Source organism: Actinomadura parmotrematis (genome assembly GCF_019458805.1).
In the GTDB taxonomy this organism is placed as follows: Bacteria; Actinomycetota; Actinomycetes; order Streptosporangiales; family Streptosporangiaceae; genus Spirillospora; species Spirillospora parmotrematis.
This window is the reverse complement of sequence record NZ_JAIBOA010000028.1, coordinates 56,913-102,820: the sequence shown is the minus strand read 5'-3', so window position 1 is coordinate 102,820 and position 45,908 is coordinate 56,913. Positions and strand designations below refer to the sequence as shown.

The following is a 45,908-nucleotide window of genomic DNA, read 5'->3' as shown; positions in this document are numbered from 1 at the left end:
CCGGCGCCCGCGCGGCGCGCCGGGTGCCGCCCGCCGCGACGCCGCGCGCCCTCGTCCGGCTCGCCGGGCGCCCGCGCGCCAAGGGCCGCGCCGCGCTGGACAGCCCCGCCGTCCGCACCCGCCTGTACCGGCACCTGTACACCCGGCTGCCGATCAAGCGCGGCACCGTCGTGTTCGAGAGCCACCTCGGCAAGCAGTACTCCGACAGCCCGCGCGCGATCTACGAGGCGCTGCGCGCGTCCGGGATCCCGATCAAGGCGGTCTGGTCCTACCGCGACGACCCGACCGGGTTCCCGTCCGACGCGCGGCTCGTCGAGCGCGGCTCGGCCGCCTACTACCGGGCGCTCGCCCGCGCCGAGTTCTGGATCGACAACCAGGGGTTCCCGGCCGCCGCCCGCAAGCGGCCCGGCACCACCTACATCCAGACCTGGCACGGCTCGGCCTACAAGCGGATGGGCTTCGACCAGCCCGACCTGAAGATGGCGCCGCCGAAGGCCCGCCGCCGGCTGCGCCGCATGGTCAAGCGGTTCGACGCGTTCGTCGTCCGCTCCGAGCACGACGTGCGCACCCTCGTCCCCGGCTTCGGCCTGGACGACGGCGCCGTCGAGCTGCTGCGCGTCGGCTACCCGCGCAACGACGCGCTCGTCACCGGCGGCGACCCGGTCGCGCTGGACGCGCTGCGGCGGCAGCTCGGCCTCGGCGACGGCCGCCGCGCCGTGCTGTACGCGCCGACGTTCCGCGGCGACGCGCGCGGCCGGGTCGACACGTTCGCCCTGCCCTTCGACGTGGACCGCTTCGTCCGCGAGTTCGGCGGCGAGTGCGTGCTGCTCGTGCGGCCGCACTACCTCAGCGCGGGCGCGGCGCCGACGTCGCCGTGCGGCACCGTCCGCGACGCCTCGCACGTGCACGACATCACCTCGCTGCTGCTCGTCAGCGACGTCCTCATCACCGACTACTCGTCGGTGATGTTCGACTTCGCGCTGCTGGACCGGCCGATGATCTTCCATGCGCCGGACCTGGACGACTACGCCGGCCGCGCCCGCGGCGCCTACTTCGACCTCGCCCAGCACGCCCCCGGCCCCGTCACCGCCGACGAGGACGGCCTCCTCGACGCGCTGCGCGGCCTGTCGCGCCCCGACGCCTACCGCGAGGCGCGGCGCCGGTTCGTCGAGGAGTTCGGCGAGTACGACACCGGCACCGCCGCCAAGAGCGTCGTCGCGCGCTTCTTCGACCCCGGAGGCCGCCGTGGCCGCGCCTGAAACGGCGAGGGCGCGGGACGTCCTCATCGTCTGCAACAACCACGAGGAGCTCGGCGGCCTCCAGACCTGGGCGCACCACCTGTCCCGGCTGCTGGCCGCCCGCGGCCACACCGTCACCCTCGTCGGGATCCACCACGTGGCCGACCCGCACGACCACGGCGACGACGCATCCTACGAGCGCGTCACTCTCTACCCGGGCAAGCCGCCGGCGCCGTGGACGCCGTCGGGGATCGCCGGCCGCGCCGACCTCGCCGCCCGGCGCCGCGAACGGCGGCGCGTCGCCGACCGCGCGGACGCCGTGGAGCGCCTGAGCGCCCTGTTCCGCGCGGCCCGCCCCGGCGGCGTCGTCATCGCCGCGCAGGTGTGGGCGATGGAATGGGTCGCCGAGGCCGACACCGCCGGCCTCCCCGTTATCGGCATGAGCCACGAGTCGTACGCGGCGACCCGCACCTCCAGCCGCTACCGGCGGGTCAAGCGGTACTTCGCGGAAGCCGACCGCTTCCTGGTGCTCACCGAGGACGACGCCGCCGCCTGGAGCCGCGACGGGATGACCAACACCGGCTGGATGCCGAACCCGCTGCACGTCGAGCCCGAGGGCCTCGCCGAGCTGGCCGCGCCGGTCGTCGCCCGCCTCGGCCGGCTCGCCTACGAGAAGGGCCAGGACATGCTCCTGGACGCCTGGGACCACGCGCGGGAGGGGCGGCCCGGCTGGACGCTCCGGCTGTTCGGGTCCGGGCCCGCCGAAGCCGCGCTGCGCAAGCAGGCGGCCGGCGCCGGGTTCGGCGCCTCGGTCGACTTCGCCGGCCCGACCAGCGACATCGGCGGCGCGCTGCGCGGCGCGTCGGTGTTCGCGCTCACCTCCCGCGAGGAGGGCTTCCCGATGGCGATCCTGGAGGCGATGGCGCACGGCGTGCCGGTCGTCGCGTTCGACTGCGCGCCGGGCGTCCGCGAGCTCGTCACCGACGGGGTGGACGGGTGCGTCGTGCCCGCCGGGCACGTGGTGGAGTTCGCGGCCGCTCTCGGACGGCTCATGGACGATCCCGAGCTGCGCCGCAAGATGGGCCGCGCCGCGCAGGAGTCGACGCGGCGGTTCGCGCCCGCGACCGTCGTCGCCCAGTGGGAGCGGCTGTTCGCGCTCCTGTACCGGTGACCGCGCCCGGCCGCGCGTCCGGCCGCGCGTTCGGCCGTCCCAAGTTACGGCCGCCGCAAGGTAAACGGATGCCCGGGGCCGGGGTGGCGGCGCGGGCCGCGTCGGTAGCTTCGCGGACATGACGTGGCGCAAGAACATCAACGGTGGTCTGCGGCAGCTCACCGGGTACGAGCTGCGCAAACCGGTCCCGTCCCCGCGGTGCGGCGCGGCCCCGAAGCGGACGGCCCGGCCCGCCGCGAAGGCCGCCGCGAAGGCCGCGCCGAAGCCGGCCGCCCCGTCCTTCCCCGCCGACTACGACGACCTGGCGAAGGCGACCATCACGGCCGTCCGCCCCTGGACGATGACGTCGCCGGAGAAGCTCAACGCGCTGATCCACGCCGTCCGCCACGTCGTCGCCCACGACGTCCCCGGCGACATCGTCGAGTGCGGCGTCTGGCGCGGCGGCAGCATGCAGGCGGCCGCGCGGACGCTGCGCGAGGCCGGCGACGAGTCCCGCGACCTGTACCTGTTCGACACCTACGAGGGCATGCCCCCGCCGAGCGGCAGGGACCTGCGCCACGACGGCGCGTCCGCCGCCGACCTGCTGGAGCGCGACGACCGCGGCAGCGGCGTGCGGGCCGTCGCGTCCCTGGAGGACGTCCGGGAGGGCTTCGCGCAGGTGGACTTCCCCGCCGAGCGCGTCCACTACGTCAAGGGCCTCGTGCAGGACACGGTGCCCGAGCGGGCGCCGGAGCGGATCTCGGTCCTGCGGCTGGACACCGACTGGTACGCCTCCACCAGGCACGAGCTGGCGCACCTGTACCCGCGGCTGTCGCCCGGCGGGGTCCTCATCCTCGACGACTACGGCTGGTGGCAGGGCTCCCGCGAGGCCGTCGAGGAGTACCTCGCCGAGACCGGCGCGCGCCTGCTGCTGCTCCGCGTCGACGAGGGGCGCATCGCCGTCAAGCCTTAGCGACGGGACGCGCGGGGAGAGCCCTCCCCAGTTCGCGGTAAAACGTCGGCCATCCCGGTGAGGGGGCCGACACGCTTGCCTACGGTCTTCGGAGCCGAGGCGATGGGAGAACGAGACGTGACCGGCAGCACCCCTGGGACACCCCGGACGCTGGAGGACGTGGACGGCTGGTTCGGCCGCCCCGACCAGCGGCTGTTCACCTGGTTCCTGGAGCGCCAGGACCGCCTTGACCAGCGGGGCGACCTGCTGGAGCTCGGCACCTACCTCGGCCGCAGCGCCGTGCTGATCGGCCGGCACGTGCGCGCCGACGAGCGCCTCACCGTGTGCGACCTGTTCGGCTCGCCGGCGCCCGACGAGGCCAACGACCGCGAGGTGACCCGCTGCTACCCGGGGCTGACCCGGGCCGACTTCGAGCGCACCTACCTGGCCTTCCACGACCGGCCGCCGGTCGTCGTCCAGGCGCCCACCTCGGTGATCTCCGACTACCTGCGGCCCGGCCGGTGCCGGTTCGCGCACGTGGACGCCTCGCACCTGTACGAGCACATGGCCGCCGACCTCGCGGTCGCGCGCAGCGCGCTCGCCCCCGAGGGGATCGTCGTCTGCGACGGGCACCGCGCCGTGCACGCGCCCGGCGCGGCCGCCGCCGTCTGGACGGCGCTGGACTCCGGCGGCCTCCGCCCGATCTGCGCCACGCCCTCGAAGCTCTACGGCACCTGGGGCGACCCGGACGCGGTGCGCGACGAACTGCTGGCGTTCCTGGCGGGCGCGGACGACCTCGTCCACGAGACCTGCCGCATCGCCGAATACGACGTGCCGTTCCTGCGCGCGCGCGACGAGGAGCCCGACGGGCTGTCCGCCGAGGACGCCGCCGAGGTCCGCGACGCCGTGCAGCGCGCCGTCACCGCCGAGGTCGCCGCCGGGCGCGCCGTCGAGCACGCCGAGGCCGCCGAGCAGCGCGCCGAGGAGCTCGCCGAGGTCGCGGCGGCCGCCGAGATCGAGGCGGCGCAGACCATCGGCCGCGCCGTCAAGGCCGAGGAGCGCGCCGAGCGCGCCGAGGAGCTCGCCACGGCCGAGGCCGCCCGCGCGGCCGCCGCCGAGGAGCGCGCCGCCGCCGCCGAGGAGCGGACGGCCACCGCCGACACGCGCATCGCCGCCGCCGAGGAGCTGGCCGCCACTGCCGAGGAGCGGGCCGCCGCCGCCGACGCGCGCGCCGTCGCCGCCGAGGAGCGCGCCGCCGCGGCCGAGGCGGAGCGGGAGGCGCTGGTGCGGGCCCGTACCGAGTCCGAGACCTCGCTCCGGCAGGCCGCCGAGCGCACCGCCGAGGCCGAGGCCGAGGCCAAGCTCCAGGAGGAGGGCCGCGAGCTCGCCGAGACGGCGCTGCGCGCCGCGACCGAGCAGCACGCCCGGCTGACGTCCGAGGCGGGCCGGCTCCGCGACAACCTGGACGCCGCGCGCCGCGAGGTCATCCGCCTCAAGGGGCAGCTCCGCCGCACCCGCATGCAGCTGCGCGCCATCCGCAACTCGCGCAGCTTCCGGATGGGCCGCGCCCTCACCGCCACCCCCCGCGCCATGCGCCGCATGACCGGCGGCTCCTGACCCGCCCCACAGGTGACCGGGTGGTCGCCGAACGTTGACTTGCGGCGTGTTGGCCTTTGGGAGCGCTCCCATAGGCCAACACGCCGCATCTCGACCTGTGGTGACTGGGTGGTCAGCTGCGGGCGGAGCGGGGTCAGCCGTCGTGGGGGCGGTGGGCGCGGGCGACGAGCCAGGTGCCGGGCAGGGACGTGGCCGGGAGCCACTGCTCGGCCGACAGCGTCCACGACAGCAGGCGGTTGACGGCGGTGCAGCGGCGGCGCGTCTCCCAGCCGTCCACCCGGTGCCGGCGGCGGCGGACGAGCGGCCGCACCACGATGCCGCGGCTCCACATCTCGTCCAGGGCGAGCCCGGCGCCCGCCAGCAGCGCCGCGAACGTGTCGCGGGTGTGCCGGCGGCTGCGGCCGAGCGCCACGTCGTGCGCCGACCAGAGCGCCATGTCGCTCGGCACCGCGACGAGCGCCGTGCCGCCCGGCTTCAGCACGCGGGTGAGCTGCGCGGCGGCGAGATGGTCGTCGTCGAGGCGCGACAGCACGTCGAACGCGACCGCCAGGTCGTAGGACGCCGACGGCAGCGGCAGCCAGCGCGGGTCGGCGAGGTGGGCGTCGGCGCCGCGCGCGCGGCAGAGCTCGACGGCGCGCTCCCCGGTGTCCACCGCCGTCACCCGCCAGCCGTGGTCGAGCAGCACCGCGCAGCCGTCGCCGATCCCGGCGCCGACGTCCACCGCCCGGCCGGGCTCGGGCAGCCGCCGCAGCTCGCGGGCGATGAGCTCGCGGCGGTCCTGGAGCCACCAGTGGCGCGGACCGGCGCCGGCGATGCGCTGCAACTCTTGCGTGTCCACAGGGCAAGCCGACGCCATCGCGCGGCCCCGGGCCACCGGCAGCGCCGGGGGCGGCCGGAAGGTTGACCGCACTTTGGCGCGGGTCAGCCCCGGCGGCGCCGCACCAGGAAGCGGAGCACCAGGAGCAGCAGCACGAGGGCGCCGGCGACCGGGGCGGCGCGCTTGGCGAGCGACGGCCCGGCGAACTCCAGCAGGTCGATCGCGTCGTCGTCGCGGGCGGCCGCGGGGACCGGGCGGAGCGGGGTGACGGAGGCGGGCGGCGCGGCCGGGCGGGGCGCCTCGGCCGCCCCGGCGTCGCGGACCTCCTGCACGGCGGCCTGCGGGTCGGGCGCGGGGACGGCCACGGGCGCGACCGGGCCGGTGTCGCGCTCGGCGTCGCGGAGCACCTCGGCGGCGCCCTGCTGGTCCACCGGGTCGCCGGCGGGCGGCTCGGCCGCCTCGGGCGCGGGCGGGACGGCGGCGAGGCCGGCCACGGCGGGGCCGGACGCGACGACCTCGGGGGCGGGCGCCGCACCGGCCCCGGCGGGGGGCGGGACGGCGGCGAGGCCGTCGGCGGGCGGGCCGTCCTCGGCCGCCTCGGCCGGCGCGACGGGCTCGGCCGGCGCCGCGGGCTTGGCGGGCCTGGCGGCGGCGGCCGTGACGACGGTCTCGGCGGGCCGCTCGGCGGCGGGGGACTCCAGCTCGGCCGCCAGGTTCCTGGCGAAGCGCGCGATGAGCTTCCCGCCGACCTCGGCGAGGATGCCGCGCCCGAACTGCGCCGGGCGGCCGGTGACGTTCAGCTTGGTGCGGACGGTGACGCGGGTCGTCGCGCCCTCGTCGTGCAGGGAGGCGGTGACGGTGGCCGCGGCGGTGCCCGAGCCGCGGGCCTCCTTGGCGGCGGCCTCGATCGTCACGGTGCGGGCGGCCTCGTCGGCGGAGGTGATGCGCGCGGTGCCGCGGTAGGTGATGGTCATCGCGCCGACCTTCACCCGCAGCCGTCCCGCGTACTCGTCGCCGTCGGCCGAGTCCAGCGTGGCGCCCGGCACGCACAGCGCGACCCGCTGCACGTCCAGCAGCACCGACCAGGCTCGATCCACCGGTACGGGGACGGTGAATTCGTGGTCGAGCTCCATGTTTTCCGTCCATTCTGCTCTGGGGCCTCTCCCGTGACCTTACGACCGACGCGCGAAGCCCCGCCAGGCGCGTCCCGTCCGGGACGGGACGCGCCCGGCGGGGCGCGGGGGTCAGACGCCGGCGGCCGCGGTGAGGGCGCGGGCCGTCAGGACGCCGGCGAGGTGCGTCCGGTACTCGGCCGACCCGTGCAGGTCGGCGGGCGGGCCGGTGCCGTCGGCGGCGTGCGCGGCGGCGGCGCGCAGCGCGTCCCGCGACAGCGTCCGGCCCTCGGCGAACCGCTCGACCGCCGACGCCCGCACCGGCACCGGCCCCATGTTGGTGAGCGCGACCCGGACGTCCTCCACGGCGCCCTGGACGCGCCGCACCGCGCACGCGACCCCGACGATCGCCCACGCCTGCGCGGTCCGGTGGAACTTCTCGTAGTGCACGCCCCAGCCCGGCCCGAGCTTGGGGATCCGGACGGCGGTGAGCAGCTCGTCGGGCTCCAGCGCGGAGGTCATCCAGTCCACGAAGAACTCCGCCGCCGGGATCTCCCGCTCGCCGCGCACCGACCGGGCGTGCAGGACGGCGTCGAGCGCGAGCGCGACGGCGGGCAGGTCGCCCGCCGGGTCGGCGTGCGCGAGCGACCCGCCGAACGTGCCGCGGTGCCGCACCGCCGGGTCGGCGACGGTGGCGGTGGCGCGGGCGAGCAGCGGCAGGTGCTCGTTGACCAGCGGGTCGCGCAGCACCTGGTGGTGGGTGGCGAGCGCGCCGATGACGACGGCGTCCCCGTCGTCGCGGATCTCGCGGAGGCCGTCCAGCCGGTCCAGGTCGACGAGGGCGTCGGGGTAGGCGAGCCGCAGCCGCAGCAGCGGCATGAGGCTCTGCCCGCCGGCGAGGACCTTGGCGTCCTCGCCCGCGTCGGCGAGGACGCGCACGGCCTCGTCCAGGGACGCGGGGCGGGCGTAGTCGAACGCCGCGGGGATCATCGCCCACCTCCGGCGGAGCCGAGGCCGCCCGCGGCGCCGGGTTCGGCGCTCGCGTGCCCGGCCCCCTGGTCGCCCCGCAGCGCCCGCCAGACGCGTTCGGGCGTGCAGGGCATGGGGACGTCGGTGACGCCGAACGGGCGGAGCGCGTCCACGACCGCGTTCACGACGGCGGGGGTGGAGGCGATCGTGCCGGCCTCGCCGACGCCCTTCACGCCGAGCGGGTTGCTCGTCGCGGGCGTCTCGGTGCGGTCGGTGGTGAAGGCCGGCAGGTCGGCGGCCGACGGGACGAGGTAGTCGGCCATCGTGGTGGTGGTGAGGTTGCCGTCGGCGTCGTAGACGGCCTCCTCGTAGAGGGCCTGCGCGATGCCCTGGGCGAGGCCGCCGTGCACCTGCCCCTCGACGATCAGCGGGTTGACGACCTTGCCGATGTCGTCGACGGCGACGTAGGAGCGCAGCCGCACCATCCCGGTCTCGGTGTCGACCTCGGCGGCGCAGAGGTGGGTGCCGTGCGGGAAGGAGAAGTTGTCGGGGTCGAAGGTGGCGTCGGAGTCCAGGGTGGGCTCGACGCCGTCGGGCAGGTCGTGCGCGGCGAACGCGGCGGACGTCACCTCCTGGAGGGTGACGCCGGCGTCGCGGACGCCGCGGACGGCGAACCGCCCGGCGGTGAACTCCAGGTCGCCCTCGGCGGCCTCCAGCAGGTGCGCGGCGAGCACCCGCGCCTTGTCGATGACCTTGTCGCAGGCGCGGTAGAGGGCGACGCCGCCGACCGCCAGCGACCGCGACCCGTAGGTGTCCATGCCCTTGGGCGACACGGCGGTGTCACCGTGCAGCACCTTGACGTCCTCGAACGGGACGCCGAGCCGGTCCGCGGTGATCTGCGCCCACGCCGTCTCGTGGCCCTGCCCGTGCGCCGACGACCCGGTCACGACCTCGACCTTGCCCGACGGCAGCACCCGCACCGCGGCGTGCTCCCAGCCGCCCGCCCCGTAGGACAGCGACCCGAGGACGCGCGACGGCGCGAGCCCGCACATCTCGGTGAACGTCGACACCCCGATCCCGAGCTGGACGGGGTCGCGGCGCTCGCGCCGGTCGGCCTGCTCGGCGCGCAGCTTGTCGTACTCGAACAGCGCGAGGGCCTTGTCGGTGGCGGCCTCGTAGTCGCCCGAGTCGTAAGTGAGCCCGGCGATCGTGTCGTAGGGGAACTCGCCGTGCCCGATCCAGTTGCGGCGCCGCACCTCGATCGGGTCGAGGCCGAGCTCGGCGGCCAGCTCGTCCATCAGCCGCTCGATGCCGAACGTCGCCTCGGGGCGGCCCGCTCCCCGGTAGGCGTCCGTCGGGGTCTTGGTGGTGAACACGCCCGTGCAGGCGAAGGAGTAGGCGTCCATCTTGTAGATGCCGTTGAACATGAACGCGCCGAGCAGCGGGATGCCGGGCGTCACGAGCATCAGGTAGGCGCCCATGTCGGCGAGCAGGTCGACCTTGAGGCCGCGGACGCGGCCGTCGCCGTCGGCGGCGAGCCGGAGGCGCTGGATCTGGTCGCGGCCGTGGTGGACGGCCATGTTGCCCTCGCTGCGCGTCTCGGTCCACTTCACCGGGCGGCCGAGGCGGCGCGCGAGCAGCAGGCAGAGCACCTCCTCGCCGTACACCTGGAGCTTGGACCCGAAGCCGCCGCCGACGTCGGGCGCGACGACGCGGATGCGGTGCTCGCCGATCCCGGTGACGGTCGCCAGCATCAGCCGCAGGATGTGCGGGATCTGGGTCGCCGAGTACAGCGTGAAGCCGTCGCCGTCGGGCTCGCAGAGCACCGCGCGCGGCTCCATCGCCGTCGGGATGAGGCGCTGCTGCACGTACCGGCGCTCCAGCACGACGGGCGCGTCGCGGAACGCCGCGTCCAGGTCGCCGTTCTCGAACACCCACCGGTAGCTCTCGTTGGTGCCGAGGTCGGCGTGCACGAGCGCGGCGCCGTCCTGGACGGCCCGCTCCATGTCGACGACCGCGGGCAGCGGCTCGTAGTCGACGTCGATGTCCTCCAGCGCGTCGTACGCCGCGTACCGGTCGCGGGCGACGACGCAGGCGACGGGCTCGCCGGCGTAGCGGACCTCCTCGACGGCCATCGGCGGGTGCGCGGGGTTGCGCATGTCCTCGGTGACGGTCCAGGCGCACGGCAGCGCGCCCTGCTCGCCGGCGAGGTCGGCGCCCGTCAGCACCGCCACCACGTTCGGGCGGCGGCGCGCGGCCTCGGCGTCCACGCCGGTGATGCGGGCGTGCGCGTAGGGGCTGCGCAGGAACGCCGCGTACAGCGTCCCGGCGGGGGCGATGTTGTCGGTCCAGCGGGTGCGGCCGGTGACGAGGCGGGCGTCCTCGGACCGGCGGCGCGCGGTGCCGATCTCGGTCACGGCGCCACCTCCCGGGCGGCGGCCGGGTCGCGCATCTCGGCGGCGGCGCGGCGGACCGCCCGCACGATGTTCTGGTAGCCGGTGCAGCGGCAGAGGTTGCCCTCCAGCCCCGCCCGGATCTCGGTCTCGGACGGGTCGGGGTTCTCCCGCAGCAGGTCGATCGCCGCCATGATCATGCCGGGGGTGCAGTAGCCGCACTGCAGCGCGTGCTCCTCGTGGAACGCGCGCTGCATCGGGTGCGGCGCGCCGCCGAGCCCGAGCCCCTCGACGGTGGTGATCTCGCGCCCGTCGGCCTGCACGGCCAGCACCGAGCAGCTCTTGACGCTGAGCCCGTCCATGAGGACGGTGCAGGCGCCGCAGTTGGAGGTGTCGCAGCCGACCGGGGTGCCGGTCCTGCCGGCCCGGTCGCGCAGATGGTGGACGAGCAGCACGCGGGGCTCGACGTCGTCCTGATGGACGGCGCCGTCGACCTCGACGGTGATGCGGGGCATGGTTCTCCCTGGGACGTCTCGGGGGGTGGGGTCGGGCTGCGGGAGAGACGTCCCGGGCGGCGGAGCGCGCTGAACAGGCCACGGCATCGGGGCCCACCTTCTCGGCGAACGTGCGTCGTGCCCGCTGCCGGACCGCGGCCACGCTAAGAACGTATGCCGGGCGCCCGCCGACTGCCAGGGCCGAATTCGCGCGGTCCGGGCGTCAGCCCCCGGCGGCCACCGGGCGGAGGCCCCGGTCGCGCATCGCGGTGAGGACGCGGACGCGCTCGGCGGGCGTGAGGCCCGCGCCGTCGAACATCTCGTGGGCGTGCACGTGGACGTAGCGCCCGACGGTGTACCCGGCCCCGGCGGCGTCCGCGCCGATCGCCTGCCGCCGGATCGGCGCCCGGTGCGCGGCGAGGAACCGCAGGATGGCGGCCCGCGCCTGCGGGCGGCGCGGCACGGGCACCCCGGCCGCGAGCAGCGCCCCGTCCACCAGCTCGATCATGACCCTCCCCCCGGTCGGCCCCTTCGCACCCTAGCTGAGCTGGGGTTTCCCGGTCCGGTCGCGCGGGCCGGTGTGTCGCATGACGGACGCCCCGCCTCCCGCGCAGGCGGGGGACGGGGCGTCCGGCCGGACGAGCTTCCCCACTCGCCGACGCGTCCAGCCTAACCCGGCGCGGCCGGTGCCGGTGTCCGCACCCGGCCAGGATCCGGGTCCGGGCCGGGAAGCGCGCACGGCGACCGCGCCGTCACGGAATGGGGACGCGTTGCCCGATGCGGTATTCGCGTTCCCTGTCACCGCCATTTATTTCTGGCCGCATCCGGCCGCATGAAAAGGCAACGTATGATCATCGACGCAGACGAACAACTGGACCCCGGTCCAGTAAGGGGGCGCCCCGGAAATCTTCTGAAAAGCATTCGCCCAGCTCATCGCGACCGCATCCGGGTCGTTCAATATTCATCGACACGAAAGGTGTTGATCTTGGTTGCGCGCTTGCGTTAGCGTCCCCGGCATCCCCTTTCCCTCCGTGCAAAGGAGTTCCCGTGGGCGTTCCCACGCGTGCCCTGACGACGGTCGCCTCGACCGTCGTCGGCGCCGGCCTCGTCGCCGGGCTGTCCGCCGCCCCCGCCGACGCGGCCACCTCGTACTACCTCGGCCGCGCCAAGACCAAGACGCTCTGCGTCTGCCACACCGGCAAGCCGAAGTACGCCGGCACGGCGAGCGGGGTCACCTACTCGACCCCGAAGAAGTACAAGGCCAAGGTCATCAAGGACTTCTACGACGGCAGCTACCGCGAGGAAGTCGTCATCCGGCACTTCTACTTCAAGAAGGCCACCCGCAAGAAGTACTGCGACGGCAACGGGTACATCTACCTGTACTCCTACGGAGTGTCGTCGTCCAAGTACTACCGCGACCAGACGCAGATCTGGTGGAACTACGGCGGCAGCCGCCAGCTCGGCTACAACAAGTGGACGGGCTTCAAGGCGGGCTGGGGCGGCAAGACCCCGTGACGCGCCATTCCCCGGCGCTCCCGAGCGCCGGGGAATTCCCGCCCTTTTCCGTGTTGTCCGGTGGCCGCGAGCGGCACCGCGAACGGCTGATCCCCGCTGATAAGGGCTTCGCCGGGTCGGTGGGTGGAATCCGCCGGTCGGGATCGCGGCAGCGGTGAAGTCGATCGATCATCGGTGCCCCGGGCGGGGCCGGTGGGACGCCTGACTGCCGATTCAGTGAGATTCATGTAACGGGGCAACCGCATACTGTAGTGCCGCGTCCTATCCGGCGTGACTTCCCCTTACGCACCGCCACCGCCCCCGTACCCGCCGCATCTCGCGCCGCACGGCGCGCTCCGGCCGCCGCAACTGATGACGAGGAAGGTCGGCTGTCTCGTCGCCGGTGCGGCCGCGGTCGGCGGGCTCCTGTTCGGATGCACCGCGGGCGTCGCCGCGTCCAAGGCGCCCGTCCCGGCCGCGACGGTCACCGTGACCGCAACCCCGCAGGTTGCAGCCGCAGTTCCGCAGCAGACGCGGCAGCCGTCCGTGAAGGCGGTCCCGGCGGCTCCGTCCGTCCCGGCCGCACCGTCGAAACCGGCCGTGCCGGTGACCGTGCAGATGCCGAGCCTGATCGGAAAGAACGGCGCCGTCGCCCAAGACCGCCTGGAGTCGCTCGGCGTGACGGACGTCACGTTCGGATCGGCGGACCCGAACGCGTCCGTGGTGCTGCTGCCGCAGAACTGGAAAGTGGTGAAGCAGTCGCCGGCGCCCGGCGCGAGGATGAAGCCGGGCGGCGCGGTCGTGCTCACCTGCGTGAAGCTCGCCTGACCGGCCGCGCGGGTCACGGCGGGCGGGCCCCATCGGGGACCATCTCCAGGCGCTGGCCGCAGGGGAGGAGGACGATGCCCGCGGGGCCGAGGTCGTCGGCGGGGAGGCGGTGGGCCGTCTCGACAGGGGCGTTGCAACCCGGGCAGGTCGGCTGGTCGCGGGCGTCGTACCAGGTGCCGCCCGCGGGCGTCGGGAGGAGCGGGCCCGTCTCGGACTCCGGGACCGTCCAGCGGACGCCGAGGTCGTCCAGAGGATGGCGGGGACGGACGGTGGCGGGGGTGTAGGCGAAGCAGCCGGGCTCGCCGCGGACGGTGAGCAGCACGGCGCGGGCAGCGCCCGGTCCGAGGAGCCAGCCGGTGATCTCGGCGGGCTGCCAGCCGCCGAGGCGGAGCCAGGCGGCGCGGTGGCGCGGCTCGGCGCGCCGGGCGCCGTCGGGCGGGAAGACGCGCTCGGCGTCGTGCTGGCCTCGGCTCACACCCCCATCATCGATCATGCGTTCGAAGAACGCGCGCACCGGGTCCGTTCCGGGAGCAAGAGCGCGTGGCCGGCGCGCTGGAAGAGCGATCGCGGACGTCGGATCGCCGCGATGGTCCGGTCGGGCGGGGTGCCGCCGGGCGTGTCCAGGATGCTGAGGGCTTCGCCCAACTCGGTGGCCTCGGGGACGCGCCGAGCCCGCACGACGGCGAGGACTTCGGGACGGTGCGCGCCGTCTCGTCCGGACGGGCCGTGCCCGCCGTCCGGCGGGCGCGCTCGTAGCGGACCCGCTCCCTGGGGGAAGGGCGCGGCCCGGCCCCGGGAAACGAGACCGGGCCGCGCGGCGCCGGTCAGCGGCGCGGGAAGAGGTCCTGCGAGTAGAGGACGGTGCCGTTGATGTCGCGCAGGTTCACCGTCAGCTCCTCGGTGCGGCCGTCGATCTCGACCTGGCCGAAGAACTGGTGGCCGGCCGCGGGCGACGCGTTCGCGTACGGCGCGACCTTCTGGAACTTGAGCTGCGGGCCGAAGGTCGCGTCGAGGGTGTTCGGCCCGAAGGTCCCGGCGTTGAGGGGGCCGGAGACGAACTCCCAGAACGGGTCGAAGTCCTGGAAGGCCGCCTTGTCCGGGTCGTAGTAGTGCGCCGCCGTGTAGTGGACGTCGGCGGTCAGCCACACCGTGTTGCGGACGCGGCGCCGCTTGATGTGGCGGAGGACGTCGGCGATCTCGCGCTCGCGGCCGAGCGGCAGGCCCGGGTCGCCCTGCGCGGCGGCCTCCTGGTTCGCGCCGTCGGGGACGACCAGCCCGAGCGGCAGGTCGTTCGCGATGACCTTCCAGGTGGCGCGGGACGCGGCCAGCTCGCGCTTCAGCCACGCCGTCTGCTCGGCGCCGAGCAGCCCCTCGGTGAGGCCGGGCTCGGTGCCGGCGGTGTTCGGGCTCTTGTGGGTGCGCATGTCGAGCAGGAACACGTCCAGCAGCGGCCCGTAGGAGATCTTGCGGTAGATGCGGCCGCCGCGCTGCGCGCGCACGGCGATCGGGGTGTACTCGAACATCGCCCGCCGCGCGCGCTGCGCGAGGACGTCCGCGCGCTTCTCGGTGAATCCGGGACGGTCCAGGATCTCGCCCGGATACCAGTTGTTGGCGACCTCGTGGTCGTCCCACTGGTACAGCATCGGCACGTCGGCGTTGAACGCGCGGAACGCCTCGTCCTGGAGGTTGTAGCGGAACTGGCCGCGGTAGTCGGCGAGGGTCTGCGCGATGTGCGACTTCTCCTCGGTGACGACGTTGCGCCAGGTGCTCCCGTCCGGCAGCGCGACGGTCGCGGACAGCGGGCCGTCGGAGTAGACGAGGTCGCCGCTGCACAGGAAGAAGTCGGGGTCCACCGCCCGCATCGCGCGGAAGATCCGGTAGCCGCCGCGGGCGGGGTCGATGCCCCAGCCCTGCCCGGCGAGGTCGCCCGACCAGACGAACGACAGGTCGCGGCGGTCGCGCGGCGCGGTGCGGAGCCGCCCGGCGACGGGCGCCGAGTCGTCGAGGCGGACCCGGTAGTGCAGCTCGGTGCCGGCCGGCAGGCCGCGCAGGAACGCCTTGCCGGTGAGGTCGGTGTCGGGCGTCAGGTAGGGGCCGGGGACGCGGACCGCGCCGCGGAAGTCGGGGCGCCGCGCGACCTCGACGACCATCCGCGCCGGCCGGTCGGCGCGCGCCCAGATCACCGCCTCGCCCGCGGTGACGTCGCCGGCCTGCACGCCGTGCGTCAGCACCGGCCGCGACCGCAGCAGGGACGGCGCCGCGAGCGCCGGGGACGCGGCGGACGCGAGCGCCGCGCCTCCCGCGACCAGCCCGCCGCGCAGCACACTCCGCCGGTCCAGCTCCATCGGGGACTCCGTTCTCCAGGGGGTACCCGGCGGATGCTCCTCCGGCGCGGCGGCGGCCCGGCGGCGGCCCGGCGGCCCGGAACCGACCGCGGCGTGAACGGAAAGAGGAAGATCCTTCGGTGTCCGACTTGACAACGCTCGGTGACGGAGTGTCTGCTAGTCCGCATGCCAGCGCGATTCCTCGTCTGCAGCCCCGCGGCGCCCCGCCGCGCGGCCGGCGCGCTGTGTCCTTCGTGTTGTTGTCGCTGACAGCGGCGTTCTCCGGCGGGTGACGGCTCCCCGCCCCCTCGGTTGCATCCACCTTCTCGACACGAAGGACCTGTCGTGGTTCCCGACATCACCATGCGTGGTCAGGCCGATCCGCACGGCCGCGCCGTCGCCGAGCGGCCGCCGACGGCGGGCCAGCTCGCCGCCCGCCTCGCCGCCCTCGCCGCCCGCCCCGAGCGGTGGTGGCACCTGGCCCGGTTCGAGGCCGGCGCGCCCGTGCGGGCGGAGCTGGCCGACCCCGGCGGCGTCCGGCTCTGGCTGACGACCTGGCCGCCCGGCCACCGCTCCGACCTGCCGGGCGGCGACGGCACCGAGGTCAGCGCGCTGGTCGCGGGCGAGCTGGCGGAGACGACGCTCGCCGCCGACGGCGTCACCGAGCGGCCGCTCCGCACCAACCGGGTGCGGGTGCACGGCGGCGGCGACGCCCGCGTCCTCGCCAACCCCGGCCCCGCCTACGCCATCACCCTGCACGCCGCCCTGCCCGCCTGATCCCAGGCACGCCGCCGGGCGGCGTCAGCGGTGGCGGAACAGGTCGGGCAGCACCGTGTCCGGCAGAGGCCCGCACAGCGTGAACAGCAGCAGGGTGACGGGCACGTCCGCCCGGTAGGCGGCCACGGCCCGGTGGGTTCCGTCCAGCAGCAGGTCCCGGTCCGCGCGGACGCGGAGCGCCGGCAGCACGAGCTGGACCGGCTCGCCCTCACGGCGGAACAGCCGCTCCAGCTCGGCCAGCCGTGCCCGCCGCGCGGTGTCCCAGCCCTCCCGGCGCGCGGCCGCCTGGCGGACGTCGTGCGCGACGGCGCCCGGATGGTGCCAGTCGGTCTGCGCGCCCTCCGGCGTGGTGTACCAGACGGTGCGCAGGTCGCCGAGGAGGGAGCGGGAACCGCTGAAGCACTCCAGCACCGAGTAGCGGGGGTCGGTCACCACGTCGGGCGACAGCTGCGCGCGCACGTGGCGCTTCAGGAAGATGTCCGCGAACTGGGCGGTGTCGATGGCGGTCGTCCCTTCCCCGGGCCGTGGCCCGGATCATGCCGTGGCCCTGATGCGTTCGGCGCGCTCGCGGAGCCGCGCCGCCTCGTCCGCCGGCACGCCCGGCAGGGCGGCGAGGGCCAGCGCGGGGCGGACGAGCTTCGGATGGCCGGGACCGTAGCAGCGCTCGACGATGGTGAGCGTGCCGCGGAGCGCCTCGGCCGCCTCCTCGTTCCGGCCCACGGCGGCGAGGACGGGGCCGTACTCGGCGAGGATCTCGGCGACGTAGGGGTGGTCGGCGCCGTAGAGGCCCTCGTAGAGGAGGAGCCCCTCGCGCATGAGCAGCAGCGCCTCCTCGGCCTCCCCCCGGTGCGCCAGGGCCACGGCATACAGCTTCTCGGCCTGGACGGTGCTCGGATGCTTGCCGAGGGTGCTGCGGTAGGTGGCGACGACGGGGGCGAGCAGCCGCGCCGCGCCCGCGTGGTCGCCGAGGGCGATCAGCACCGCCGCCAGCGTCTTGCGCTGCTCGATCACCCGGAAGTGGGTGTCGCCGAACCGGTCGGCGAGCGCGTCGGACACCGCGGTGAGCCGCTCGGCCGTCGCCGCCAGCATCTCCCGATCGCCGAGCAGCACGCCGAGGTCGTGCCCGAAGTAGGCGAGACCGCCCTCGGCGACCAGCGTCCGGCCGTCCTCCTCCCCGTACATGCCGCGCAGCGTTTCCACGACGCCTCGCATCATGCCGACCGCCTCGCGGAAGTGGCCCTGGCGCCACCGCACCGTCGCACGCGCGTCGTCGATCTCGGGGAGCCGCGGGTCGTCCGGCGGGCAGTGCTCGGCGATCAGCCGGTGGCCGCGCTCCGCCGAGGCGTAGGCGCCGTCCAGCTCGGAGAACTCCATCAGCACCCAGCACCGCCACAGCAGGAACTTGTACAGGGCGGGGTCGTCGGGTCCGCGGACCGCCTCCATCGTGTCGAGCGCGCCCTGCACGGAGGCGCGGGCGGCCTCGATGTCGGCCAGCCGGAACTGGGCGATGCCCTGGCACAGCCAGGTCTCGGCGACCTGCTCGCTCCGCTCGCCGTGCGCGCGGGCCCGGAGCGCCCGCGCGGCGTCGAGCGGCTCGACCGCCACGTCGTAGCCGGACCGCTCGATCAGGTAGCGGCCGACGGCGTGCAGCAGCGCGCCGAGGGGCGCCCCGGTCCGCTCCAGGGCGGGCGGGGCGGGACGGCCCGCCGGCAGCGCCCGCTCCAACCGCCGCAGGTTGGCGTGCACGGCGAGCACGTGCGCGAGGAGCCGCGAGCAGACCGGCCAGCGGCCGCTCTCGTTCACCCGCTCGGGGAACACCTCGGCGAGCGCGAGCGTGGCGGTCTCCAGCCAGCGCGCGCCCTCCTCGGGCGTCATCTCCAGCCGCACCACCGCCTGCACGAGCCGGTGCACCGACACCTCGCCGTCGTCGACCCGGATCAGCGAGTAGCGGGCGAGCGGCTGGACGGCGAGATGGTAGGCGACCGGATCGCCCGCGGCGCCGGGCAGCCGCCCGGTGAGCGGGCCGAGCAGGTCGCGGGAGATCCGGTCGGGTGCCAGCATCGCCCAGAGCCGCATCAGGTCGAGCGCGAGCGGCTCCTGCTCGTTGGCGCGGCGCAGCGACAGCGACCAGGTCATCGCGACCGGCTTCTCGTTCGGGTCGGGCCGGAACCGCTCCAGGATGTGGTCGAGGCGGCTCTCCAGCGTCTGCCGGTACTCCTCCAGGGTGAGGCCCGACAGCCGGACGTAGGCGACGGCGTGCGCGAGCGCCAGCGGGAGCTGCCCGAGCATGCGGGCGACGGCGAGCGCGGCGGCCTCCTCGTCACGGCCGGTCTGCTCGCAGAGCATCGCGGCGGCGGTGCGGTCGTCGAGCGGCGGGACCTCCAGGCAGGCGTCCGGCGCGACCAGCCCGGCGAGGTCCGACAGCCGGGAGGTGATCAGCAGGTGGCCGCCGCCCGGCGGCCAGTGCCCGGCGAGCTCGCTGCCCTCGTCGGCGTTGTCGTAGATCAGCAGCCAGCCCGAGCGGCGGCGCAGCTCCGCCCACAGCTCGGCGATCATCTGGTCGGCGTCGGCCTGCTCGGCGACGCCGAGGGCGAGGGCGAGCTTCAGCAGGCTGCCGCGCAGGTCGGTCGGGCTGTCGGCGGTGAGCCACCAGACGATCTCGTAGTGCCGCCGGTAGCGGTGCGCGTAGTTGACGGCGGTGCTGGACTTGCCGACGCCGCCGAGGCCGCGGAGCGCGGTGACCGCGACGCCGTCGCCGGCGCCGCGCACCAGCCGCTCGCGGACCTCGCGGAGCAGCCGGTCGCGGCCGACGAACCCCGGGTCGGGCGGCCGCAGGTTGGCGACCGCCGGCCCCATCCGCGGGAACGGGATCCCGGCGGCGGACGGCAGCTGCGCGGCGGCCGGGCCGACCGCGCCGATCACGCCGTGCCGGGCGAGCGCGGCGAGCAGCGTGCCGGAGGCGGCGGCCTCGTCCGCGCCGCCGATGTCGACGATCTCCCGGGCGGCCAGCCGGGGCGGGACGGCGCAGTCCTCCATCCGGACCACCAGGAGCCGCGCCGGATCGGCGGGCTCGAAGCCGGTGTCCGCCAGCAGCTCCCAGGTGGTGGACAGCACCAGCAGCTCCCAGCCGCCCGCCGGCGCGGCGTCCCAGGGCCGGCTCCCGACCTCGACGCCGGGGACGGCGCGCAGGCACGCCTGCACCCAGTGCCCGCCGGTCGCGTCGGCGGGGTGGTAGACCACCGTCACCCGGCGCGGCGGCACCGCCGGCCGGCGCGGGTCGCGGAGGCGGGCGCGGCGCCGCGCCTCCAGGTAGGTGCCGCCGCCGACGACCAGCGAGGAGAACACGCTGAGCGAGACCGGCACGGCCCCCGCCGTCGGCGGCACCTGCGCGGCGATCCCGGCGTAGGCGCCGAGCCCGACCGCCACCCCGGCGCCGGCCGGGACGCCGTGCGCCTCCCGGGCGCGGCGCAGCCGCGCGCGGAGGCCGCCCTCCCGCCGTTCCGGCATCCGGACCCCCGATCCGCGATGATGTGGTTCCTCCTCCGGTATTGAGACGCATCGGAGATCGGCTTGTCTCCCTTCCCGCATCGCCCCGATGACCGAAACCCTTTTACGGCCGCGGCCGGCGGCCCGCTGGCCGCCGCGCTGCGCGCGCAGATCGCCGCGGTGGACCGCCGGGTCGCGCTGACCGGCGGGCGGGACGGCGGTGACCGGACGGAGATCCGGACGGCCGCGGCCCTCGCGGCGGACCTCGCCGGGCGGCTCGGGCTCGGCCGGTTCCGCGGCCCGCTCACCCACAACGCGGGCCGCCCGCAGCTCGTGCTCGAATTCGCCGGCGGCGCGTCCGGCGAGGTCGTCCTCAAGGTCTACGGCAAGCGCCGGGCGGGGGAGGCGCAGGCGCTCCGGCACTGGACGCGCCACGGGATCCCAGCGGCCACCGTGCTCGACGGCGGCGACGACCCGGCGACCTGGCTGCTGATGCGGCGCGTGGACGGCGCCGCGCTGGCCGGGACGGGCGCGGCGGCCGGCGCGCGGCTGCCGGGGCTCACGCGCGAGCTGGCCGAGGTGCTGCGCGCGGCGCACGCGTCCGGGGGCACCGCCCTGCCGGGCGCCCGGCCGCTCGCCGCCGTGCTGCCCGGCCGCCTGCGGGCGTCGGCCGCCGCGCTGGAGCGCCACGGCCACGTCCCGCCCGCGGGCTGGCGGGACGCCGCCGCGGCCTACGGGCAGGGACCGGCGGTGCTGCTGCACGGCGACCTCGGGCTCGGCAACGTGCTGCGCGAGCGGGCGGGCGGGCTGCTCCTGCTGGACGCGAGCGCCTACACGGGGCCGGCCGCGTTCGACGCGGCCCGCTGGTGCGCGCGGGTCGGTGGCGCGGACGCCGCGCCCGCCGCGCTCGCGGCCTGGTCGGCGGGCGAGGCGGGGCTGGACGCCGCGCAGGCCCGCGTCCTGCTCGGCCTGGAACTGCTGCTGGAGGGCGGCATCCGCGAGATCGTCAGGGAGCAGCAGGGGAGGGCGTCGGCCGCCGGCGACCGGACGGCCGCTGCGTTCGTGCGGGCGGCCGCGCGCTGCCTGAGCTGACGCGGCTACCTGCGGCGGCGGCGGGTGAGGACGTGGACGATGCCGGCGAGGCCGAGGCCGGCGACGACGACCGGCCCGAACACCAGCATCTCCACGACGGGGCGGCCGGTCAGGCCGGACCGGAGGAACACCGCGCCGGCGGCGAGGAACAGCAGGCCGGTGACGACGGCGCCGGGGTCGAAGCGGCGCCCGCGGGCGGGGCGCTCAGGCACGGGACACCTCCACGTCGCCGAGGCGCCCGCGGACCCGCAGCTCGATCACCGGCGGGTCCGCGACCTGCCCCTCGGGCTCCCAGACCTCGGTGACCCGCGCGTTCGGGCCGCCGATCGTCCGCGACCCGACGACGAGGTCGCCCATCCGCACCCGCGCGTCCAGCACCACCCGGGCGCCCGCCGGGATGCGCACCTTCAGCTCCCCGAACGTCACCTGCGCGTCGATCGCGACCCGCTGGCCGCCCGCGACGGCGAGGTCGGTCAGGTCCAGATTCCCCACGCCGATCCCCAACCTGTAGTCCTGCGGCGCGCTGACGGCGCCGGTGGGCCGCCACACCACGTCCCCGTACCGGCTGCCCTCGGGCAACTCGCTCACCACCCCACCGGCCAGCAACGCGAAGGTCAGCAGCGTGCCCGCGGTGGCCAGCCCGCGGACGCGGACGAATCCGCCGATCACCAGCCCGGCGCCGATCACCAGGAGCGCGGCGCCGCCGGCCATGAGGACCGCGCGCGGCGCGCCGTGCTCCCGCGCCGCGGGCAGCACGAGCGCTCCGACGGCGCACGCGAGCAGCAACGTAATCCAGGTGAGCGGCGACGTCTTCTGGTTTTTCGCGCGCGCGACCGGGGGCTCCGACATGGCGTCCGTCGCGCCGTAGGCGGTGACGTCCGGCGGCGCGGCCGCCCGCGCCGACGCCGAGTAGGCGGCCAGGTCGACCATGCCCTCGCCCAGACCGTCGGCGGCGAGCTCGTCCAGCGCCACCGGCCGGGTGTCGCGGGGGACGTCCTGCGGCGGGCGCCCCTGGAGCCGCTCGGGCAGCAGCCGCACCTGCTCGCGCAGGTCGACGCCCCGGGCGTGCGCGACGAGCAGCACCAGCCCGAAGACGGTGAGGACGGTCAGCGCGTCCGACGAGACGCCGCCGATCAGCCCGGCCGCGACCGACAGGGCGAGCGCCAGCCCGAGCAGCGACAGCACCGCCGCGCCGTCGAACCGGCGCTTCAGCGGCTGCTCGATCGGCGCGGCCACGCCCGGTTCGGACGGCATCAGCAGCACGGCGCCGATGTAGAGCACGATGCCCTGTCCTTGGGCGAGGGTCAGCACGGCGAACCCGGCCCGGTACACCAGCGGGTCGATGCCGGTGTAGCGCCCGAGGCCGCTGCAGACGCCCGCGATGATGCGCCCCTCGGGGACGCGCGGCATCCGCCGGGGCGGCGTTTCGGTGCTCACGGGACGTTCGGTCATGCCCTCATCGTGGCGCGGCCGACCGCCCCCGGGTATCAGGGACGCCCCTGAGCCGACCCTGGGATCGGGACGACGGGGAGGCGGGTGAAGTTGCGGAAGAGGGGGGAGCGGGTGCGGCGGGCGGCGGACTCGTCGATCTCGCAGGGGCCGACGCGGGCGGCGAACTCCTGGAGCGCGACGGTCGCCTCCAGGCGGGCGAGGGCGGTGACGGCGTCCGCGGGCGCCGTCACCTCCCGGCGCCCGGAAAAGTCGATCACCGGTGCAACGGGCGGGGCCCGGCGGGCGTCCTCGGGAGGACGGAAGGACGGCCCTTTGGACGACGACGCCCTGACCTACGAGCGGTTCGTGACGGACCGCGCGCAGGCGCTGCTCCGCTACGGCTACGTGCTGACCGGCGACCCCCACGACGCGGCCGACCTCGTGCAGGAAGGCCTGATCCGCCTCCGCGCGGCCTGGCCGCGGGTGCTGAACAAGGACGATCCGGAGGGCTACCTGCGCCGGATCATGGCGCGGCAGCACGTCAGCGCGTGGCGGCGGCGGAAGCGCGAGCGCCTGGTGGACCGGCCGCCCGAGGGGGAGTACCGCGACGCCGGCCTGGACCGGGCCGAGCAGGCCCCCGGCCTGTGGGCGGCGCTCGCCGCCCTGCCGAAGCGGCAGCGCGCGGTGCTGGTGCTGCGCTACTACGAGGACCTCGCCGACGCGGAGATCGCCGCGATGCTCGGCATCTCGCGCGGGACGGTCCGCAGCCAGGCCGCCCGCGCCCTGGACAAGCTCCGCGCCGACCGCGCCCTGGACCCGATGGGGGCCCGCCATGCACGATGACCTGGACGGGGCGCTCCGCACCGCGCTGCGGACCGCCGCCCACGACGCTCCCGCGCCCGCGCCCGACCTGCTGGAGGGCGTCGAGCGCGGCGTCCGGCGCCGCCGCCGCAGGCGGGTCACGGCCGCCGCGACCGCCGCCGTCCTCGTCCTCGGCGGGACGGCCGGCCTCGCCGGTGTCCGCGACGGCGCCGCGCCGCGCGAGAAGGCCCCGGCGGCGGCGACGGGCCAGGGCACCTTCACCGACACGCCGCTCGGCGCCCCCATCACGATCGCGAAGCGCTGGCCGGCGGCGGTGCGGACCGTCCCGGACCGGCTCCCGGGCGGCCGCGAGCTGCGCCCCGTCCGGCTGCTGGACGGGCACGTGCTCATCGCCGCGACCGAGTCGGCCCCCGGTCTGCCGTACCGGCTATGGGCCTACGACCTGCGCACCGGCAAGGCCAGGGTGATCACCGACGTCCCGATGACGCCCGAGACGCTCTTCTACGCCGGCGGCTTCATCCTCGCCGGGGACCAGCTCGTCTGGCGGGCCGGGCTCCCGGGCGCCGTGGAGTTCTGGAAGGCGCCGCTGGCGGGCGGCCCCGCGCGGCGGTTCGCCGTGTTGCCGAAGCAGATGTCCGCCATTGAGAACCTCGTCGCCGACGGGGACGCGGTCGTCTGGGCGTCGCCCCAGGGCATCGTCCGGCTGCCGCTGGCGGGCGGCGTGCCGAAGGTGTTCGCGGGCACGAAGGGGTACGGGATCGTGGCGTGGCCGTGGGTCGGCACGCCGGGCACCACGAAGGGCGGGGTCGGCGAGGTGCTGGCGGGCACGGTGCGGAACCTCGTCACCGGGGAGGTCCGCCGGGCGTCCCCGCCGTCGTTCAAGGGGACGTGGGTCTGCTCCCTGTCCTGGTGCGTGGGCGAGGCGGCGGCCGGCGTCACCTACCGCACCGCGACCGACAAGATGATCACGGCCGTGCAGGCGCGCGGGGAGAAGGACGCCCGCGCGCTCCCGCCCTCGGAGAGCGGGCCGGTCGACCAGATCATCGCCGACCGGTTCCTGCCCTACCGGCCGGCGCGGCGGGCCGGCGGCGACCTCCTGTACGACCTGCGCACCGGGAACCTCCTCGACCTCGGCACGGGCGGCGAGCGGACGGGCATCGGCGTCCACGACCCCGCCCGGACGCAGCTGTTCGAGAAGACCCGGCCGGGCTACCTGATGGTGGACCTGTCGAAGATCACCTGACCGGCCGGGGCGGCCCGCTCGGGCGGGCGGCTCCAAGCCGAGCCCTTGACAGGCAGCCGGACGGCTGCCTAATTTGAAGGCAGCCAAAAGGCTGCATGTTCGAGCTGGAAGAATCACGCACGTGGACGAGGTGTTCAAAGCGCTGGCCGACGGTTCCCGCCGCCGCCTGCTGGACCGGCTGAACGAGCGCAACGGGCAGACGCTGCGCGAGCTCTGCGCGGGCCTGGACATGGCCCGCCAGTCGGTCAGCAAGCACCTGGCGGTGCTGGAGGCGGCCAACCTGATCACGACGGTGCGGCGCGGCCGGGAGAAGCTGCACTACCTGAACGCCGAGCCGGTCAACGCGATCGCCGACCGCTGGATCCAGCGCTACGACCGCGCCCGCGTGCACGCCCTGGCCGACCTGAAGACCGCATTGGAGCAGACCGCCATGGCCGACACCGAGTTCGTCTACACCACCTACATCGACACCACCCCCGAGCGGCTCTGGCGGGCCCTCACCGACCCGGCGTTCACCCGCCGCTACTGGAACACCTCCTTCGACACCGACTGGGCGGCCGGGTCGCCGATGACCTGGCACATCGGCGACGTCGTCGTGAAGGGCCCCGAGCAGGTCGTGCTGGAGGCCGACCCCTACCGGCGGCTCTCCTACAGCTGGCACGACTTCACCGAGGACATCGGCGCCGCCGTCGGCCTCGACGAGCCGACGCGCGCGCGGGTCGCGGCCGAGCCGCGCTCCACCGTCACCTTCGACATCGAGCCCGCCGACACCGGCGTCAAGCTCACCGTCGTGCACGACGGCCTGGCGCCCGGCGGCGTCCTGCGCGGGCTGATCGGCGGCGGCTGGCCCGCCGTCGTGGCCAGGCTCAAGACGCTGCTGGAGAGCGGCGACGACTACACCGCCCGGCTCGTCCTCCGCGCCCCCGCCGAGCGGATCCACGCGGCCGTCACCACCCTGGACGGGCTGCGCGGCTGGTGGACGCGCGACACCACCGGCGGCACCGCGCCCGGCGACGAGCTGCGGTTCGCGTTCGAGGGGTACGGATCGACCGTCGTGCGCGTCGAGGAGGACGCCCCGGACCGCGTCCGCTGGACGTCCGTCGGCGGCGACGCGCACCCCGAGTGGAACGGCACCTCGATCGTGTTCGAGATCGAGGACGGCCTCCTCCGCTTCACCCACGCCGGCCTGCGCCCCGGCCTGGACTGCTACGACGCCTGCCGGGCGGGCTGGGACCAGTTCCTGCGCAGCCTCGCCGACTACGCCGAGACCGGCACGGGCGCCCCGTTCGGCGCCCAGCGGGACGCCGCGCGACCCTGAGCCGCGCCTCAGGGGCCTGCCCTGATGCGGGCGCCGCCTCCGGCGTGTGACGATCGGTGTCGTGGGAGGACCTCGATGACGACCGACGCGCCGCCGGAGGCGGCCGCCCCGCCGCGCCTCGCGCGGTGGCGGCAGGGCCGGCTGGTCGCCGGCGTGTGCCGCGGCCTCGCCGCGCACCTCGGCGTGGACGTGCTGATCGTCCGGTCGGCGTTCGTGCTGCTCAGCGTGAGCGGCGGGATCGGCGTGGCCGTGTACGGCGCGTTCTGGCTGATGGTGCCCGCGCGGCAGGACGAGGACGGCGGCGCGGCCCGCGGCCGCGACTGGATGCAGCTCGCCGCCTACGCCGCCGTCACCGTCGGGCTGTCCAGCCTCACGTGGAGCGCCGGGCTCGTGCGGGTCGCGCTCTGGCCGTTCATCGCGGGCGGCATCGGCGTCGCGATCCTCTGGCAGCAGGCCGACCGCGACCAGCGGCACCGCTGGGTGGTGCCGCTCCGGCAGCTCTGGCTGCGCAGCGTCATCGGGCTGCTGCTGGTGATCGGCGGCATCGGCGGTTTCGTGGCCCGGCAGGTCGACGCCGGGCAGGCCCGGTTCGTCATCATCGCCACCCTGATCATCCTGACCGGCGTGACGGTCATCGCGACGCCCTGGGTGGTGCGGCTCTGGCAGGACCTGGACGCCGAGCGGCACGAGCGGATCCGCTCGCAGGAGCGCGCCGAGCTCGCCGCGCACGTCCACGACTCGGTGCTGCACACCCTGACCCTGATCCAGCGGAACGCGCACGACCCGAAGGAGGTCGCGCGCCTCGCCCGCTCGCAGGAGCGGACGCTGCGCAGCTGGCTGTACGAGCCGAAGTCCGACCCGGGCCGCACGTTCGCCGCCGCGATCCGCGAGCTGGCGGGCGAGGTCGAGGACGACCACGGCGTCCCGATGGAGGTCGTGGTCGTCGGCGACACCGCCCTGGACGAGCGGCTCGGCGCCGCGCTGCAGGCGGCCCGCGAGGCGATGGTGAACGCCGCCAAGTACTCGGGCGCCCCGTCGGTGTCGGTGTACGCCGAGGTCGAGCGGGACGCGGTGGCGGTCTTCGTGCGGGACCGCGGGAAGGGCTTCGACCTCGACGCGATCCCCGCGGACCGGATGGGCGTGCGCGGCTCGATCGTCGGCCGGATGGAGCGCAACGGCGGCACCGCGTCCGTCCGCACCGCGCCCGGCGAGGGCACCGAGGTGCGCATCGAGACGGGGCGCGGCTGAGATGATGGGGGAGGCGGAAGGAGCCGGCATGGGCGAGGGGAACGGGATCCGCAGCGTGGTCCTGGTGGACGACCACCAGATGTTCCGCACCGGGGTGAAGGCCGAGCTCGGCGGCGCGGTGGAGATCCTCGGCGAGGCGGGCGACGTGGACGAGGCCGTCGCGGTCGTCGGCGCGCTGCGGCCCGACGTCGTGCTGCTGGACGTGCACCTGCCCGGCGGCGGGGGCATCGAGGTGCTGCGCCGGCTGCACGGCACGGTGCCGTCGCGGTTCCTCGCGCTGTCGGTGTCGGACGCCGCCGAGGACGTCATCGGGGTGGTGCGCGGCGGCGCCCGCGGCTACGTCACCAAGACGATCTCCGGGCCGGAGCTGACCGACGCGATCGAGCGCGTCGCGGGCGGCGACGCGGTGTTCTCGCCGCGCCTCGCCGGGTTCGTGCTGGACGCCTTCGCCGCCTCGGACGCCCCGGCGGCGGACCCCGAGCTGGACCAGATCACCCAGCGGGAGCGCGACGTGCTGCGCCTCATCGCGCGCGGCTACGCCTACAAGGAGATCGCCAGGGAGCTGTTCATCTCGGTGAAGACGGTCGAGACGCACGTGTCGAGCGTGCTGCGCAAGCTCCAGCTGTCCAACCGGCACGAGCTGTCGCGCTGGGCCGCCGCCCGCCGCCTCGTCTGACCGGGGTCAGGCGCGCGCGCGACGCAGGGCGGTGCGGGCGTCGGCGGTCCAGTGCGGTGACTCCCAGAGCTCGGCGATTTCCAGGGCGCGGCTGTAGTAGGGGACCGGGTCGTCACCGAGGACGGCTGCGAGGTCGCCGAGGGTGTGGGCGGCGGGCCGCATCGCCAGCGACAGGCTTTCCAGCCCGGCGGGCGGTCCGTCGCGGTAGGGCAGGAGCGCGGCGTGCAGGTCGGCGGCGGCGGCGCGGTCGCCGGTGCGGACGGCGGCCATCGCGCGGAACGTCGCGAACACGGTGAACAGGAAGTCCGGCTGCAACGGCGGCAGGCCGTCCAGGGTGCCGTCGCCGAAAGCGGCGCGGACGTCGGCGGCGACCGGGCCCGCCGCCAGCTCCCGCAGGGCGGCGGCCAGCTCGGGCGGATCGTCGGGCTCGACGAGGCCGGGCGGCGCGGTGGAGCGGCCCGCGGTGACGGCGAGGGTGGCGCGGGCCAGCAGCAGGAACCCCGCGCCGTGCATCGACCCCTGCCCGATCATCGCGGTGGCGGCGTCCAGGTAGCGGCGGCGGGCGCCGGCGAGGTCGCCCGTGGTGTGCGCGAGCGCGGCCTCGGCGCAGTCGGTGACGACCGCGGCGTCCGGCAGCCCGGCGCGGCGGGCGAGCGCGCCCGCCTCGGCGACCAGGCGGCGGGCGGCGGCCGGGTCGCCGCCGATGATCGCGGCGGTGGCCAGGTTGACGGTGCCCGACCAGCGCGCGGTGGGCAGGCCGGGACCGGCGGCCAGGATCTCGGCGCCGAGCCGGCCGAGGCGGGCGCCGTCGTGGCGGGGCAGCTCGCGGGTGAGGCCGACGGCGGTGAGCGCGACCAGCGTCGGGTCGCCGAGCCCGCGGGCGATCTCGACGGCCTCCTCGGCGGCGGCGAGGGTGGACGGGTCGCCGGTGCCGCTGAGTTCGGCGGCGTAGGCGTTCAGCAGGCGGCAGCGGTCGGCTGGCGCGAGGTCGCCGCGCTGGAGCAGCCGGGCGAGCAGCCCGACCGTCGCGGTGTCGACCTCGCCGTAGGGGCGGGACTGCCAGGGCGTCATCTCGGTCCAGGCGGTGAACGCGGCGACGAGCAGGTCGTCGCGGCCCGCCGCCACTTCGACGGCGCGGGCGCGTGCGGCGCGCGCGCCCGCCACGTCCCCCGCCCGTACGCGCGCGCGCAGGAGCAGGCCGAGCAGTTCGACGCGGCGCGCGTCCGTCGCTTCGGGGACGCGCTCGTAGGACTCCACCGCCTGCTCCAGCAGCGCGACGGCGGTCTCGTGCGCGTACCGGTCGCCCGCGAGCGCCGCCGCCCGCACCCCGTACTCGACGGCCTTCGCGGCGGTCGCGGCCGTCCCGGCGCGGGCGAAGTGGTGCGCGAGGGCGGGCACGTCGCCGGGAGTCAGGCGCTCCAAGGCGGCGGCGAGGCGGGCGTGCATGCGGCTGCGGCGCAGCCCGGACAGGTCGGCGGTCATGGTGTCGCGGACCAGGGCGTGCACGAACCGGACGCGGCCGGGCGACGGCTCGGCGAGCAGCCCGGCGGCGATCCCGGCGTCCAGGGCGTCCAGCACCGCGTCCGCGCCGACCTCGGCGGCCTCGGTGAGCGGCTCGACGGCGCACTCGGCGCCGGCGAGCGCGGCGAGGCGGAGCACCGCCACGGCGGGTTCGGGGAGGCGCGCGAGGCGGCGGCGCAGCACGTCCCGCACGCCCTCGGGCACCTCCGACAGCGCGACGAGCCCGCCCTCCCCGGCGAGCAGCCGCGCGCTCTCGCGCACGTAGAAGGGGTTGCCGCCGGTCCGCTCGGCGAGCGCGGCGAGCGTCGCGCCGTCGACCGGGCCGTCGGTCTCGGCGGCGACGAGGCGCGCGACGTCGCCGGCGGCGAGGCCGGGCAGCGCGAGCCGGAGCGGCGCGCGGCGGGCCAGCACCGCGAGCGTCCGGGTGAGCCGGTCGCCGATCTCGCCGGGCCGGTAGGCGGCGACGAGGAGCAGCGGCGCACCGGTGGCGGCCGACAGCAGCGCGAGCGTTTCGGCGTCCGCCCAATGCAGGTCGTCGAGGACGACGGCGAGCCGCTGCGCGCGCGCTGCCTCCTCCAGCCACTCCCACACGGCGCGGTGCAGCCGGAACCGGCCGCCTTCGGACGCGGGAGGCGGCGCGTCCGATAGCAGCGCGGCGGCCTCCGGCGGCGGCGGGACCTCGGCCGCGACCGCGCGGAGGGCCTGCGACCACGCCCAGGCGGGCGGCGCGCCCTCCTCTTCCAGGCAGGCCCCGGACGCGACGAGCCAGCCGTCACGGCGCAGACCGGCGGTGAACCGGTCGAGCAGGGACGTCTTGCCGAGCCCGGCCTCGCCGGTGACGAGCACGACGCGCTGACCGGGACGGCCCGCGGCCTCCTGCAACGCGGCGAGTTCCGGCTCACGGCCGATGAACAGGACGTCATCGGCGGCGGCGGGCCGCGCCTGCTGCGGGACGGGGGCGATGTCGTCGGGGGCCTGGGTGAGGATGGCGTGTTCCAGGTCGGCCAAAGGGCGGCCCGGATCCAGGCCGAGTTCCTCGGCGAGCGTCGTGCGGGCGCGGCGCAGCGCGGCGAGGGCGTCGCCCTGGCGGTCCGCGCGCCACAGCGCGAGCGCGTAAAGGCGCCAGCCCTCCTCGCGCAGCGGGGCGTCCAGAGTCAGCAGCTCGGCGTCGGGGAGCGCGCCCGCGACGTCGCCGAGGCGGAGCGCGGCGGCGACGCGCAGCTCGCGCGCCGCCCGGCGCAGCTCCGTCAGCCGGACGATCTCGGCGCGCGCCCATCCCTCCTCGGCCGCCTCGGCGAACGCCTCGCCCCGCCAGAGCGCGAGCGCCTCGTCCAGCAGCGCCGGAGCGTCGGCGGGGGAGGCGGCGCGGGCGTCCGCGACCAGCCGCTCGAAGCGCCAGGCGTCCACGGCGTCGGGCGGGAGGCGCAGCGCGTAACCGGGGGCCTCGCTCACCAGCAGCCGCGCGGGCGCGCGAGGCGGGCGGCCGGGTTCCAGCAGCCTGCGCAGGTTCGACACGTACGCCTGGAGGGACGCCGGGGCCTGCGCGGGCGGGGTGCCCTGCCACACATCGTCGATGAGGCGGTCCGCCGACACGGCGCGGCCGCGCGCCGCCGCGAGGATGCCGAGGACGGCCCGCTGCCGCGGCCCGCCCAGCGCCACGGCACGGCCGTCCACCTCGGCCCGGAACGCGCCGAGCACCCCGATCGTCACCATCGGGACGATCATCGCAGACGCCTCCAAGACGGCGCCAAGAGCGTTCCAAGCGGCCCCGGCCAGCCTGGGGACATGACGAACACGAGCACCGCCGCCGCCACTCCCGCCGCCGACCGTCCCGACACGCACTCCATGGTCGTGATCCACCGCGGGCTGCGCCGCGAGTCGCGCGTCCTCGCCGAGCAGATCGGCGCCGTCCGGGACGGCGACCGGGCCCGCGCCCGCGTCCTCGCCAAGCACCTGCGCGACTACCTGATCGGCCTGCACCACCACCACACCGGCGAGGACGACCTGATCTGGCCGCTGCTGCTGTCCCGCGTCGACCTCGGCGCCGACGTCGTGCTGCGCATGGAGGCCCAGCACGAGAAGGTCGCCGCGTCCATCGACGCGGTCCGGGACGCCGCCGCCCGCTGGCGCGGCGACGCCGCCGGCCGCGACGCGCTCGTCGCCGCCCTGCGCGCGCACCGCGCCGTCCTCGTCGAGCACCTCGACGACGAGGAGGCGAACCTGCTGCCGCTCGCCGAGCGCCACCTCACCGCCGCCGAGTGGGACGCCCAGGGCGAGCACTTCGCCAAGGCCGCCAAGCACCGCGCCCTGCTGCTCCTCGGCGTCGTCCTGGAGGACGCCACCCCCGAGGAGCACGCCCGGTTCCTCGGCGCGATGCCCGCCCCCGCGCGGGCGGTCTGGCACCTGCTCGGGCGCCCCCTCTACGCGCGCCGCGTCCGCCGCGTCCGCCGCTAGGCCAGGCCGCCGAGCACCTCCAGCGTGCGCGACTGCGCCTCCCGGCCGACCAGGTCGGTCTGGGTGAAGACGACCTCGGTCGCGCCCGCGTCGAAGTAGGAACGGACGGCCGCCTCCACCGCCGCCGCGTCGCCGGCGACGACGAGGTCGGCGGCGCGCTCGGCGCCGCTCAGCGCGATGGCCCGCTGGTAGGAGGGGACGCGGTCGTAGAACGCGGTCGCCCGCGCGGCCGCCTCGCGCGCCGCGTCCACGTCGCCGGTGACGACGCCCGCCACGAACGCGACGACGCGCGGCGCGGGCCGCCCGGCCTTCTCGGCGGCCCGGGTGATCTCGGGGACGATGTGCTCGCCGAGGGCGCGCGGCCCGGCGAGGAACGGCAGCGTCCCGTCGCCGAGCTCGCCGGTGACGCGGAGCGCCTGCGGGCCGAGCGCGGCGACCAGCAGCGGGTAGGGCGTCCCGCCGTCGAGGGCGGTCGGCATGGGCGGTGCGGCGGTGACGAGCTCGCCCTCGAAGGGGGAGGCGTCGCCGTCCGCGACGCGCCGCAGCACCGTCAGGTACTCGCGCAGCCGCGCGGCGGGCCGCTCGTAGCGGACGCCGTAGACCGGCTCGACGAAGGCCGGCGCGCCGAGCGCGAGCCCGAGCCGGAACCGGCCGCCCGTCGCGGCCTGCGCCGTCTGCGCCTGCGCGGCGATCACCAGCGGGTGGCGGGGCTGCAGCGGGACCGCGGAGGTGCCGACGGCGAGGCCGGGCACCTCGCGCCCGACGAGCCCGGCGACCGCGATGGCGTCGTAGTCGAAGCGCTGGCCGAACCAGGCCGAGCGCAGGCCGGCGCCGGCGGCCTCGCGGGCGAGCGCGACGAGGCCGTCCACGGCGTTGCCGGACGGGGGAGGGGCGAGGGCTGCTCCGATGCTCATGCCCGCGGCAACCCGCCCCGCAAGCCCACTATTCCCGTCGGGAATGGGGTCATTCGTGGGCCGGGCAGCCGGGGCCGCACCGCTCGGCGTGCCGGGCGATGCCGGTCGCGAACGAGTGCAGCATCCGGTTGAGGAAGAAGGTGAGCGCGCCGCCGGTGCCGGGGATCCGCGGCTCGAACCGGCCGCGCCAGGTGAGCAGGGTGGCGTCGCCGCGCGGCTCCAGCTCCACGTCCGCCCGGTAGTCGCGGACCGGCAGCCCGGCGAGCGCCACGTAGGAGTAGCGGACCGGCGGCTCGTAGGCGACGACCTGCTCGCGGGCCGGGAAGATCCGCCGGATCGCGCCGACGCCGTCGGGGTCGGTGTCGCCCGCCCGCTCGCGGCGCGCCCGCGTCGGCAGGCGCCCCCACACGTTCCACGCCTCGGCGACGGCGAGATGGCGGAACACCATCTCCGGCGATCCGGGCACGACGGCGGTGGCCTGGACATGGTGGGGCATCGCGGCGCTCCGGGGGACGGCGTCAAGTGCGCGCACGCTACCGCAGCGCGCGCCCCGTCCCGCAAGCGCCTCCTGACCCGCCCGTCCATGACCGCCCGGTCGCCCGGCGTCGAGATGCGGCGTGTTGGCCTATGGGAGCGCTCCCATGGGCCAACACGCCGCAAGTCAACGTCGGGTGACCGGGTGGTCGCGGGATCAGAGGGCGAGGAGGGCGGTGAGGAGGCGGTCCTGGAAGGCGGCGGCGTCGACGGAGGTGGCGATCCGGACGGGGCGGCGGTGGTCGTCGGCGGGCAGGGAGCGGGCGTCCCAGACGGTCGTGCCGCGGGTCAGCTCGCCGCGCAGCTCCACCCGGACGGGCCGCTCGGTGTAGCCGCAGACGCCCGGGTCGACGGCGAGCATCGCCGCGAGCGCGTCGTGGATCACCGCGCCGCGCCGCTTCAGCACCGGCGTGTAGGCGGCGATGTAGAACTCCAGGACGCGGGTCGCGAAGCGGGCGGCTTCGGAGTCGTGGCCGGCGAGCTTCAGCAGCCACGGCTCGCCGACCGCCGTCGGGTGGGTGGCGTCCAGCGGCACGAGGACGACCGGCCAGTCCGCCGCGAACACCAGGTCCGCGGCCTCGGGGTCGTGCCAGACGTTGGCCTCGGCGTGCGTGGTGATGTTGCCCGGGTGGTCGAACGCCCCACCCATGATCACGACTTCGCGGACCAGGGCCGGCAGCTCGGCGTCGAGCAGCAGCGCGGCCCCGAGGTTGGTGAGGGGGCCGGTCGCGAGCAGCGTCAGCTCGCCCGGGTGGGCGCGGGCCAGCCGGACGATCTGCGCCGCCGCCGGCTCGTCCGCCGGGACGCCCCGTGGTGCGGGCAGGCCGGTGTCGCCGAGGCCGTCGCGGCCGTGCCAGTCCACCGCGTAGTGCACGTCCTGCGCCATCGGGCGGGGCGCGCCGACGGCGACCGGCACGCCCTCGACGCCGGCCAGCTCCAGCACGCGCAGCGTGTTCAGCGCGCCCGACAGCGGGTCGACGTTGCCGTGGACGGTGCCGACGGCGGCCAGCTCGGCGTCGCCGGCGCGCACGAGGGCGGCCAGGTAGAGCAGCGTCAGGGCGTCGTCGATGCCGGTGTCGCAGTCCAGCAGGATCTTGGGCATGGGGGGACGGCTCCGGGAGTCGTGGCGGGGGACGGGTCGGCGGGGACGGGCCGGCGGGGCCGGGTCAGGGGGTCGGGACGACCTGGAAGGTCTCGGCGAGCCTGCCTTCGGGGAGCCCCAGCTCCAGCGCGTTGGCGGTGAGCCAGCCGCGCACCATGTCGGTCAGGCCGTCGCCCAGGTGCGCGGTCTGGCTGGCGTGCGAGCGCAGCGCGTTCAGCTTGCGCTCGAACGTCTCGGTGACGTCCACGTGGTGGTTCGGGTTCGGCGGCGCGCTCGTCATCCACACCTCGCGGACCGTCCACGCCTCCAGCCCCTCGTCCTTCAGCAGCTCGGGGAAGGCGTAGGGGTTGCGCGCGTCGGGGTACACGGCGTCCAGCGCCGCCGCGCCCGCCGCCCGGTGGTCGGGGTGGCTCGGCGCGATCCGCTCGAAGTTGCGCTCCGGGCTCGGGATCAGCATCCGGTCGGGGCGGACCTGCCGGATCACCCGGGCGATGTCGCGGCGCAGGTCCAGCGTCGCCTCCAGCCGCCCGTCGGGGTAGCCGAGGAACCGGACGTCGGTGACGCCGACGCACTTGGCGGCGGCGCGCTGCTCGTCGCGGCGCAGCCCGGCCATCTCCGCGCGCGGGAAGGCGTCGTCGAACCCGCCGGCGTCCCCGTCGGTGATCATCAGGTAGACCACCTCGATGCCGGCGTCGGTCCAGGTCGCGACCGTGCCGGCGGCGCCGAAGTCGACGTCGTCGGGATGCGCCATCACGACGAGGAGGCGCTCGATCTCGCTGTCGTCCAGAACGTTGGTCACGGTTTCAACCCTATGTCGGCGGCCCCGGCTGATCATCCACCTGGGGTGGGAGACGGGCGTCGGTCCGTGGACGGATGGGCGGGGTGCGGCTTCTTCGTCTTCTTCGCCTTCTTCGTCTCCTCCGGAGCGCTGATGACGGCGTCGGTCTCGGACGCCGTCGGCGTCGGCGTCGGCGTCGGCGTGGGCGTGGCGCTCGGCGAGGGGGACGGCGGCGGCGTCCGCGGCGCGGTGGGCGGCGCGGGCGGGCGCGTGCGCGGCGCCGTCGGCGCTGTCGGCCTCGCCGGGACGTCCCGGGGCGAGCGGGACGGGGCGGGCTCGTCGTGGTGCAGGCGGACGGGCGCGGGCACCGGCAGCGTGCCGGTCCCGGCCGCCACCGCGACCCCGCCCAGCCCGAAGACGCACGCGGCGATCACCGCGATCTTGACGGCGGCGCGCCGCCCGACGCGGCGGCCGGGCACGGCCGGCGGGGGCGCCGGGACGGGTCCGGTGGCGCGGAACGCCGCCAGCGCGGCGTCCTCGCCGGGCAGCGGGCCGTCCGCGCCGCGCGGCACGGCGGCGCCGAGCAGCCGGTGCAGCTCCTCGCGGCCCTCGACGGGCGCGCCGGCGAGCAGCCGGTCGAGCTCGTCCGGCGAGGGCAGGTCCCGGCTCATCGCGCCCCCTTCGCCGCGCGGTCGCCGCTCGCCGCGCCGCCGTCCGCGAGCCGGTCCGACAGCCGCCGGAGGCCCCGGTGGGCGGCGGTGCGGACGGCGCCCGCGCGCTTGCCGAGCACCCGCGCGGCGGTCGGCGCGTCCAGGCCGAGCACCACGCGCAGCAGGACGGCCTCGGCCTGGTCGGGCGGCAGCTCCCCGATCAGCCGCAGCGCCTCGCGGGTCGCGAGGCCCTCCAGCGCGAGCGTCGCCGCGTCCGCCCCGGCGGGCAGGCCCGCCAGGTCGCTGAGCGGCACGTCGGCGACCGGGCGGCGGGCCGCGCGCCGCGCGTGGTCGAGCGCCCGGTGCCGGACGATCGTCGCGGCCCAGCCGCGGAACCCGTCCACGTCGCCGTCGAAGGTCCGCACGTCCCGGGCGATCTGGAGCCACGCCTCGGCGACGACGTCCTCGGCGTCGGCGCCCGCGAGCGCCGTCGCGTAGCGGACGAGGCGCGGGTGCAGGTCCCGGTAGAGCAGCCGGAAGGCGTGCTCGTCACCGCGCCGCGCGTCCTGCACGGCACGGTCCAGCTCGTCCGGAGGGACACCCGTCACGACGGACATTCTGCAATCGATCAGGAGCGGGTGTGACACTTCCGGCGGTGACGGCGCTGAAGGACCCGGGGGCACTCCCCCTGCCGCCCCCATTGGACGCGGCCCGGTGCGACGGCGTCCGTGCGCCCGCCGCACCGGGCCGCCCCGGCGGGGTGGACGGCCGGTCCGCGCCGGTTCACGGTGGGGTATGCGCAAACTCATCAACGCCCCGGAAGACGTCGTCTCCGACGCGCTGCGCGGCATGGCCGCCGCGCATCCCTCGCTGCGGGTGGACGCCGCGACCGGCGTCGTCGTCCGCGCGGACGCGCCGCGCCGCGGGAAGGTCGCCCTGGTGTCGGGCGGCGGATCGGGGCACGAGCCGCTGCACGCCGGGTTCGTCGGCCCCGGGATGCTCGACGCCGCCTGCGCGGGGGAGGTGTTCACCTCGCCGACGCCCGACCGGATCCTCGCCGCGACGATGGCGGTGGACGGCGGCGCGGGCGTGCTGCACGTGGTCAAGAACTACACCGGCGACGTGCTGAACTTCCGGCTGGCCGCCGAGCTCGCCGAGGACGAGGGCATCGAGGTCGCCGCCGTCGTGGTGGCCGACGACGTCGCGGTGGAGGACAGCACCTACACGGCGGGCCGCCGCGGCACCGGCGGCACGCTGTTCGTCGAGAAGATCGCCGGGGCGGCGGCGGAGGCGGGCGCGCCGCTCGCCGAGGTCGCCGCGGTCGCCGCCGACGTCGCCGGGCGGTGCCGGTCGTTCGGCGTCGCGCTGGCGCCGTGCACCGTCCCGGCCGCCGGGACGCCCACCTTCGAGCTCGCCGCGGACGAGATCGAGCTCGGCATCGGCATCCACGGCGAGCCGGGCCGCGAGCGCGCGAAGGCGAGGCCCGCCGCCGAGATCGTCGACGCGGCGCTCACCGCGATCGACGACGACCTGCCCGTCGCCGGGCAGGACGTGCTGGTGCTGGTCAACGGCATGGGCGGCACCCCGCTGCTGGAGCAGTACATCGCGTACGCGGCCGCCGCCGGGGGGCTCGCCGCGCGCGGCGCCACGGTCGTCCGGTCGCTCGTCGGCCCGTACGTGACGAGCCTGGAGATGGCCGGCCTGATGATCACGGTGTGCCGGACGAGCGGCGCCCTGACCGGCCTCTGGGACGCGCCCGCCGACACCCCGGCCCTCCGGGCGGGCGCGCGGTGACCGCCCTGGACGTCCCCGCCTGGATCGCCCGCGCCGCCGAGCGGATCGCCGCCGACGCGGACCGCCTCACCCGCCTGGACGCCGCGATCGGCGACGGCGACCACGGCCACAACCTGCGGCGCGGCTTCGCGGCCGCCGCCGCGGCGCTGCCCGGGGACGGCCCGCCCGGCCGCGCCCTGATCGCGGCGGGCCGCGCGCTCGTCGCCCAGACCGGCGGCGCGTCCGGACCGCTGTACGGGACGGCCCTGCGGCGCGCCGGCAAGGCGCTCGGCGACGCCCCCGAGGCCGACGCCGCAGGGCTCGCCGCCGCCCTGCGCGCGGCGCTCGACGGCGTCCGCGAACTCGGCGGCGCCGCCGAAGGCGACAAGACGATGGTGGACGCCCTCGCGCCCGCCGTCGCCGCCTACACCGAGGCGGTGGAGAACGGCGCGACGCTCGCCGCCGCCGCGACGGCCGCCGCGTCCGCCGCCGAGCGCGGCGCCGAGGCGACCGTCCCGCTGCGCGCCCGCAAGGGCCGCGCCAGCTACCTCGGCGACCGCAGCGTCGGCCACCCCGACCCCGGCGCCGCCTCCACGGCCCTCCTCCTCCGCGCCCTCGCCGACACCGCCGGGGAGGAGCCGTGATCGGGATCGTGCTCGTCTCGCACAGCCGGGCGCTCGCCGAGGGCGCCGCCGAGCTGGCCCGCACTCTCGGCGGCGGCCGCGCCGTCGTGCACGCGGCGGGCGGCGACGCGGACGGCGGCCTCGGCACCAGCCCCGAACTGGTCGAGGCGGCCATCGCCGCCGCCGACGACGGCGACGGCGTGGTGCTGCTCGCCGACCTCGGCAGCTCCGTCCTCACGTGCAAGCTCGCCGCCGAGGACGCCGCCGGCCGGGTGGCGCTGGCCGACGCCCCCTTCGTCGAGGGCGCCGTCGCGGCCGCGTCCCTGGCCGCCGCCGGCGCCGACCTGGCCGCCGTCCGCGCCGCCGCCGAGGACGCCCGCAACCATCGCAAGATCTCCTGACCGGGGGGAGCAGAGGCCGGCGGGGCCGGGCGGGGCCTTCCGGCGGACCGCGCGTCCGGGAGTCGGCCCGCCCTGTCGGTGCCGCACCGTAGACTCGGGCGTGATGTCGACGACCGAAACGCACCCCTTGCTGGCCGGCCTCAACCCGCAGCAGCGCGCCGCCGTGGAGCACGCCGGCGGCCCCCTGCTGATCGTGGCGGGTGCCGGTTCGGGCAAGACCCGCGTGCTCACCCACCGCATCGCCCACCTGCTCGGCGAGCGCGGCGTGCACCCCGGGCAGATCCTGGCGATCACCTTCACGAACAAGGCCGCGGCCGAGATGAAGGAGCGCGTCGACGCCCTCGTCGGCCCGCGCAGCCGCGCCATGTGGGTGATGACGTTCCACTCGGCGTGCGTGCGGATCCTGCGCCGCGAGGCCAAGCGGCTCGGCTTCCCCACCAGCTTCTCGATCTACGACCAGGCCGACGCGCAGCGCCTCATGGCGCTGGTCTGCCGCGAGCTCGACCTGGACCCCAAGCGCTACCCGCCGCGGTCGTTCAGCGCGCAGGTGTCGAACCTGAAGAACGAGCTGATCGACTACGAGACGTTCAAAGCGCGCGCCTCCACCCACATGGAGCAGACGCTGGCGCAGGCGTACGAGATGTACCAGGCGCGCCTCATGCAGGCCGGCGCGATGGACTTCGACGACCTGATCATGCTGACGGTGAACCTGCTGCAGGTGTTCCCCGAGGCCGCCGAGCACTACCGGCGCCGGTTCCGGCACGTGCTGGTCGACGAGTACCAGGACACCAACCACGCCCAGTACGAGCTGGTCCGCGAGCTGACCGCGCCGATCGACGGCGGCGCGGCGGCCGAGCTGTGCGTCGTCGGCGACGCCGACCAGTCGATCTACGCGTTCCGCGGCGCGACGATCCGCAACATCCTGGAGTTCGAGCGCGACTACCCCGACGCCACCACGATCCTGCTGGAGCAGAACTACCGCTCCACCCAGACGATCCTGTCGGCGGCGAACGCGGTGATCGAGCGGAACGCCGACCGCAAGCCGAAGCGCCTCTGGTCCGAGCAGGGCCAGGGCCACCGGATCGTCGGGTACGTGGCCGACAACGAGCACGACGAGGCGGCGTTCGTCGCCCGCGAGGTCGACCGCCTCACCGACGCCGGCGACGCCCGCCCCGGCGACGTCGCGGTCTTCTACCGCACCAACGCGCAGTCCCGCGTCTTCGAAGAGGTGTTCATCCGCGTCGGCCTGCCCTACAAGGTCGTCGGCGGCGTGCGGTTCTACGAGCGCAAGGAGGTCCGCGACCTGCTGGCCTACCTGCGCGTCCTCGCCAACCCCGAGGACACCGTCAGCCTGCGCCGCATCCTCAACGTGCCGAAGCGCGGCATCGGCGACCGCGCCGAGGCCGTCGTGGAGGCGCACGCCGCCCGCGAGCGGATCTCGTTCTGGCGGGCGCTGCGCCGCCCCGAGGACGTCCCCGGCATGGCGACCCGCTCGATCAACGCGGTGCGCGAGTTCGTGGCGCTGCTGGACGAGCTCGGCGAGGCCGTCGAGACGTCCACCCCCGCCGACCTGGTCGAGCGGATCCTGGTGAAGAGCGGCTACCTGGCCGAGCTGCAGGCGTCCAAGGACCCGCAGGACGAGACCCGCATCGAGAACCTCCAGGAGTTCGAGTCGGTCGCCCGCGAGTACGAGGAGCGCCTCGACGGCGAGTCCGCCGAGGGCCGCCTCGTGGACTTCCTGGAGCAGGTCGCGCTCGTCGCCGACGCCGACTCGATCCCCGGCGGCGCGAAGGGCAACCCGGCCGCGCCGGGCGAGGAGGGCCCGGCCGACGACCAGGGCGTCGTCACGCTGATGACGCTGCACACGGCCAAGGGCCTGGAGTTCCCGGTCGTGTTCCTCACCGGCATGGAGGACGGCGTCTTCCCGCACCTGCGCGCGATGAGCAACCCCAAGGAGCTGGAGGAGGAGCGGCGCCTCGCCTACGTCGGCATCACCCGCGCCCGGCAGCGCCTGTACGTGAGCCGCTCGTGGGTCCGCTCGTCGTGGGGCGCGCCGCAGACCAACCCGCCGTCGCGGTTCCTCGGCGAGGTCCCCGACACGCTGATCGACTGGGAGCGGGACGCGCCGTCGCTGAAGCCGTCGGCGGCGACGGGCCCGGCGTCGCGGCCGGGCGTCCGCGCGCCGGGCGGCAAGCCGGGGCCGGCGCTCGCGCCCGGCGACCGCGTCACCCACGACTCGTTCGGGCTCGGGACGGTCGTCACGGCCGACAACGCGAGCGGCAAGGCGAGCGTGGACTTCGGCGGCGACACCGGCGTGAAGCAGCTCATCGTGCGGTACGCGCCGATGGAGAAGCTCTAGCCGCGGCCTAACTGGACTGCTCGTCCAATTGTGACGTGGGCCACACGCGGGCGCCATTGCCCGCGTGCGGGGGCGCTCGTACGGTCGAGGGCAGGCGCCGCGCGGGCCCGCCGCCCGCGGCGCCGCCGCGGACGCCCCACGCCCCAGGAGTCCCCATGAGCAGCCCCGCCGCCCGGACCCGCCCCGCCGTCGCCGTCCGCCCGCGCCGCGTGCGGACGCGCCGCGTCTCGTTCAGCTACCCGCCCGGGACGCTGCGGCGCCACTACGCGGGCGGCGACCTCATGATGAGCCACATCGTGGCGGTCCTGTCGGCGCTGTTCCCCGAGGGCGAGGACTTCTTCGTCCGCACCGTCCGCGCCTACCGCGACGAGATCACCGACCCGGAGCTGCAGCGGCAGGTCGCCGGGTTCATCGGCCAGGAGGTCACGCACGGCCGCGAGCACCGGCACCTGAACGACCGGCTCGCCGACCTCGGCTACCCGACGCGGTTCGTGGACCGCCGCACCAAGTACGGCCTGGCGTTCGCGCACCGGGTGCTGCCGAAGGACTTCCAGCTCGCCGTCACCGCCGCGCTGGAGCACTACACCGCGACGCTCGCCGAAGTGCTGCTCCTGGACCCCGAGGCCCGCGCGATCATCGACTCGCCGGAGGTGCGGCGGCTGCTGCTCTGGCACGCGCTGGAGGAGAGCGAGCACAAGTCGGTCGCCTTCGACGTGTTCATGACGGTGAGCGGCAACGAGCGCGTCCGCGTCTGGGCCATGCGCTACGCCACGTTCGGGCTGCTCGCCGGCACCTTCACCGGCGTGCTCGCCTCGCTGGCCAAGGACCGCGCCGCCTACGACCTGCGGGCGCTGACCGCGAGCCTCCGCAAGCTGCCGTCCTCGCCGTGGCTGAAGCCCGACGCGATCGCCCGCATCCGCGCCTACACCCGCCCCGGCTTCCACCCCGACGACTTCGACAACACGGCCCTGATCGACCGCTGGAAGGCCGACCTGTTCGACGAGACCGAGACCGGGGACGCCGCCGCCCCTCCGACGGCGGCGCCCTGACCGCCGGTCACGCGGCGGCGGGGGCGCAGGGGGCGTCCTTGAGGGTGGCGCGGAGGCCGAGCAGGAGCGTCAGGCCGACGGCCAGGTGCAGGAGCACGAGGACGGCGCCGGCGGCGACGCCGTCGGCGGTGAACGGGCCCGTGCACGACAGGACCAGCGAGATCCCGCCGAACATCGTCCAGGCCCGGCGCGGGCGGCTCGTGAACCGCTCCAGGCCGGTCAGCAGCAGCCAGGACACGGCGCCCGCGAGGAGGCCGGTGAGGGCGACCTGCGGGCCGCCGACGTGCTGCCCGCTCGCGTCCAGGTCGACGCCGGCGAGCGGCCCGGCGACCGCCCAGACGGCGAGGCCCGCCGCAGCGGCGGCGAGGACGGTGGCGGCGCGGCGGAGGTGCGGCGCGGGGGCGGTCTGCTTCGTGGTGTTCATGCCGCCGAGGATGCACCCGGGCGCCGGCCGCGCACATCGGTCCGCGGACGGCCCCACCCCCGACTTTGGTAGCTGTCGCGCGGCGGCGCGGCTGCCTACCGTGGCCCCGTGACCACCCTTTCCCGGCCGCACCGGCCCGTCGCCGAGCGCGCGGCGCTGATGGTCCCCATCGGACTGCTGATCGCGGCGACGGTCTGGGGGCAGCCCGCCGCCGGGCGGCTGCTCGCCCTGGACGTCGCCGCCGGCGCCGCCGCCTGGCTGCTGCTGGCGCTCGTGCCCGCCCGGCCCGTCCTCGCGACGCTGCTCATGGACGCGCTCGCCGCCGTGTCCCCGGCGGCGACGCCCGCCGCGACCGTCGGGACGCTGCACACCGCGATGCGCCGCCCGCTGCGGCTCGCCGTCGCGGTCGGCGCGGCCGGCGTCGCCGCGCACGCCGCCCGCTGGCCGGTCCGCCCGACGCCGGGCCTGTCGTGGGGCTGGTGGCTGGTGCTGATCGCGGTCGCGCACGCCGCGCTCGTCGGCTGGGGCACCCTGCACCAGGCGCGCGCCGCGCTGATCGCCTCGCTGCGCGAGCGCGCCGCCCGCGCCGAGGCCGAGCAGCACGCCCGCGTCGCCGAGGCGCGCGGCCTGGAGCGGGCCCGCATCGCCCGCGAGATGCACGACGTCCTCGCGCACCGCCTGTCGCTGCTCGCGACCTTCGCGGGCGCGCTGGAGTACCGGCCGGACGCGCCGCCCGAGCAGCTCGCCAAGGCCGCCGGGGTGGTCCGCGACGGCGCGCATCAGGCGCTCGGCGAGCTGCGCGACGTCCTCACCGTCCTCCGCGCCGCCGGCGACGGCGCCGAGCCCGACGGCCCGCAGCCCGTCCTCGCCGACCTGCCCGCCCTGCTCGACGAGGCGCGCGCGGCGGGCACGCCCGTCGAGCTCGCGGGCGGTGTGGAGGACGCCGCCGGGCTGCCGCCGACGCTGTCGCGTACCGTCTACCGGGTGATCCAGGAAGGGCTGACGAACGCCCGCAAGCACGCCCCCGGCGCGCCCGTCCGCGTCGCCCTCGCCGGGCGCCCCGGCGACGGCCTCACCGTCGAGCTGACCAATCCGCTCACCGGCGGCACGGCCGCCCTCCCCGGCTCGGGCACCGGCCTCGTCGGCGTCGCCGAGCGGGTCCGCCTCGCGGGCGGCGCGGCGGAGCACGGCGCGGCGGGCGGCGCGTTCCGGCTCGCCGCCCGGCTGCCGTTCCCGGCGGCGGAGCGATGACGCGTGTCCTGCTGGTGGACGACGAGACCCTCGTCCGCGCAGCCCTCACGATGATGCTGGACGGCGCCGAGGGCATCCGCGTCGTCGGCGAGGCCGCCGACGGCGCCGACGTCCCGGACGCCGTCGCCGCCTGCTTCCCCGACGTCGTGCTGATGGACCTGCGGATGCCGCGCGTCGGCGGGATCGCCGCGACGCGGCGGCTGCGCGCCCGCCCGAACCCGCCCGAAGTGATCGTCCTCACCACCTTCGACACCGACGAGAACGTCGTGGAGGCGCTCCGCGCGGGCGCCGCCGGGTTCTTGCTGAAGGACTCCCCGCCCGCCCGGATCGTCGCGGCCGTGCGGCAGGTCGCGAGCGGCGAGCCGATGCTGTCCCCGCAGATCACCCGGCGGCTGATGGCGCACGTCACCGACCGCGCGGACGCCGCCCGCCGCGCCCGCGCCGCGCTCGCCGCCCTCACCCCGCGCGAGCGCGACGTCGCGGTCGCCGTCGCGGGCGGCGAGGGCAACGCCGAGATCGGCGCGGCGCTCGGGATGGGCGTGCCGACGGTGAAGGCGCACGTGTCGAGCATCCTGGCGAAGCTGGAGCTGAACAACCGCACCCAGCTCGCCCTGCTCGTCCACGACGCCGAGCTGCTCTGAGCCGCCGCGCCCGGCGCCGGTCAGTACGTCAGCGGGACGGCGGCGGGCGCGAGCATCGCGTGCAGGCGGGTCGCCATGGCGAGCCCGAACGCCGGGTCGTTGGCGTCGGTGTCCAGCTCGTGGACCTCGACGGGGGAGCCGGCGAGGCCCTCGCGGACCGCGTCGAACAGCGCCGCGTCCGCGTCGGGCCGGTGGTAGGGGCCGCCGGGCAGGCCGAGCGTGGACAGGCCGCGCAGCGGCAGGTACACCGCCGCCGGGCCGGTCGCGGCGCGCAGCTTGCCCGCGACGAGGCGGCCGAGCTCGGCGCACTCGGCGGGCGTCGTCCGCACCACCGCCACCGCCGCGTTGTGCATGTGGACGTGCCGGCCGCGCAGCCGCTCGGGCACCGACGGCCCGAACTTGCCCATGTCGAGCGCGCCGAGCCCGACGACCTGCGGGACGCCCGCCCGGCCCGCCGACTCCAGCCGCTCGGGCCCGGCCCGGCCGACGCCGCCGAGCAGCGCCGTCGACACCTCCAGCAGCGTCGCGTCCAGCACCCCGGCGAGCGCCCCCGAGCCCGCCATCGCCTCGAACGACCGGCCGCCCGCGCCGCTCGCGTGGAAGACCAGCACCTCGTAGCCGAGGCCGTCCAGCAGGTCGCGGGCGGCGTCGACGCCGCGCGTGGTGACGCCCGCCATCGTCGCGCCGACCACCGGCCACCCCGCCGGGACGGCCGGGCGGCCCGCCGCGTACCCGGCGGCCATGCCCGCGATCGCGTCGGCGGCGTTGGCGAGGACCCGCGCCGAGACGCGGTTGATGCCGGCGACGTCGACGACGCTGTACATGAGCGTGAGGTCGCTGCCGCCGACGTAGGGCGACACGTCGCCGGACGCCATGCTCGACACCATCAGCTTCGGCACGCCCACCGGCAGCGCCCGCATCGCCGCCGTCGACAGCGCCGAGTTGCCGCTGCCGCCGACCGACAGCACCCCGTGCAGCCGCCCCCGCCGGTGCAGCCGGACGAGGACGGCCGCCGCGCCGCCCGCCATCGCGGTGAGCGCGGCGCCCCGGTCGTCCTGCGCGGCGAGGTCGAGGCCGGCGGCGCGCGCCACCTCCTCGCGCGGCACGTCGGGGACGACGCGCGGCGCGCCCCGCGTGCCGGTGTCGACGAGGACGACGTCGGCGCCGAGGCCGCGCAGCCGGTCGCGGAGCCACCCGTACTCCGCGCCCTTGGTGTCCAGCGTGCCGAGCAGAACGACGTAGGCCATGCCCTTCACCCTCAGTGCCCGGGCGAACACGGGCAAGGTGTCGCCGGGGTGGCGCCGCGGACCTAGAGAACTGTCTCCACCATTAGGGTCATAAGCGTTCCATGTCCTGACTCATTACTTCCGCGATCGTCCGAAGGAGCCCCGTGCAGGCCGAGCACGTCGTCCTCCTGCTGCTCGCCGCGCTCGCCGCCGGATGGGTGGACGCCGTCGTCGGCGGCGGCGGGCTCATCCAGCTCCCCGCGCTGCTGCTGCTCGTCCCGGGCCAGCCGGTCGCGGCGGCCCTCGCGACCAACAAGCTCGGCTCGATCGCCGGGACGTCGTCGGCCGCCGTCGCCTACCTGCGGCACGCCAAGCCCGACCTGCGGGTCGCGCTGCCCGCCGGCGCGATCGCGGTCGTGTCGGCGGCGGGCGGCGCGCTCTGCGCGGCGGCGATCTCGGCGGCCGTGCTCAAACCGCTGATCATGGTGGTGCTGCTCGGCGTCGCCGCCCTCGTGGTGCTCCGCCCGGACCTCGGGCGCGCGCCGCGCGCCGTCCTGCGGACGCGCCGCCGGCTCGCCGCCGCGGTGCTCGTCCCCGGCCTGCTGATCGCCTTCTACGACGGGCTCGTCGGCCCCGGCACCGGAACGTTCCTGGTGCTCGCCTTCACCACGCTGCTCGGCACCGACTTCGTCAACGCCTCGGCCAACGCCAAGATCATCAACACCGG

44 protein-coding genes (1 of these 44 only partly in view) are annotated in these 45,908 nt (G+C 76.3%); 22 read left to right on the top strand and 22 right to left on the bottom strand.

Going from position 1 to position 45,908, the window contains the following annotated elements:
- The 4 genes from K1Y72_RS31775 to K1Y72_RS31760 all read left to right on the top strand — a co-directional run.
- On the top strand, positions 1–1,259 hold a 1,259-nt coding region (locus tag K1Y72_RS31775), incomplete at its 5' end, for a CDP-glycerol glycerophosphotransferase family protein (protein ID WP_220170218.1).
- Positions 1,246–2,409 carry a glycosyltransferase gene (locus K1Y72_RS37445; protein WP_220170217.1) on the top strand — a complete coding sequence of 388 codons (1,164 nt, stop codon included), beginning with the start codon at positions 1,246–1,248 and terminating at the stop codon, positions 2,407–2,409. The genes K1Y72_RS31775 and K1Y72_RS37445, both read left to right, overlap by 14 nt.
- A gap of 118 nt (positions 2,410–2,527) precedes the next feature.
- Positions 2,528–3,361 (top strand): TylF/MycF/NovP-related O-methyltransferase, encoded by an 834-nt coding sequence (locus tag K1Y72_RS31765; protein WP_220170216.1) that lies wholly within the window; start codon positions 2,528–2,530, stop codon positions 3,359–3,361.
- A gap of 117 nt (positions 3,362–3,478) precedes the next feature.
- Positions 3,479–4,957 (top strand): class I SAM-dependent methyltransferase, encoded by a 1,479-nt coding sequence (locus tag K1Y72_RS31760; RefSeq protein WP_220170215.1) that lies wholly within the window; start codon positions 3,479–3,481, stop codon positions 4,955–4,957.
- A 133-nt stretch (positions 4,958–5,090) separates the two neighbouring features.
- Here K1Y72_RS31760 and K1Y72_RS31755 read toward each other — a convergent pair whose 3' ends face one another.
- The 6 genes from K1Y72_RS31755 to K1Y72_RS31730 form a co-directional block, all read right to left on the bottom strand.
- The gene (locus K1Y72_RS31755; RefSeq protein WP_308287321.1) at positions 5,091–5,795 is read right to left on the bottom strand and encodes a class I SAM-dependent methyltransferase; all 705 of its coding nucleotides are present in this window, start codon (positions 5,793–5,795) and stop codon (positions 5,091–5,093) included.
- A gap of 83 nt (positions 5,796–5,878) precedes the next feature.
- Positions 5,879–6,907: an SRPBCC family protein gene (locus tag K1Y72_RS36790; RefSeq protein WP_258574255.1), complete on the bottom strand. Its 1,029-nt coding sequence runs from the start codon at positions 6,905–6,907 to the stop codon at positions 5,879–5,881.
- Between the two features lie 111 nt (positions 6,908–7,018).
- Positions 7,019–7,876, bottom strand: coding sequence for an FAD binding domain-containing protein (locus K1Y72_RS31745; RefSeq protein ID WP_220170213.1), 858 nt, complete (start codon positions 7,874–7,876; stop codon positions 7,019–7,021).
- Complete coding sequence (locus tag K1Y72_RS31740; RefSeq protein WP_220170212.1) at positions 7,873–10,272, bottom strand: xanthine dehydrogenase family protein molybdopterin-binding subunit; 2,400 nt, start codon at positions 10,270–10,272, stop codon at positions 7,873–7,875. Before K1Y72_RS31740 ends, K1Y72_RS31745 begins: the two co-directional genes overlap by 4 nt.
- Positions 10,269–10,763, bottom strand: a complete 495-nt coding sequence (locus K1Y72_RS31735; RefSeq protein ID WP_220170211.1) for a (2Fe-2S)-binding protein — start codon at positions 10,761–10,763, stop codon at positions 10,269–10,271. The genes K1Y72_RS31740 and K1Y72_RS31735 overlap by 4 nt, the downstream gene beginning before the upstream one ends.
- 202 nt (positions 10,764–10,965) lie before the next feature.
- The gene (locus K1Y72_RS31730) at positions 10,966–11,250 is read right to left on the bottom strand and encodes a hypothetical protein (RefSeq protein ID WP_220170210.1); all 285 of its coding nucleotides are present in this window, start codon (positions 11,248–11,250) and stop codon (positions 10,966–10,968) included.
- A gap of 539 nt (positions 11,251–11,789) precedes the next feature.
- Here K1Y72_RS31730 and K1Y72_RS31725 point away from each other — a divergent pair.
- Entirely contained in the window at positions 11,790–12,257 is a 468-nt protein-coding gene (locus K1Y72_RS31725) for a hypothetical protein (protein WP_220170209.1), read from the top strand.
- A 579-nt stretch (positions 12,258–12,836) separates the two neighbouring features.
- Positions 12,837–13,064, top strand: a complete 228-nt coding sequence (locus K1Y72_RS31720) for a PASTA domain-containing protein (RefSeq protein WP_220170208.1) — start codon at positions 12,837–12,839, stop codon at positions 13,062–13,064.
- 13 nt (positions 13,065–13,077) lie between these two features.
- Here the strand turns inward: K1Y72_RS31720 and K1Y72_RS31715 are convergent, their stop codons facing one another.
- Entirely contained in the window at positions 13,078–13,539 is a 462-nt protein-coding gene (locus K1Y72_RS31715; protein WP_220170207.1) for a hypothetical protein, read from the bottom strand.
- Positions 13,540–13,888: 349 nt separating this feature from the next.
- A complete protein-coding gene (locus K1Y72_RS31710) occupies positions 13,889–15,409 on the bottom strand; it encodes an alkaline phosphatase D family protein (protein ID WP_220170206.1) in 1,521 nt (506 codons plus the stop codon).
- Positions 15,410–15,733: 324 nt separating this feature from the next.
- Between K1Y72_RS31710 and K1Y72_RS31705 the strand changes: the two genes are divergently transcribed.
- Complete coding sequence (locus tag K1Y72_RS31705; protein ID WP_308287320.1) at positions 15,734–16,165, top strand: cupin domain-containing protein; 432 nt, start codon at positions 15,734–15,736, stop codon at positions 16,163–16,165.
- A 24-nt stretch (positions 16,166–16,189) separates the two neighbouring features.
- On the opposite strand, the gene K1Y72_RS31700 is transcribed toward K1Y72_RS31705, so the two are convergent.
- Together K1Y72_RS31700 and K1Y72_RS31695 are read right to left on the bottom strand one after the other, a co-directional pair.
- Positions 16,190–16,624, bottom strand: a complete 435-nt coding sequence (locus tag K1Y72_RS31700) for a hypothetical protein (protein ID WP_220170205.1) — start codon at positions 16,622–16,624, stop codon at positions 16,190–16,192.
- A 75-nt stretch (positions 16,625–16,699) separates the two neighbouring features.
- Positions 16,700–19,672, bottom strand: coding sequence for a tetratricopeptide repeat protein (locus K1Y72_RS31695; RefSeq protein WP_220170204.1), 2,973 nt, complete (start codon positions 19,670–19,672; stop codon positions 16,700–16,702).
- Positions 19,673–19,831: 159 nt separating this feature from the next.
- Between K1Y72_RS31695 and K1Y72_RS31690 the strand changes: the two genes are divergently transcribed.
- Positions 19,832–20,743 (top strand): phosphotransferase, encoded by a 912-nt coding sequence (locus tag K1Y72_RS31690; protein WP_220170203.1) that lies wholly within the window; start codon positions 19,832–19,834, stop codon positions 20,741–20,743.
- 5 nt (positions 20,744–20,748) lie between these two features.
- Here K1Y72_RS31690 and K1Y72_RS31685 read toward each other — a convergent pair whose 3' ends face one another.
- From K1Y72_RS31685 to K1Y72_RS31675, 3 genes are read right to left on the bottom strand one after another with little or no spacing between them, the layout of a single operon-like run.
- The gene (locus tag K1Y72_RS31685) at positions 20,749–20,955 is read right to left on the bottom strand and encodes a hypothetical protein (RefSeq protein WP_220170202.1); all 207 of its coding nucleotides are present in this window, start codon (positions 20,953–20,955) and stop codon (positions 20,749–20,751) included.
- Positions 20,948–22,195 carry a PspC domain-containing protein gene (locus K1Y72_RS31680; RefSeq protein WP_220170201.1) on the bottom strand — a complete coding sequence of 416 codons (1,248 nt, stop codon included), beginning with the start codon at positions 22,193–22,195 and terminating at the stop codon, positions 20,948–20,950. The genes K1Y72_RS31685 and K1Y72_RS31680 overlap by 8 nt, the downstream gene beginning before the upstream one ends.
- Positions 22,196–22,230: 35 nt before the next feature.
- Entirely contained in the window at positions 22,231–22,452 is a 222-nt protein-coding gene (locus tag K1Y72_RS31675) for a cytochrome P450 (RefSeq protein ID WP_220170200.1), read from the bottom strand.
- A gap of 55 nt (positions 22,453–22,507) precedes the next feature.
- Between K1Y72_RS31675 and K1Y72_RS31670 the strand changes: the two genes are divergently transcribed.
- The 5 genes from K1Y72_RS31670 (at position 22,508) to K1Y72_RS31650 (ending at position 27,481) form a co-directional block, all read left to right on the top strand.
- Entirely contained in the window at positions 22,508–23,017 is a 510-nt protein-coding gene (locus tag K1Y72_RS31670) for a SigE family RNA polymerase sigma factor (protein ID WP_220170199.1), read from the top strand.
- Positions 23,007–24,239 carry a TolB-like translocation protein gene (locus K1Y72_RS31665; RefSeq protein ID WP_220170198.1) on the top strand — a complete coding sequence of 411 codons (1,233 nt, stop codon included), beginning with the start codon at positions 23,007–23,009 and terminating at the stop codon, positions 24,237–24,239. Before K1Y72_RS31670 ends, K1Y72_RS31665 begins: the two co-directional genes overlap by 11 nt.
- A 121-nt stretch (positions 24,240–24,360) precedes the next feature.
- Positions 24,361–25,557: a metalloregulator ArsR/SmtB family transcription factor gene (locus K1Y72_RS31660; protein ID WP_220170197.1), complete on the top strand. Its 1,197-nt coding sequence runs from the start codon at positions 24,361–24,363 to the stop codon at positions 25,555–25,557.
- Positions 25,558–25,632: 75 nt separating this feature from the next.
- Positions 25,633–26,805 carry an ATP-binding protein gene (locus K1Y72_RS31655; RefSeq protein WP_220170196.1) on the top strand — a complete coding sequence of 391 codons (1,173 nt, stop codon included), beginning with the start codon at positions 25,633–25,635 and terminating at the stop codon, positions 26,803–26,805.
- 4 nt (positions 26,806–26,809) lie between these two features.
- On the top strand, positions 26,810–27,481 hold the full coding sequence (locus K1Y72_RS31650; RefSeq protein WP_258574282.1) for a LuxR C-terminal-related transcriptional regulator: 672 nt from the start codon (positions 26,810–26,812) through the stop codon (positions 27,479–27,481).
- A 6-nt stretch (positions 27,482–27,487) separates the two neighbouring features.
- Here K1Y72_RS31650 and K1Y72_RS31645 read toward each other — a convergent pair whose 3' ends face one another.
- A complete protein-coding gene (locus K1Y72_RS31645) occupies positions 27,488–30,727 on the bottom strand; it encodes an ATP-binding protein (protein WP_220170195.1) in 3,240 nt (1,079 codons plus the stop codon).
- Between the two features lie 60 nt (positions 30,728–30,787).
- Here K1Y72_RS31645 and K1Y72_RS31640 point away from each other — a divergent pair, with 60 nt between their 5' ends.
- Positions 30,788–31,456 (top strand): hemerythrin domain-containing protein, encoded by a 669-nt coding sequence (locus tag K1Y72_RS31640; protein ID WP_258574251.1) that lies wholly within the window; start codon positions 30,788–30,790, stop codon positions 31,454–31,456.
- Here K1Y72_RS31640 and K1Y72_RS31635 read toward each other — a convergent pair.
- The 6 genes from K1Y72_RS31635 to K1Y72_RS31610 all read right to left on the bottom strand — a co-directional run bounded on the left by K1Y72_RS31635 (position 31,453) and on the right by K1Y72_RS31610 (position 36,042).
- Complete coding sequence (locus K1Y72_RS31635) at positions 31,453–32,370, bottom strand: TIGR03564 family F420-dependent LLM class oxidoreductase (RefSeq protein ID WP_220170194.1); 918 nt, start codon at positions 32,368–32,370, stop codon at positions 31,453–31,455. The two genes, K1Y72_RS31640 and K1Y72_RS31635, sit on opposite strands and share 4 nt — an antisense overlap.
- Before the next feature lie 49 nt (positions 32,371–32,419).
- Positions 32,420–32,866, bottom strand: a complete 447-nt coding sequence (locus tag K1Y72_RS31630) for an SRPBCC family protein (RefSeq protein WP_220170193.1) — start codon at positions 32,864–32,866, stop codon at positions 32,420–32,422.
- A gap of 195 nt (positions 32,867–33,061) precedes the next feature.
- Positions 33,062–34,006 (bottom strand): nucleoside hydrolase, encoded by a 945-nt coding sequence (locus tag K1Y72_RS31625; RefSeq protein WP_220170192.1) that lies wholly within the window; start codon positions 34,004–34,006, stop codon positions 33,062–33,064.
- 64 nt (positions 34,007–34,070) lie between these two features.
- Positions 34,071–34,757 (bottom strand): PIG-L deacetylase family protein, encoded by a 687-nt coding sequence (locus K1Y72_RS31620; protein WP_258574279.1) that lies wholly within the window; start codon positions 34,755–34,757, stop codon positions 34,071–34,073.
- 80 nt (positions 34,758–34,837) lie between these two features.
- Complete coding sequence (locus K1Y72_RS31615) at positions 34,838–35,455, bottom strand: hypothetical protein (RefSeq protein ID WP_220170190.1); 618 nt, start codon at positions 35,453–35,455, stop codon at positions 34,838–34,840.
- Positions 35,452–36,042: an RNA polymerase sigma factor gene (locus tag K1Y72_RS31610; protein ID WP_308287319.1), complete on the bottom strand. Its 591-nt coding sequence runs from the start codon at positions 36,040–36,042 to the stop codon at positions 35,452–35,454. The genes K1Y72_RS31615 and K1Y72_RS31610 overlap by 4 nt, the downstream gene beginning before the upstream one ends.
- 187 nt (positions 36,043–36,229) lie before the next feature.
- On the opposite strand from K1Y72_RS31610, the gene dhaK reads away from it, so the two are divergent.
- From dhaK to K1Y72_RS31585, 5 genes are all read left to right on the top strand, one after another.
- A complete protein-coding gene (gene dhaK / locus K1Y72_RS31605; RefSeq protein ID WP_220170188.1) occupies positions 36,230–37,228 on the top strand; it encodes a dihydroxyacetone kinase subunit DhaK in 999 nt (332 codons plus the stop codon).
- Positions 37,225–37,851: a dihydroxyacetone kinase subunit DhaL gene (dhaL, locus tag K1Y72_RS31600; protein ID WP_220170187.1), complete on the top strand. Its 627-nt coding sequence runs from the start codon at positions 37,225–37,227 to the stop codon at positions 37,849–37,851. The genes dhaK and dhaL overlap by 4 nt, the downstream gene beginning before the upstream one ends.
- On the top strand, positions 37,848–38,231 hold the full coding sequence (gene dhaM / locus K1Y72_RS31595) for a dihydroxyacetone kinase phosphoryl donor subunit DhaM (protein ID WP_220170186.1): 384 nt from the start codon (positions 37,848–37,850) through the stop codon (positions 38,229–38,231). The genes dhaL and dhaM overlap by 4 nt, the downstream gene beginning before the upstream one ends.
- A gap of 103 nt (positions 38,232–38,334) precedes the next feature.
- Positions 38,335–40,590 carry a DNA helicase PcrA gene (gene pcrA, locus K1Y72_RS31590; RefSeq protein ID WP_220170185.1) on the top strand — a complete coding sequence of 752 codons (2,256 nt, stop codon included), beginning with the start codon at positions 38,335–38,337 and terminating at the stop codon, positions 40,588–40,590.
- Between the two features lie 155 nt (positions 40,591–40,745).
- Positions 40,746–41,639, top strand: a complete 894-nt coding sequence (locus K1Y72_RS31585) for a metal-dependent hydrolase (RefSeq protein ID WP_220170184.1) — start codon at positions 40,746–40,748, stop codon at positions 41,637–41,639.
- 7 nt (positions 41,640–41,646) lie between these two features.
- Here the strand turns inward: K1Y72_RS31585 and K1Y72_RS31580 are convergent, their stop codons facing one another.
- Complete coding sequence (locus K1Y72_RS31580) at positions 41,647–42,063, bottom strand: DUF6069 family protein (protein ID WP_220170183.1); 417 nt, start codon at positions 42,061–42,063, stop codon at positions 41,647–41,649.
- 108 nt (positions 42,064–42,171) lie between these two features.
- Here K1Y72_RS31580 and K1Y72_RS31575 point away from each other — a divergent pair, with 108 nt between their 5' ends.
- Together K1Y72_RS31575 and K1Y72_RS31570 are read left to right on the top strand one after the other, a co-directional pair.
- Positions 42,172–43,314, top strand: a complete 1,143-nt coding sequence (locus K1Y72_RS31575; RefSeq protein WP_308287318.1) for a sensor histidine kinase — start codon at positions 42,172–42,174, stop codon at positions 43,312–43,314.
- On the top strand, positions 43,311–43,955 hold the full coding sequence (locus tag K1Y72_RS31570; RefSeq protein ID WP_220170182.1) for a response regulator transcription factor: 645 nt from the start codon (positions 43,311–43,313) through the stop codon (positions 43,953–43,955). Before K1Y72_RS31575 ends, K1Y72_RS31570 begins: the two co-directional genes overlap by 4 nt.
- Before the next feature lie 20 nt (positions 43,956–43,975).
- On the opposite strand, the gene K1Y72_RS31565 is transcribed toward K1Y72_RS31570, so the two are convergent.
- Positions 43,976–45,202 carry a Tm-1-like ATP-binding domain-containing protein gene (locus tag K1Y72_RS31565; RefSeq protein WP_220170181.1) on the bottom strand — a complete coding sequence of 409 codons (1,227 nt, stop codon included), beginning with the start codon at positions 45,200–45,202 and terminating at the stop codon, positions 43,976–43,978.
- A 143-nt stretch (positions 45,203–45,345) separates the two neighbouring features.
- Here K1Y72_RS31565 and K1Y72_RS31560 point away from each other — a divergent pair, with 143 nt between their 5' ends.
- On the top strand, positions 45,346–45,908 hold the 5' portion of the coding sequence (locus K1Y72_RS31560; protein WP_220170180.1) for a sulfite exporter TauE/SafE family protein. Its footprint extends 208 nt past the window's final position; the window shows 563 of its 771 coding nt (coding positions 1–563); it begins with the start codon at positions 45,346–45,348; the stop codon falls past the right edge of the window.

Bases quoted from the DNA above. Each gene is read 5' to 3' on its own strand.
- K1Y72_RS36790 (WP_258574255.1), bottom strand. From the start codon at position 6,907: ATGGAGCTCGACCACGAATTCACCGTCCCCGTACCGGTGGATCGAGCC.
- K1Y72_RS31635 (WP_220170194.1), bottom strand. From the start codon at position 32,370: ATGAGCATCGGAGCAGCCCTCGCCCCTCCCCCGTCCGGCAACGCCGTG.
- K1Y72_RS31620 (WP_258574279.1), bottom strand. From the start codon at position 34,757: ATGGCGCATCCCGACGACGTCGACTTCGGCGCCGCCGGCACGGTCGCG.
- K1Y72_RS31730 (WP_220170210.1), bottom strand. From the start codon at position 11,250: ATGATCGAGCTGGTGGACGGGGCGCTGCTCGCGGCCGGGGTGCCCGTG.
- dhaK (WP_220170188.1), top strand. From the start codon at position 36,230: ATGCGCAAACTCATCAACGCCCCGGAAGACGTCGTCTCCGACGCGCTG.
- pcrA (WP_220170185.1), top strand. From the start codon at position 38,335: ATGTCGACGACCGAAACGCACCCCTTGCTGGCCGGCCTCAACCCGCAG.
- K1Y72_RS31650 (WP_258574282.1), top strand. From the start codon at position 26,810: ATGGGGGAGGCGGAAGGAGCCGGCATGGGCGAGGGGAACGGGATCCGC.
- K1Y72_RS31665 (WP_220170198.1), top strand. From the start codon at position 23,007: ATGCACGATGACCTGGACGGGGCGCTCCGCACCGCGCTGCGGACCGCC.
- K1Y72_RS31615 (WP_220170190.1), bottom strand. From the start codon at position 35,455: ATGAGCCGGGACCTGCCCTCGCCGGACGAGCTCGACCGGCTGCTCGCC.
- K1Y72_RS31695 (WP_220170204.1), bottom strand. From the start codon at position 19,672: ATGCCGGAACGGCGGGAGGGCGGCCTCCGCGCGCGGCTGCGCCGCGCC.
- K1Y72_RS31585 (WP_220170184.1), top strand. From the start codon at position 40,746: ATGAGCAGCCCCGCCGCCCGGACCCGCCCCGCCGTCGCCGTCCGCCCG.
- K1Y72_RS31645 (WP_220170195.1), bottom strand. From the start codon at position 30,727: ATGATCGTCCCGATGGTGACGATCGGGGTGCTCGGCGCGTTCCGGGCC.
- K1Y72_RS31655 (WP_220170196.1), top strand. From the start codon at position 25,633: ATGACGACCGACGCGCCGCCGGAGGCGGCCGCCCCGCCGCGCCTCGCG.
- K1Y72_RS31570 (WP_220170182.1), top strand. From the start codon at position 43,311: ATGACGCGTGTCCTGCTGGTGGACGACGAGACCCTCGTCCGCGCAGCC.
- K1Y72_RS31710 (WP_220170206.1), bottom strand. From the start codon at position 15,409: ATGGAGCTGGACCGGCGGAGTGTGCTGCGCGGCGGGCTGGTCGCGGGA.
- K1Y72_RS31580 (WP_220170183.1), bottom strand. From the start codon at position 42,063: ATGAACACCACGAAGCAGACCGCCCCCGCGCCGCACCTCCGCCGCGCC.
- K1Y72_RS31640 (WP_258574251.1), top strand. From the start codon at position 30,788: ATGACGAACACGAGCACCGCCGCCGCCACTCCCGCCGCCGACCGTCCC.
- K1Y72_RS31630 (WP_220170193.1), bottom strand. From the start codon at position 32,866: ATGCCCCACCATGTCCAGGCCACCGCCGTCGTGCCCGGATCGCCGGAG.
- K1Y72_RS31765 (WP_220170216.1), top strand. From the start codon at position 2,528: ATGACGTGGCGCAAGAACATCAACGGTGGTCTGCGGCAGCTCACCGGG.
- K1Y72_RS31745 (WP_220170213.1), bottom strand. From the start codon at position 7,876: ATGATCCCCGCGGCGTTCGACTACGCCCGCCCCGCGTCCCTGGACGAG.
- K1Y72_RS31735 (WP_220170211.1), bottom strand. From the start codon at position 10,763: ATGCCCCGCATCACCGTCGAGGTCGACGGCGCCGTCCATCAGGACGAC.
- K1Y72_RS31625 (WP_220170192.1), bottom strand. From the start codon at position 34,006: ATGCCCAAGATCCTGCTGGACTGCGACACCGGCATCGACGACGCCCTG.
- K1Y72_RS31680 (WP_220170201.1), bottom strand. From the start codon at position 22,195: ATGACCGAACGTCCCGTGAGCACCGAAACGCCGCCCCGGCGGATGCCG.
- K1Y72_RS31565 (WP_220170181.1), bottom strand. From the start codon at position 45,202: ATGGCCTACGTCGTTCTGCTCGGCACGCTGGACACCAAGGGCGCGGAG.